Below are 40,792 nucleotides of genomic sequence, written 5' to 3' on the forward strand. Positions count from 1 at the left end.
GCGTTCCGGGCTTCGGGGCGGTTCATGGTGACGATCAGGACGTGCCCCCGCCGCTCGGTGAGCAGGTGCTGGTCCTCGGGGGTTGCGGCGCTGGTCATCTTCGGCCTCCTGGAGGATTTCTTTATGCCGGGTTCGATGTAACCCACACCACGGGAAGGTAACACGTTCTAGTTTGGGGGCATGGCGTACTCCATCGGAGATCTCGTAGAACACAGCGTGGACCGTGTCCCCGACCGGCTCGTGCTCGTCCAGGGTGATCGTGAGCTCAGCTTCCGGGAGTTCGAGGACCGTGCAAACCGACTCGCCCACCACCTGCAGTCGGTGGGGGTGGGGCCCGATGACAAGGTCGCGGTGTACAGCCGCAACACCATCGAGGCCGTCGAGGCCATGGTGGCGATCTTCAAGATCCGCGCGGTCATGGTCAACGTGAATTTCCGCTACGTCCCGGCCGAGCTCGAGTACCTGCTGGACAACTCCGATGCCGTCGCGGTGATCCACGAGCGGCGGTACTCGCAGACCCTGGCCGAGGCCCTGCCCAGGACCCCGGGGGTCCGGCACTGCCTGGTGTTCGAGGACGGGACCGACGGACCGGACCCGGTGGTCCCCGAGAGCGTCTCCGTGGCGCACTACGAGGACGCCCTGGCGGCGCAGTCCCCGGAGCGGGACTTCGGCGAGCGCTCGAACGACGACATCTACATGCTGTACACGGGTGGCACCACGGGCTCGCCCAAGGGCGTCATGTGGCGCCAAGAGGACGTGTTCATGGTCCTGGGCGGTGGCATCGACTTCCTCACGGGGGAGCGGGTCGCCGACGAGTGGGAGTTGGCGAACAAGGCCGTCGACGGCGGGGTGCTGGTCCGGGCCGCGCTACCGCCGCTCATCCACGGCGGAGCCCAGTGGGCGATCCTCATGGCCCTGTTCGCCGGTCACACGAGTGTGCTCATCCCGGAATTCGACGCGGAGACGGTCTGGCAGACGGTCACCGACCGCAAGATCAACCTGATGTTCATCACCGGTGACGCGATGGCGCGGCCAATGATCGAGGCCTGGGACGCGGAGAAGTACGACCCTTCGTCGCTCTTCTACATCGGGTCCTCGGCTGCCCTCTTCTCGCCCTCGGTCAAGGACCAGTTCATCGAGGCCTTCCCCAACGCGATGATCTCGGACTCCATCGGTTCGTCGGAGACGGGTTTCTCGGGCATCGCACTGGCGGAGAAGGGGAAGACCCACACCGGCGGTCCGCGCGTGAAGATCGACGGCGAGACCACGGTCCTCGACGACGACGGCAACGAGATCCGACCCGGATCGGATGTCATCGGCAAGGTGGCCCGGACCGGTCACATCCCGCTGGGGTACTACAAGGACGAGGCCAAGACCGCGGCGACGTTCAAGACGTACAACGGTAAGCGCTACTCCATCCCCGGCGACGACGCCCGGGTCGAGTCCGACGGCACCGTCACGATGCTCGGCCGCGGCTCGGTGTCCATCAACACCGGCGGCGAGAAGGTGCACCCGGAGGAGGTCGAGGCGGCCCTCAAGACGCACCCCGACGTGTTCGACGCGCTGGTGATCGGGGTCCCCGACGATCGGATGGGGCAGAAGGTCGCCGCCGTGCTGCACACCCGGGACGGCAAGTGCCCGCCCATCGAGGAGATCAACGAGCACGCGCGCACGGAGATCGCCCGCTACAAGTGCCCGCGCGCGGTCTGGGTCGAGACCTCGGTCAAGCGCAATCCCGCGGGCAAGCCCGACTACCGGTGGGCCGCGGACATCGCCGCGTCCCGCCCCGCAGACGACAGCCAGGAGATCAGCAAGTGAGCATTCGCACTTCCCTCACGGAGGAGTTCGGGATCGAGTACCCCGTCTTCGCGTTCACCCCGTCCAAGGCCGTCGCGGCCGCCGTGACCCGTGCCGGCGGCATGGGCGTGCTCGGGTGTGTCCGGTACAACGATGCCGCGGAACTCGACGAGGTCCTCACCTGGATGGACGAGAACACCGACGGCAAGCCCTACGGTGTGGACATCGTCATGCCCAACAAGGTCCCCACCGAGGGGAGCCCGGAGGACATCGCCGCGATGATCCCCGAGGAGCACAAGTCGTTCGTCTCCCGTGTCCTCGATGACCTCGGCGTCCCACCGCTCGGTGATGACGCCGAGCACAACGCAGGGGTGATCGGGTGGCTCCACTCGGTCGCCCAGTCGCACGTGGAGATGTCTCTCAAGCACCGGCCGGTGCTCATCGCCAACGCCCTGGGCTCGCCGCCGAAGCACATCATCGACCTCGCCCACGAGAACGGGATGAAGGTCGCCGCCCTCGCCGGCGCCACCAAGCACGCCCTGGCCCACGTCGACAACGGCGTGGACATCGTGATCGCCCAGGGCGGCGAGGCGGGAGGTCACACCGGCGATGTCGCGACGATGGTGCTGGTCCCCGAGATCGTCAAGGCCCTCGACGGCCGGGCCCCGGTGCTGGCCGCCGGTGGCATCGGCGACGGAACCCAGGTCGCGTCCGTGATCGGGATGGGCGCGCAGGGCGCCTGGATGGGATCGCGCTGGCTCACGGCCGCCGAGTACGCCGAGGACGGCGGGTCGCGGGCCATGCAAAAGGCGCTCGTGGCCGCGACCAGCCGCGACACCGTCCGTACCCGTATCTACTCGGGCAAGCCCGCGCGGCTGCTCAAGAGCAAGTGGACCGAGGCGTGGGCCGCCGCCGACGCGCCGGACCCGATGCCCATGCCCCTGCAGAACATCCTCGTCGCGGAGGCCCACCAGCGGATCTCCGAGGCGCAGGATCCCGAGGTCGTGGCGATGCCCGCAGGGCAGATCATCGGCTCCCTCGAGGGCGTGGTGCCCGTGGCCGAGACGATGGCGCAGATCGTCGCCGAGTACGAGGCCGCCGTCGAGCGACTGCGCGCGACCCTGGCCTGACCGGACGGGCCCGTCTCGCCGTCATCAGCCAGATCCGCTACTCCGATTCCGGATCCGCCAGCCCAATTCGGGTAGCAGATCGGGAATCGGGATAGCGGATTCTCGGCCGTCAGGTCGTCAGCAGGTCATCAGCTGGTCAGGACGAACAGCAGCATCGCGGCCCAGTGGCAGGCGAACGCGATCACGGTGCACGTGTGGAACACCTCGTGGAAACCGAAGACGCCGGGGGCCGGGTCGGGTCGCTTGAGGCCGTAGACCACCGCGCCGCCGGTGTAGGCGACGCCACCGACCATGACCAGGATGACGGCCGCGAGGTTGGCGGTGATGAGGTCGCCGGCGAACCACACCGCGGTCCAGCCGAGGCCGATGTACAGGACGACGTACAGCCAGCGCGGCGCGGACAGCCAGAACAGGCGGAACAGGATCCCCAGCAGGGCGCCCGACCACACGAGTGTCAACAGGATCTGGGTGGTCGGGGGCTCGAGTGCCGCCACCGTCATGGGGGTGTACGTCCCGGCGATGAGCAGGAAGATGTTGGAGTGGTCCAGACGGCGCATCAGGGCTGCGGCGCGTGGCCCCCAGTTCACCCGGTGATACAGGGCCGAGATCCCGAACAGCAGGGTCGAGGTCGCCAGGAACACGGCGCAGGCCCAGGTCAGCGCGGTCCCCTCGGCGAGCACGGTGAGCACGACGCCCAGCGCGATCGCGACGGGTAGGGTGCCGGCGTGAATCCACCCCCGCAGCAGCGGTTTGGGCGGAACGGGCGCGGAGATACCGAAGTCGTCGTCGGCGGCGACGGCATCGGCGTTGATGCCGTCGCCGGCGGGATGCTGCAGGTCGGGGTTCACGGCGTGGTCCACACGCCAAACCTACCGACGACCTCACCCGGGGGTGAAGGCCCCCGCACCGTCGGCGCGGACCCAGACCCTGTCCCCGGCCGATTCGGCGCCCAGCGAGCTGAGGTCGCGGGCCCGGAACTTGAAGCTGGCCGTCCGTGGTAGCGCGGCGGTCATCCGGAGCAGCGACGGCCACTGCTTGGGCCCGAGGTCGGGTTGGGCGGCGAGGAAATCACCGAACCCGCCCGCCAGGGCCGAGGCTTCTGCACCCTCGCGAGGCACCACCGCCGCGGCGACGGCGTCGCCGATGACGGCCGGGCCCCGCACCGTCTCCGCCGGCACGGCGTACACGCCGACCTCGGCCACATCGGGGTGTCGCCGCAGTACGCGTTCGATCGGAGCCGCCGCCAGGTTCTCCCCGTCCACGCGCATCCAGCCACCGGACCGGCCCGCGAAGTAGACCCATCCGTCGTCGTCGACGTACGCGAGGTCGCCGGAGTGGAACCGGCCGCCGCGCATCCTCTCGGCGTCGGCGGCGGGGTCGCCGTAATACCCGGAGAACAGGCCCGGCCCGTCGGCGACCATCTCACCCACGGACTCGTCGGCGTTGAGCAGGACACCGGCGTCGTCGAAGCGGGCGCGGGGGCACTCGTCCCCGGACTCCGGGTCGACGATCCGCACCCCGTCCGGCAGTGGACCGAGCGCGGCGTCGGGGGTCCCGGGCGTACGGGTGACGGAGATGCCGCCCTCGCTGGAACCGAACCCGTCCACCACGGTGACGCCGAAGCGTCGGGCGAACTCGCGGCGCACGTCGGCCGGGGCCTCGTTGCCGTAGACCACACGCATGGGGTTGTCGGCGTCATCGGGCCGCTCGGGGGTGGCCAGGATGTAGGAGAGCGGCGCGCCGACGTAGTTGGCGAAGGTGCATCCGTGTCGCCGGACGTCGTCGAGCCAGTTGGAGGCGGAGAAGCGACGCCGCAGGGCGATCGAGCATCCGGAGTACAGGGCGATCGGCCACGCCACCATCACGGCGTTGGAGTGGAACAGCGGCATCGCGCTGTACACGCAGTCGTCCGCGCCGATCCCGAACCTCTCGGCGAGCATGCGGCCGGGCACGGAGATCTTGCTCTGCGTGATCCGGACGGCCTTGGGGTCGCCGCTCGTGCCCGAGGTGAACACCAGCGCGACCAGGTCGTCGGGGCCGGCTGGCACGTCCGCCACCTCGGGGAGCGCCGCGTCGGCGTGGCGCTCCAATAGCGCGGTCCACTCGGGGGAGTCGACGGAGACCACGGGCACGCCGGGGTCGAGCCCGTCGAGCAGTGCGGCGTTGTCGGTGTCCGTGAGGATGAGCGCGCAGTCGGCGAGCGCGGCGTCCCGGATCAGGGCCTCGCCGCGCCGCGTGGGGTTGAGCCCGGCCACGACGAGCTCCGAGCATGCCGCCGCGCCGAGCAGGTGGAGGTACTCGGGCGTGCCGGCCAGGAGGAGGCCGACGTGGGGACGTGCCGGTGGTGACGACGACGACGAGGTCATCAGTTCCCGTAGCGCCGCGATCCGCACGGCCACCGCACCGACGGCCTCCGACCAGGGCGTGAGCCGGCCGTCGGACCAGATTCCGCGGTCGCCGACGGCGGACAGGGCGTGCACCGCGTCGGCGACGGAGGTGAACGGCTGGGCGGCGACGTCCGCGATCGTCTTCACCGCGCCGCTCACGCCGAGTACTCCCAGGGGTCGCCCGCGGTGGCCAGCACGTCGCCCAGGTCGAGCAGTTGCCGGGTGGCGCCGCCGAGGCGGAACTCGTCGGCCTTCGCGGCGAGGAAGTAGCGGTGGGCGGGCTCGGAGCGGTCCAGCCCGACGCCGCCGTGGACGTGCACGGCGGTGTGGGCGAGGCGGTGGCCGGCGTCGCAGGCCCAGAAGTGGGCGGAGGCCACCGCCGCGTGTGCGGTCGGGCCGGGGTCGCCGCTACAGGCGTCGAGTTCGTAGGCGGCGCGCAGGGTGCTCAACCGGACGGCGTCGACGTCGATGGACCCGTCCGCCAGGCGGGCGGCGACGGCCTGGAACGTGCCGATGGGGCGACCGAACTGGTGGCGGGTGCTCGCGTACGCTGCGGTGCGCTCGAGCGCGGCCTCGATCACGCCCCACTGGTGGGCGGCAAGGTGGACGCGGCGGCGCAGGGCATCGAACTCGAGCGCCCCGGCGGCGAGCGCGGTGGCGGCACCGGGGTCACCGGTGACGAGCCCGCTGCACGAGTAGTCGACGGGGACCGTGCGTTCCACGGTGACCGCCGCGCCGTCCGTCACGTGTAGGCCGTCGGCCGAAGACCGGACGATCACATCGGCGATCGGCGCCCAGTCCACCTCCGGTGCGGAGCCGGACCAGCCGTCGGCGACAGCGGCGATCTCGCGCCCCTCCGCCACGGCGGTGGCGCGGTCGGTCTGCCCGGCCGCCTCGAGCAGGTGGGCCGCGCGGATCGCGGGGGACAGGGGGACCGGGGCGACAACCCGACCCAACTCGCGTAGGACCAGGGCCTCGCCGATCACCCCCAGTCCGGCGCCGCCGAGCGACTCCGGGGCGAGGGCGGCCGGGACGCCGGCCCGGACCAGTTCCTCCCAGTAGCGGGCGTGGAACCGGGCGGTCCCGCGGTCGGTTCCGCCGGACTCGGTGCCGGGGCCGAACCGGGCGTCGAGTTCTCGCAGGGAGTCGTCGGTGACCAGACGCTCGCCCATGTCCCGGACGAGGGCGGTCAGCTCCGCGGTGGTGTCGTCGACGGAGAAATCCATGTCAGCGCTCCTTCCGGGCGGTGCTGGCGGACGGAGCGGGGGCGACGCGTGGCGCCGGGGGCAGCCCCAGGCCGGCGGTGGCGATGATGTCGCGCTGCACCTCGTTGGTGCCGCCGCCGAAGGTGAGGATGAGCGCCGACCGGTGGAGGCGCTCGATGCGCCCGTGCAGGGCGGCGGTCGGGGAGTGGGAGCGCTGGTAGCCGCTCGATCCGAGGACTTCCATGAGCAACCGGTAGGCCTCGCACGCCGTCTCGGTCCCGTACACCTTGGTCGCCGACGCGGCGATGCGGGTGGGCGCGGCGGTGTCCACGGAGACGATCTCCCAGTTGCGCAGGGCCAGGTACTCGGCCATCGCGTGTACGCGGGCCAGGTGGGTGCGCACCCACTCGTTCTCCATGACGGTGCCGTCGCCGGGCATACCGACGTCCGCCGAGCGGGTGGTGCGCGCCCACTGCACGACCTGCCGCAGTGAGGCCTGCAGCGGCCCCGCCGAGGTCAGGGCGACGCGCTCGTGGTTGAGCTGGTTGGTCATGAGCGGCCATCCGCCGTGCTCGGGGCCCACGAGGTTGCTCGCCGGGACCACCACGTCCTGGTAATAGGTGGCGCTGGTGTCCGGGCCGGCCATCGTGTGGACCGGGGTCCACGAGAAGCCCTCGGCGTCGGTGGGCACCATGATCATGGAGATGCCCTTGTGGCGCTTGGCGTCCGGATCGGTGCGCGCGGCCAGCCAGATCCAGTCGGCGTACGCCACCAGCGACGTCCACATCTTCTGACCGTTGATCCGGTACACCTCGCCGCCCTCGTGCTCACCGGTCCCGGGCTCGCGGACCGCCCGCGTGCGGAGCGACGCGAGGTCGGTGCCGGAGTCCGGCTCGGAGTAGCCGATGCCGAAGTGCAGCTCACCGCGGCTGATCCGGGGCAGGAAGTAGTTCTTCTGCTCGTCGGAGCCGAAGGCCATGATCGTCGGCGCGACGGAGTTGATGGTGAGGAACGGGACGGGAACCCCGGCGATGGCGGCCTCGTCGGTGAAGATCAACTGCTCGATCATCGGCCGGTTCTTCCCGCCGAATTCTTCGGGCCACCCCAGTGTCAGCCAGCCGTCTCGGCCCATCTCCGCGACGATCTCGCGGTACGCGTCGCCGTGCCCGTACTCGCCGGTGGTGGAGGTGAAGGCCTCGCGTCGTTCAGGGGTCATCAGTGCCGAGAAATACTCGCGCAACTCCCCGCGCAGACGTTCCTGGTCGGTGGTGTAGGTGATGTCCATATGCCCTAAGCTCATCGGTGAGTGGAACACGTTCTAGTGTCGTGTCTCACATAGTATCCAACCATCTCGCGGCCATGGTGGCCGTGGGTGCGACCGAGGAGGACGGCATGAGGATTGAAGTCGATCCCGACCGCTGCGAGGGGCAGGCCGTGTGCGTCGGCCTGGCGCCGAAGGTCTTCGAGCTGAACGACGACGACGAGGTCGTGCGTGTGATCGTCGACGAGGTCCCCGAGGACCTGCAGAAGCGCGCACTCAAGGCTGTGGAGAAGTGCCCGATGGCCGCGCTGAAGGCCGCGGAGTGACCGCGGGGATGGGTCGGGAGAATCTCGACGCGGACCTCTCACTCGACGGGCGCGTCGCCGTGGTCACCGGGTCCGGCTCGGGTCTCGGCGCGGCCGAGGCGGTCGAGCTCGCCAGGTCGGGCGCGGCCGCGGTGGTCATCAACGACATCCGCGCCGGTGAAGCAGCAGATGCGGTGATCGCGGACATCGAGGCGGCCGGAGCCAAGGCGGCACTCGTCGTGGGCGATGTCTCCGAGCGGGAGACCGCGGACGCCATGGTGGCCGAGGCACTCAGACTCGGCGGGCTGCACGTGGTGGTCAACAATGCCGGGATCACGCGCGACAAGATGCTGTTCAACCTCTCCGACGAGGATTTCGACGCGGTCGTGAAGGTGCATCTGCGCGGTCACTTCCTGCTCACCCGCAATGCGGCCGCCCACTGGCGCGCGGAGAGCAAGAAGTCCGGGGGGCCGGTCTACGGCCGGCTCATCAACACCTCGTCGGAGGCGGGGCTCTTCGGCCCGCCCGGCCAGGCCAACTACGGCGCGGCCAAGGCCGCGATCACCGCGCTGACGCTGTCCGCGTCGCGGGTGCTGGAGCGCATCGGCTGCACCGCCAATGCTATCGCCCCTCGCGGTCGCACCGGGATGACGGAGGCGGTCTTCGAGCCCTGGGACTCCTCCGAGGGGCCGGATCCGCTCTCGCCGGACCGGGTCGCGGACCTCGTGTCCTACCTGGCCTCGCCCGCTGCTGCGCACGTCACCGGTCAGCTGTTCGTGGTATACGGCGGGATGGTGGCGCTCGTGGAGGCGCCCGTCGTGGAGAAGAGGTTCGACGCGGAGGGTGGCGTATGGGACCGTCGCGAGTTCGCGGATGCGATCTCCGGGCACTGGTCAGGACGCCCGGAGGGCAAGTCCTTCTCCGCTGCGGAGATCATGAAGCTCTGAGTGGCGGGCCCGTCCCCGGCGTGATCGACGTCGATCGCGCCGGGGACGACTTATTGGTGTGTCGGGCGTGTTAGATTCCCCCGACGCGAGCTGGCAGGGGCACCGGTCGGGGGGATGGGGAAGCCCTTGTCAGATAGAACGTGTTCTAGCTACTATGTAATCTGGGTCACGATGAACCGGTCACTTGTTCAGTTTGGTGTGACCGGGGGATGAAAGAAGACAGGAGGGGGGCGATATGGCGAGAGTTCTCGATGCGCCGCTTAAGGGAGTCGGCGATTTCGTCGCCATGAGTCTCGACACGTTCGTGTCCTTCCCGTCGATCGTGCGGCAGGGCCGGGAGTTCGTCGAACAGTCCTGGTTCATCGCCAGGGTCTCCATGATGGCCACCATCCTGGTGGCGATCCCGTTCACCGTCCTGGTGAGCTTCACGCTCAACATCCTGCTCCGCGAGATCGGTGCGGCCGATCTGTCGGGGGCGGGGGCCGCGCTCGGCGCCGTCACCCAGGTCGGTCCCATGGTCACGGTCCTCATCGTGGCGGGGGCCGGGGCCACCGCCATCTGCGCGGACCTCGGGGCCCGCACCATCCGCGAAGAGATCGACGCGATGGAGGTCCTCGGGATCGACCCGGTCAAGCGCCTGGTCGTCCCCCGGGTCGCCGCGTCCACCTTCGTGGCGCTGCTGCTCAACGGCCTGGTGTGCACGATCGGCATCCTCGGCGGTTTCCTCTTCTCGGTTCTTCTGCAGGGCGTCAACCCGGGCGCCTTCGTAGACGGGATCACCCTGCTCACGGGCCTGGGTGAGCTCATCCTGGCGCAGATCAAGGCCGGCATGTTCGGCATGCTGGCCGGGCTCGTGGCCTGCTACAAGGGCCTCTACGTCCGGGGCGGGCCGAAAGAGGTGGGCAGCGCTGTGAACGAGACCGTCGTCTTCGCCTTTATGGCCCTGTTCGTCGTCAACACCGTGCTCACGGCGGTCGGCGTCAAGGTCCTGGGGGCGTGAGGTGGCCGTCATCGAGACCACCCGGTTCCCGCATCTCGCGCGGGCCCGGCACCACACCGTCGGCAGGGCCGACGACTTCGGCGGCATCGCCCTGTTCTTTTGGCGAGCACTGCTGGCCACGCCGCGGGCGCTCACCCAGTACCCGAAGGAGACACTGCGGCTCATCGCCGAGATCGCCATGGGAACGGGTGCGCTGGCGATGATCGGCGGCACAGTGGTGATCGTCGGGTTCCTCACCCTCGCCACCGGCGGCGTGATCGCGGTCCAGGGCTTCTCCTCGCTCACCGACGTCGGGGTCGAAGCGCTCACCGGCTTCTTCGCGGCGTTCATCAACGTCCGCATCGCCGCACCCGTGATCGCTGGCATCGGGTTGGCCGCCACCATCGGTGCCGGCGCGACGGCCCAGCTCGGGGCGATGCGGGTGTCCGAGGAGATCGACGCGCTGGAGGTCATGGCGATCGACTCGATCACCTACCTGGTCTCCACCCGGATCGTCGCCGGGATGATCGCCGTGGTGCCGTTGTACTCGCTCGCCGTCATCGCCTCGTTCCTGGCGAGCCGGTTCGCGACCGTGCAGATCTATGGTCAGTCCGGCGGCGTCTATGACCACTACTTCTCGACGTTCCTCATCCCCACGGACATCCTGTGGTCCTTCGTTCAGGCCATCGCGATGGCCATCGCGATCATGCTCATCCACACCTACTACGGCTACAACGCCGCCGGCGGTCCCGCCGGCGTCGGCTCGGCCGTGGGCAACGCCGTCCGCACCTCGCTCATCGCGGTGGTGACCGTAACCCTTCTCTTCTCCCTCGCGATCTACGGCGGAGACGGCAACTTCAACCTGTCAGGATAGGAGGCGGACGTGGCGAGAACTGTGAGTCAGAGCGATACGGTGCCCAAGCGCATCGCGGCGACGGTGCTGGCGCTCTTCATCGTCGTGGTGATCGCGCTCTCCCTCCTGATGTTCGCGAGGGTCTTCGACAGCCGGGTGCCGTTGACCGTCCGCAGTGATCGCGCCGGTCTGGTCATGGAGGCCGACGCCAAGGTGCGCGCCCGCGGTGTGGAGATCGGCAACGTCAAGGACATCCGCCAAGAGTTCGGCGGGGCGACGATCGAGATCGAGGTCGATCCCGCGGCGCTGGAGGCCATCCCCGCCAACTCCCCGGTGACGATCGGATCCAACACAGTGTTCGGTGCGAAGTCCGTCGACTTCGAGTCCCCGATGCGGCCGGACCCGACGCCGCTGGCCGCGGGCACCGTCGTCGAGGCGTCCAATGTCACCGCCGAGGTCAACACACTGTTCCAGGACCTGACCGACCTGCTCATCGCGATCGAGCCGGAGAAGCTCAACGCCACCCTCGGCGCGGTCTCCGGGGCGGTCGACGGGCGCGGTGAACAGGTGGGGCGCACGATCACCGACTTGGGCGACTACCTGCAAGAGATCAACCCGCAGATCGACACCCTCCAGAGGGACCTGGCCAAGGGGTCGCGGGTGGCCAACCTCTACGCCGACGTCACCCCCGACATCATGCGCCTGCTCGACTCCGGCACCGATGTCGGCGCCAACGTCGTCAACAACCAGGCGCGGTTCGAACAATTGCTGGTCTCTGCGATCGGCACGGGCGAGACCGGCAAGCGCCTGCTGTCCGAGAACGGCAACGAATTCGTCAAGACGCTCTCGGACCTGCGTGCCTCGACCAGCCTGCTGGCGGAGTACCACCCCATGCTCACCTGTCTGATCGTGGGCCTGAACCAGGGCGTCGAGGGCGCCAACTCAGCCTTCGGCGGCGAGGACCAGCCCGGCCTGGTATTCAAGTCGGGGTGGCAGCAGGGGGCGCGAGCGTACGAGTACCCCAAGGACCTGCCGAAGGTCAACGCCAGCACCGGACCCAACTGTTACGGCCTCCCGTTCCCGGACCCGGAGGTCCACGCCCCGTTCGTCGTCACCGACACCGGCTCGAACCCCGTGGAGGGCATGCCCGACGTGTTCACCACTCGCCCCGCCCCGCTGTTCGGCCCGTTGCGGCCCACCGAGCCTGGTCGTCCCGCGCCCCCGACGCTGCTGCAGGTCATGCTCGGCATGGACGGGGAGGCCCCGTGACCGCCGGGCGCTCGGCAGCGCGAAACGCCCGTCTCACCCTGATCAAGCTGGCGATCTTCACCACGGTGATGGTGCTGGTCCTGGCCGGTCTGGTCATGGTCTTCAGCGAGTACCGCTCCGGCGCGTCCGAGAAGTACAATGCCGAGTTCACCGACGTCTCGGGGCTGGAGTCTGGGGATAAGGTGCGCATCGCGGGAGTGGAGGTGGGCCGCGTCGACCGGATCGCACTGGCGGACGGGAACACAGCCGCGGTCCGGTTCTCCGTGGCCGGGAACCAGGTCGTGCACGCTAGCACCGAGGCGATGGTGCGGTACGAGAACCTGACCGGGGACCGCTATCTGGAACTCAACCGGGGGGAGGGGGATCAGTCTCCGCTCGAGGCGGGCGAGACGCTGCCGATCTCGCAGACCTCCCCGGCTCTGGACCTCGACGCGTTGCTCGGCGGGTTCCGTCCGTTGTTCAGGGCACTCGACCCCGGCCAGGTGAACCAGCTGTCGGAATCGATCGTCAAGGTATTCCAGGGCGAGGCCGGAACCGTGCAGGACCTGCTCGCCTCGACGTCGTCCCTCACTCAGACACTGGCTGATCGGGACCAGCTCATCGGAGACATCATCACCAATCTCAACGGGGTGCTCACCACGGTGGCGGACAACCAGTCCAACGTCGATTCGATCGTCGACGACCTCCAGCAGCTCGTCTCTGGTCTGTCGGCGAACTCCGAGCCGATAGGCGAGTCCGTCGAACGCCTCAACGACGCCAGCGCCAACATGACCACACTCCTGTCCGACGTCCGCCCGGCCCTGCGCGAGGACGTCGCCCAGATCGACCGGGTGGCGACACTCATCAACGAGGACGAGCCGTTCGTCGAGAACGTGATCAACCGGCTCCCGTCCGACTTCGAGAAGATGGGGCGCTTGGGCGTGTACGGCAGCTTCTTCCAGTTCTATCTCTGTGGTGTGATCGTGCAGGTCACCAACCCCGTGACCGGCAGGGGCGTGTACCTGCCCCAGTACGAGCAGACGACGGGACGGTGTGCGTTCCCCGATGAGTGACACAATAGACGGGACCCCGCCGAAGGCGCCCCGAGGACAGCTCCGGTTCCGCGACCGCGACCCCAAGACGATCGGTGTCTGGGGAGCCGTGGGGGCCGTGGCGTTGATGGCGATCTCGCTGAACTACGACCGGATCCCCTTCGTCAACGGGCTGCGGAACGCCACGGCGTACGTGGCCGACGCAGCCGGGCTCAACACCGGTGACGAGGTGCAGGTGGCCGGGATGAGGGTCGGTTCGGTGCGGAAGATCGAGCTCGACGGGGACAGGGTCAGGGTCCGCTTCGACATCGACACCGACGTCGCGCTCGGCGCGGACACCTCCGCCCAGATCAAGACCGACTCGATCCTCGGCCGGCGTGCGCTCGGGGTCTTCTCTGACGGCCAGGGCGAGCTCCCCGCCAACATCATCCCGCTCGAGCGGACCTCGGTCCCGTACTCGCTCACCGCCGCGCTTGGCGACCTCAGCAACACCGTCGAGGCAATGAACACGGACAAGGTCGACGAGGCGCTGACCGTGCTCGCCGAGACCATGGAGGGGTCCTCGCCTGAGATCAGGGGAGCGCTGGACGGGATCACCAGGCTCTCGCGCTCTCTCAACGAGCGTGACGAGGGCGTACGGCAGCTCCTCGACAAGGCCGCGGGGACCACCGACATTCTCGGGCAGCGAAGTGACCAGATCAACCAGCTCATGGTGGACGGCAACGTGCTGTTCACCCAGCTCGACCTCCGGCGAAGGGCCCTCAGCGAGTTGATTGTCAACATCGACGAACTCGCCCGGCAGCTCTCGGGGGTGGTCCAGGACAACGAGGCACAGCTCGGACCCGCCCTGGACAAGTTGGAGCAGGTGTCGGATCTGTTGATCCGCAACAAAGAGGACATCGATCTGGGGCTGCGCCGGATCGTGCCGTTCTCCACGGCGCTGAGCGAGGCCGTGGCGTCCGGACCGTGGTTCAACGCCTACATATCCAACTTGTCGATCGGTCATTACCAGCAGACCATCCTGCGCGACCTCATGCCTCTCATCGACGACCGCGTCCAGCCCGAGCCCGGACTGGTGCGCGAGCCGACGCTGCCGGCCGTACCGGGTCTGACCCTGATGGACGAGCACCCCGGCTGGGGCGAGAAGAGGTTGCCCCGATGAGTCGACTGTTCTCGTCCACACTGTCCAAGGTCGTGGCCCTCGTCGTCGTCGTCCTCCTCGTGATTGCCACGGTGTGGTTCTTCTCCACCCGGACCAAGACGATCATCGCCTTTTTCGAATCCACCCGTGGCGTCTACGAGGACGACACCGTCCGGGTGCTCGGGGTGCGTGTCGGACGGATCTCCGAGATCACCTCCGAGGACGGCAGGTCCAAGGTCACGATGAAGGTCGACCGGGACGTCCCGGTCCCCGCCGACGCCACCGCGTTGCTCGTGGCACAGTCCCTCGTGGCCGAGCGGTTCATCCAGATCACCCCCGCCTTCACGGGCGGCGAGGAGATGCCGGACGGCGGCACGATCCCCGTCGAGCGCACCGCGATCCCGGTGGAATGGGACGGGGTCAAGGAGCAGCTCATGAAGCTGTCCACCGCCCTCAGTCCCGTTGGTGACGAGGAGACGGGCCCGCTCGGCGAGTTCGTCGACTCGGCCGACGCGATGCTCGACGGCAACGGTGCGGAGGTCCGCGACGCCCTCAACGAGGTCTCGCAGACCATGGCGCTGCTCTCGGACGGGCGAGAGAACCTCTTCACCACCCTCAAGAACCTGCAACTGTTCGTCACCGCGCTCTCACAGAGCGAGGAGCAGATCGTGTCCTTCGGGGGGAGGCTGGCCAGCGTGTCGCAGGTGCTCGGAGACCAGACGGGCAACATCGATGCGGCGCTGAGCGATCTCGACCTGGCGGTGACCGACATCAACCGGTTCCTTGACAACAACGGGGAACGCGTGACCACTGCTGTCGACAAGCTCGGCCAGGCGACCGAGGTGGTGCGCGACCGGCGGGCCGAGCTGGAGGGAGTGCTCCACGTGGGCCCCACCGCCATGGCCAACTTCTACAACATCTACCGGCCGTACCAGGGCGTCCTCACCGGGGTGTTGACCATGAACCAGATGGCCAACCCGACCAACTTCATCTGCGGTGCGATCGCGGGCCTGGCCAACAACACCGCCGAATCCGACGCACAGCTGTGCGCCCAGTACATGGGCCCGCTGTTCAACTCGCTCGCCTCCAACTACCCATACGGCGCGGTCACCCCGCCGATCACGCCCACCGCGGAGCCCCAACAGATCTGGGACTCGCAGAAGCCAGGGACGCAGACCCCACCGGGTGTGCAGCCGGTCTCCGACCGGCCCGACCCGCTGATCAACGTGGTCAACAAGGGCGACAACCTCACCGACACCTTGCTCGTGACGGGAGATGCGTAGATGTTCCGCAACCGACCCAGTGGCCGAATTCTGACGGCAGGTGCACTCGGCGCCGTCGTGCTGCTCTCCGGTGCCGGATGCACCTGGGAGGGTCTCAACTCCCTGCCGCTACCCGGTGCGCAGGGCAGGGGCGAGGGTGCGTACGAGATCACCCTTGAGATGCCCAACGTCACCACCATCACCCGCAACTCCCCGGTCCGAGTGAACGACGTCAACGTCGGATCGATCACGGACATGCAGGTGGAGGACTACACGGCGATCGTCACGGTCTCGCTCAACGAGGATGTCCGGCTCCCGGCCAACGCGCATGCGAAGATCGGGCAGACCAGCCTCCTGGGGTCGCAACATCTCGAGATCTTCCCGCCCCCGGACGGCGAACCCGAGGGCTCGCTCTCCGACGGGGACGTCATCCCGTTGGCCCGCGCCGGTGTGTACCCGACCACCGAGCAGACGCTGTCGGCGCTGTCGGTGGTCCTCACCAACGGCGGACTGGCCCAGTTCGAGACCATCTCCCGCGAGCTCAACACCGCGTTGGACGGTCGCCAGTTCGAGGCCAAGGAGGTCATCTCCCAGCTGGAGACCACCGTCAGTGGTCTCGACCAGCAGCGGGCCGACATCATCGCGGCCATGGACGGTCTGGACCGGCTCTCGCGGCAGATCAACGAGCAGAACGACACCCTGGCCAAGGCGCTGGGTCAGATGCCCGAGGCCGTCGCGCTGATCAACGACCAGAAGCAGGAGCTGACCACAGCAATGGTCTCGCTCGGGGATTTCGGCAACAAGGCCAACCAGGTGATCGACGCCGGTGGTGGACAGAACCTGGTGGACAACCTCCGCGACATCACGCCGGTCCTCGACTCGCTAGCCAACGCCGGGCGCGACCTGACCCGGGCGCTGAGCGTGCTCATCACGTTCCCGTTCCCGCAGGCGGGCATCGACAACTTCCTCCGCGGCGACTACGCCAACCTGTACATCCACGCCGACACGACGATGCCGCGTCTGTCGGAGACCTTCCTCCTGGGCACCGAGTTCGGCAACCGTATGGCCGGCCTCGAGGGCTATGTGGGCCTCGCGCCCAATCCGCTGGCCGGCGCGAACCCGTTCTCCCTTGAGATCCCGCGGCTGGAGCACTCGGGCGAGGAGCCGTTCGCCGAACTGCCGCCTGAGCCGGAATCCGGTGCCCCGACCGAGGAGGCCCCCCGATGACCCGGTTCGTGCGAATCCAGCTGACCATCTTCGCCGTGGTGACGGTTCTCTCCCTCTCGGTGATGTCGGTCTCGTACCTCAAGCTGCCGACTGCGTTCGGCTGGCAGCGCACCGATGTCGCACTGCAGATGCCGGACACCGGTGGGCTCTACAAGAACGCCAACGTCTCCTACCTGGGCAATGTGATCGGGAGGGTCGACGCGGTCACCCTCAAGCCCGGTCACGTCGTGGCCGAACTGCACTTCGACACGCGGGCGGAGGTCCCCGAGAACGTGCGTGCGCAGATCCGGAGTGTCTCCGCGGTCGGAGAGCAGTTCGTCGAGTTAGTGCCTGAGGGCGAGCCCGTCGGCGAGATGGCCGACGGCACCGTGCTCGGCGAGGACCGGGTCGACATGCCCCAGGGGATCGGCCCCGTCCTGGACCAGGCCACGGTGCTCATGGCGTCGATCGACGACGGCAAGATGCGCCGCGTCATCTCTGAGTCGTTCGACGCGTTCAACGGTTCCGAGCGGGAGCTCCAGCAGTTCCTGGACTCCGCGCAGCTCCTCCTTGAGGAGGCCCAGCGCAACACCGGGGCCACCCGCCAGCTGATCGCCGACGCCGAGCCGGTCCTGGACTCGCAGCTGCGCTCATCGGACTCGATCCGTGCCTGGACCCGGAACCTCGCAGACCTGACCGATCAGCTCCGGGTCAACGAGCCCCAGCTGACCTCGATCATCCAGCGCGGCCCGGACTCGCTGGCCCGGGCGACCAGGGTCCTCAACGATCTGCAGCCGACCATGCCGGTGCTGGTCGCCAACCTGGTGAGCGTCGGCGAGGTTGGCGTGGTCTACAACCGCTCCATCGAGCAGTTGCTCGTGATCTACCCGGCCCTGGTGTCCTCGCTCATCACCGCGATCAACGGCGCCAAGGACACCGGTGAGATCAAGGTGGATTTCAACCTCCAGATCAACGAGACCCCGCCGTGCACCACCGGCTTCTTGCCGGCGGACCAGCGGCGGTCGCCCGCCGACCTGTCCGTGCCCCCGCTGATGAACGGCATCTACTGCAAGGTCCCCAAGGACTCCCAGACGACCGTCCGTGGAGCCCGCAACCTGCCGTGCATGGAGTATCCCGGTCGGCGGGCGGCGTCGCCCGCCGAGTGCGCGGCGAACGACTACCAGCCCGAGGGGATCAACCCCCCGGACACGAGCGAGGTCGGTCCGCCCGGGAACAACCCGAACGGGTGGAACGTTGTGCCGTCGTCCGACACCGGTGAACAGGAGATCCGCACGTCGGCCGCGATGTACGACCCGTCGACGGGCGAATACCTGGGCGCCGACGGCAAGACGTACCGTCAGCTCAATCTCGGTGATGCCGGACGACTCTCGGCGGACGCCGACCTGGCCGACATCCTCACGAACGGAGTGACCTAGTGCCACAGCCGGACGACAACCCCGCCGACCGTGGGCGCCCCTGGCTCACCGTGACCGCGGTGGTCGCGGCGGTCTGCCTCGTGGCCGCCGTCGTCGCGACGTCGCTGTGGCTGGGTGAGCGGAACTCGGCGGCCTCCGTGCGCGCCGACCGGGCCTCCGCGACCGAACTGGACGCCTCGTACCGTGACTTCGCGACGACTGTGATGACCAAGCTCATGACCATCAGGCAGGAGACGCTGTCGGAGGACGTCGACGAGATCGTCGGCCTGATCGACGGCGATTTCTCGGAGCAGTTCGCGCCTCGCCGCGATTCGTACGAGGACGTCGTCAAGACCACCAATGTCGTCGCCGACGGTGTGGTGTCCGCCGCCGCCGTCGAGCACTCCTACCCCGACCGGGCCGAGGTGATCATGGCGATCGACCAGACCATCGGCAACCCGAAGTCCGATGAGGACCAGGACCGCCAGTACCGTGTGCGCGTGACCGTGAACCGACACGACGACGGCGAGATGAAGGTCACGGGGGTGAACTTCATCCCATGACCACTCCCGACTCCGACATCCGCGCCACCCGTCGCGCCCAGCGCGAGGCCGAACGCGCGGCCCGCGCCCAGCGCAAGGCCGACGCCGCCCGCGAGCGTGCCCTCGAGGCCGCACGGGCCGGTGGGCTGTTCGAGGGCATGGAGGCCATGCCCCGCACCGAGACCGCCGACCCACGATCGGACGAGGACACCGCCGGCGGCGCGACCGCCCGGCCGGCCACCTCGACCCCCTCGCCGTCGCCGGCGTCCCGGGAACCGATCGACCCGGCCCGTCGGCGCACCCTGATCACCGCCCTGGCGCTGGTGTCGGCGGTCCTCGTCGTCGTCACCGGCCTGGCCACGTGGCAGTACGTCGAGGCCCGCGAGGCGACGGCGATCGAGGAACAGATCGCGGCCGCGCCCCGGGCGGCCACCGACGCGGCTCGCGAGATCACCACCCAGATGTTCACCTACGACCACCGGACGGTGGACGCGGACCTCGGAGCGGTACGGGAGCGGCTCGCCGACCCGGCACTGTCGGAGTTCGTCGAACAGTCCATGCCGACCGTCTCCTCCGCCGCCAAGCAGCAGGAGGCCACCGTCTACGCGACCGTCGCCGCCGCCGCGCCGCAGGAGGTGACGGACGCCGAGCGCGTCACCGTGCTGGTCATGCTCAACCGGATGGTCTCCACCAAGGACGCGCCCGAGGCGGCCAGTTCGGCCTCACGGCTGAGCGTGGACATGGTCCGCCAGGATGGGACGTGGAAGCTCGCCGAGCTCAACGCGCTCTGACCCGGACGCGCTCTGACCCGGAAGCGCTCTGACCGCCGGCCGACGCCCGGGTATGGGGCGCCGCCCGGGGCGGACGGGGTCCTAGTCGTCCGAGGTGGCGTCGAGGGTGTTGAAGAACCGGCGGGCCCACGCGTGGACGTCATTGCTCAACACCTGCCGACGCAGTGACCGCATACGGCGACGTCGGTCATCGGGGGAGTCGTCGACCGCGGCCATGATGGCGTCCTTGACCCCGTCGAGATCGTGCGGGTTGCACAGGTACGCCTGGCGTAGCTCCGCGGCGGCGCCGGCGAACTCGCTGAGCACCAGGGCGCCCTCGCCATCGGTGCACGAGGCCACGTACTCCTTGGCCACCAGGTTCATGCCGTCCCGCACGGGCGTCACCAGCATGACGTCGGCGGCCGCGTAGAACGCCGCCAGTTCCGTCTTGGGGACGGGCCGGTGGATGTAGGTCACCACGGGGTGCCCGATCTCGCCGAACGTGCCGTTGATGCGGCCCACCGACTCCTCGATCCGCGACCGCATGATCTGGTACTGCTCGACCCGCTCGCGGCTCGGCGTGGCCAGCTGGAGGAGGGTCACGTCGGCGGGCTCCAGGCGCCCCTCCTCGAACAGTTCCTCCAGCGCGCGCAGGCGGACGTCGATGCCCTTGGTGTAGTCCAGACGGTCCACGCCCAACATCAGGACCCGCGGCGACCCCAACTCCTCGCGCAGGCGGGCGGCGCGGGCCTGGGTCTCGCGCGTGCGGGCGGTGGCGTCCACGGCCGCGGAGTCGATGGAGATGGGGAACGCGCCGACCCGCACCATGCGGTCGTCCACCCGGATCTCGGAGGCGCGGCCCCGCGTCGACCGCAATCGGACGGACGGGTAGCCGCGCAGGCGGTTGGCGAGGATCCGGAAGTTGTCCGCCCCGCCGGGCAGGTGGAAACCCACCAGGTCGGCGCCGAGCATGCCCTCGACCAGCTCGGTGCGCCACGGCAGCTGCATGAACAGTTCGACGGGCGGGAACGGGATGTGGAGGAAGAACCCGATGGTCAGGTCGGGGCGCAACTCGCGCAGCAGACAGGGCACCAGCAACAACTGGTAGTCCTGCACCCAGACGGTGGCGCCCTCGGCGGCGGCCTCCGCGGTGGCCTCGGCGAAACGGGTGTTGATCTCGCGGTAGGCGTTCCACCACTCGCGGTGGTACTCGGCCGGCACCACCACGTCGTGGAACAACGGCCAGAGGGTGGCGTTGGAGAAACCCTCGTAGTAGAGCTCGACGTCCTGGGCGGACAGGGTGACCGAGTGGAGGCGGATGCCGTCCGCGTCGAACGGTTCGGGGGCGGCGTCGGGGACGCCGGGCCACCCCACCCACGCGCCGTCGTTGGCCTTGAGGATGGACTCCAGCGCAGTGACGAGGCCACCTGGGCTGGCTTTCCAGTGTTCGGTACCGTCCCGGTCGATGACGAGGTCCACGGGGAGACGATTGGCGACGACGACGAAGTCGGCACCTGCTCCGGTGGACGTCTGCCCGGTACCGCTCGTCATCGGTTGTCCCCTCGCGTGGATCGCTGTGGTCTGGTTACTCGGCGTCCGCCGTCACCTGCGGCTCCGGACCGATCCCCAGCATGTCGAGGAGCATCCGGCACTCGTCGGCGTCGGCCGAGTACGAGGCCACGACCTTGCGGGCCATGTCGGCGGTCTCGTCCGCGACCGGCTCCAGGTCGTCGAGCTCGGGTTCTTTGCTGGCGGCGGCGGATGCCATCGGTGTCCTCCTGTGATCGGTGGGGGGCGCGCGCCCTGTTCGGGCGACATCGTCCGCTGCCGATCCTACGTCACCCGTCCGCGGCCGCCGACCGGCGCAGATTGCGGGTCACCCACTCACCGAACACGATCCCGGCGGCCAGTGCCACCGCGATCGCCAACGCCTGGAACATCAGGCCCAGACCGATACCCGTCTGGTCGCTCGTCAGCGCCGACAGGCCGCGGTACACCGACAGGCCCGGCAGGAACGGCGTGATGCCGGCGATGGTCACCACCAACGGCGGGACGGTGGCGATACGGGCGAGGATGCCGCCGATCAGGCCCATCGTGCAGGCGGCGAGGGCGGACCCCACCACCACTCCCAGTCCGGTGGCCATGACTGCCTGGAAGATGAGCATCCCTATCGCGCCGACGGCGGCGGCGAGCCAGGTCGCGCGCACCGTCGCATAGCTCGCCACGGCGAACCCGGCGGCGCCCACGCCCGCGGCGAACACCGCGATGTGGACCGCGGCGTTGCCGGCGATGGCCGGGTCGATCGGGGGTGGGGACATGCCGAGGCGTTCGAACGCGGCGAGCGCGATCGTGATCCCGCCCAGGACCCCGCCTGTCATGACCAACGTCTCGACCGCTCGCCCGGCGGAGGTCACCGGGAATCCGGTGATGGCGTCCTCGATGGCGCCGACGAGGGTGAGCCCGGCGAGCAGCACGATGATGCCGGCCGCGACCAGCTGGGACGGTTGGACCTCGATGAAGTTGTTGCTCACGGCGACGTAGGCGGCGAGGGCCCACGCGGCCGCGATGAACCCGCCCACGACCTGCTGGAAGAAGCTCGGGAGTCGGTGGCGGTCCAGGTAGCGGTTGGCGTACATCAGGGCGAACGTCGAGACCATGGAGATGAGGCCGGCCAGCGGGCTGCCCCCGAGCTGGATGACGACCGCGCACCCCAGCATCGCCCACCCCAGGACCGCGACGCGGAAGGAGTGCGGGTGTGGGGAGGCCACGATCGTCTCGACCTCGGCGGCGGCCTGGTCGACGGTGAGCTGGCGGCGCACGATGAGGTCGATGAGGCGGGAGACGCGGGTCACCCGTGTCATGTCGACGGTGCGGTAGTTGACCACCCGGATGACCGAGATCGGCGGTCGGCCGCGACGTCGGTTGACCCCGATGGTCAGCGACGTGAAGGTGACCTCCACGGTCGCGCCCGGCAGGCCGAACGCCGCCGCCACGGACTCGGCCTGGGCGACGGTGTCCGCGGCGCCCTCGCCGGAGGACAGCAGGATCCCGCCGATCTCGAGGGCGAGGTTGAGGACGTCGGTGACGGCGCCGTCGTCGTCGAGGTCGACCGGCGCCATGGGGGACAGCGGGGGCTCGACCGCAAGGTCCATGGCGGACTTGCGCAGTCCCATCCACGCCAGTGGTCGGGTGAGCGGTGCCGGTGCGTCGCGGGTCTCCACGGTGCACACCGTAGTCAAGAGCCCCGACGGTGGCCGGGTTAGGATGACTGGCGGGCCGCGGCGGTGTCGCCGCCCGTGCTGGAGTGGCGCAATTGGTAGCGCACCCGACTTGTAATCGGGCGGTTGCGAGTTCAAGTCTCGTCTCCAGCTCTCGAGTGGCGTCGGCGTTCGAGCCGGAAGCTGAGGGCACGCCAAGTGTCGGGCCGTCGGTGGTGGCCGCGGGATGCGGCCCCGAGCGGGACCCCCAGTTCAGTGATCATTGTTAGCTTCCGTCTACTGATGAGTAGAATGTTCTCAACATTCCCGTCGCCAGAAGGGCGCCGCCGAGATGACGCAGTCCGCAACAGAGATCGCCACTGCGTGGATGGCCGCCCTCGCCTCGGGCGACGCCGAGCGGACCATCGCACTGTCTTCTCCGTCGATCGTCTATACGACAGGCCAGGTCAGGCGCTACGAGGGGCACGATGGTGTCCGCGACATCGTGTCCGACCTCTCCCGACTGGCCGGTTTCCTCACCATCGGGGTGGAGGGGGAGATCCTGGAATCCGAGGGGGTCGTCGCGCTGCGCCGCCTCGAGCGGTACACCCTGCCCAGCGGCGGGATCGAGATCCGCGGTTGTTCCTTCGTGGAAGTGGCGGACGGGGTGGTCACGCGGTGGGCAGACTACAAGAGCATGCACGCGATCGACGAGATCGTCGGCTAACGGGGAGGCGGATGCCGTGAGCGAACGCGGAGCCGGGGAGGTGGATCCCCGGGAAGTGGTCAGGGCGCTGGTCGAGGCGGCGTTCGCGGGGGACGTCGAGACCGCGCAGTCATGGTGCACGCCGGACGTCGTTCTCACGATCGAGGGCACGCAGACCGTCCGGGGACACGAGGGCCTGCGCCATGTGATCGAGTTCAACCAGGATGTCTCGACCGACGTCAGCGTGGACATCCACCACGTACTGGGCTCGGGCGATGTGGCGGCGCTCAACCGGACCACACACCTCACCATCGGTGGGGTCGCCCTGAAGGTGGAGGTCGGCTCGTTCTTCGCGCTCCGCGACGGTCTCGTCGCGGCGTGGACCGACTATCAGGACATGCAGGACGTCACCCGGGCGCTCGGACACTGACGATCGGGCAGGGCCCGGCGCCGGCGGCCGACCGCCGACCCGGGGCGGACGGCCCCGGGTTCAGGCCTCCGGGACGAACTCCCCGTAGCCCAGTTCGCGCAGCGACCGCCGGATGGTCTCGGCCGCCGCGTCGGACTCCTCGGCGGGCGCGTCGGGGTCCGCCAGCGACAGGTCGAATCCGGACATGTCGTCGGCGGGGAAGATGTGGATGTGGGTGTGCGGCACCTCGAAGCCGGCGATGAGATACCCGGCGCGCGCCGCACCGAGGCCTCCCACGACCGCCTTGCCGACGGCCTGTGCGACCTCGTTGAGCCGGGTCAGCAGCGCGGGCTCGAGATCGGTCCACCGATCGACCTCCGCGCGCGGGACGACCAGCGTGTGGCCGGGCGCGACCGGTGCGATGGTGAGGAAGGCGACCACCTCGGGGTCCTTCCAGACGAACCGGCCCGGCAGTTCACCGGCGATGATCTTGCTGAAAACGGTCGACATGGACCCCAGCCTACGTATCGGGGGCGATGGCCTCAGGTGGCAGACTGGCGAAAAGTGGTCTAATGGATGTATCCGCTACCCGCCGGGTGGCCCCCGTCCTCTCTACACACGCGAAGGAGCATCGACATGGTCGAGGCAGGTATTGCGACGGCAGAGGGCGCGGTGAAGAAGAAGGCCTACCACCACGGCGATCTGCGCAACGCCATCATCCAGGAGGCGACCGCGCGCGCGAGGGTCTCGGGGGAGAAGGCGATCATCCTCCGCGAGATCGCCCCGCACATCGGGGTGTCCGCCACCGCGGCGTACCGCCATTTCGCGAATCGGCAGCAGCTCGTCGAGGAGGTCGCGGCCCGCGGGTTCGTCGAGCTGGTCGGTCGCGTGGCGGCCGCGGCCGTCGGCGGTGCGGTGTCCGATCCGGTCCTCGCCGCCTACCGCGAGCTGCGCGAAGCGGCTCTCGCCGTGGTGGAGTTCTCGATCGACGAGCCTGCGTGGGCCCGCACGATGATGGAGAACCTGGGCCCGTCGGAGACCGTCGCCGCGCACGCCGATGCCATCAATGTGGAATTGCAGGCGATCGTCGAGCGCGGGATCGAGGCGGGGGCGTTCCGGCCCGGGGTCGTCATGAACGACGAGCTGCCGCTGTGGGCGGCGATCGACGGCCTCAGCGCCCAGGCGATGTTCGGGATCCGCCCGATGCGGACCCCGGACGCCGCACGGTCGACCGCACGGACCATTGATCTGTGTATGACGGACCTGCTCACCGACGAGGCGCTGCGGGCCCGCGACGCGGCGTTCCCCGCCGCCGACATCACCGCCGACGCAGGGGTCTAGGGCCCGTTCGTTCCGGGCCGGGCCAACCCGGCGCGGCGGCCGGGCTACTGTGGTCGTCGTGCGCATTCTCGTGATCGGTTCCGGTGCCCGTGAGCACGCCCTCCTCGTCGCCCTCGCCGCGGATCCCGCGGTGACGGAGTTGCACGCGGCGCCGGGCAACCCCGGCATGGTGCAGGCGCAGTGCCACGAACTCGCGGTGACCGATCCGGCGGCCGTGACGGCCCTGGCCCGTAGGCTCGACGCCGGACTGGTCGTCATCGGTCCCGAGGTGCCCCTGGTCGCGGGCGTCGCCGACGCCCTGCGCGAGGCCGGGATCCCGGTGTTCGGCCCGTCCGCCGAGGCCGCCCGCATCGAGGGGTCCAAGGCGTTCGCCAAGGACGTCATGGCGGCTGCGGGTGTGAAGACCGCGCGCGCCGAGATCGTGGACTCGCCCGCCGACCTCGACGACGCACTCGACCGGTTCGGACCGACCTGGGTGGTCAAGGACGACGGGTTGGCCGCCGGCAAGGGGGTCGTCGTGACACCCGATCGCAACGCGGCCCGGGCGCACGCTCTCGCCTGTCTCGACGACGGGCACCCGGTGCTGTTGGAGTCGTTCCTCGATGGCCCGGAGGTCTCCCTGTTCTGCCTGGTCGACGGCGAGACCGTCGTGCCGTTGCTGCCCGCCCAGGACCACAAGCGGGTCGGCGAGGGCGATCGCGGTCCCAACACCGGCGGGATGGGCGCCTACACGCCGCTGCCGTGGTTGCCGCAGGGAATGGTCGACCGGATCGTCACGGAGGTGTGCGAGCCGGTGGCCCGCGAGATGGTCGCCCGTGGCTGCGGCTTCTCAGGCCTGCTGTACGCGGGGCTGGCGATCACCTCGTCCGGGCCCGAGGTCGTGGAGTTCAACTGCCGCTTCGGCGACCCGGAGACACAGGCCGTGCTGGCGCTGCTCGAGTCGCCGCTGGGCGAGACCCTGCACTCCGTGGCCACCGGCCGACTGGCCGACCTACCGCCGCTGGTGTGGCGTGACGGCGCCGCCGTGACCGTGGTCCTGGCAGCCGAGCACTACCCGGCGACGCCGCGGCGCGGTGACCTCATCGAAGGCGCCGAACAGCCGGGCGTGCTCCACGCCGGCACGGCCCGCGACGCGGAGGGCCGGCTCGTCTCCGCCGGGGGCCGGGTCCTGTCGGTCGTGGGCACGGGGGCGGACCTGACAGCGGCCCGGGCCGAGGCCTACCGGATCCTCGACGGCATCGAGCTCGGCGGCGGGCATTTCCGCCGGGACATCGGCCAGGCCGCCGAGGAGGGGCGCATCAGCCTCCCCGGCTGACGCGCCCCGCGCGATCAGCGCGAGTAGAGCTCCATCCGGGGCACCTGCGCGACCAACCACGGGCTGAAGGCGAACGGGGTGGCGTCGACCGAGGTGCGGACATCCGCCGGACGGGCCCAGTGGTGCGCGCACACCTCGTCGGCCCGCGGGTTCACCTCGGCGCGGATGCGGGCGGTGAACACCGGACAGATCTCGTTCTCGACGATTCCCGAGTCGTCGACGGCCCGATAGCGGAAGTCCGGTACCGCGGGTTCGATCGAGTCCACTCGGGTTCCGAGCTCCTGCTCGGCCCGCCGGACTATCGCCTCGACCGGATCCTCGCCCGGACCGGGGTGGCCGCAGAACGAGTTCGTCCAGATACCGGGCCAGGTCCGCTTGTCCAGAGCTCTCCGGGTGAGGAGCACGTGCCCCTCGTCGTCGACGACATGGCACGAGAACGCCAGGTGCAGCAGCGTATCCGTGGTGTGGACCGTGGCCTTGTCGGCGGTACCGATCGGGTTGGCGTCGTCGTCGAGGAGGACGACGAGCTCGGTCGGCACGGACGGCGACCCGGCGGCGCGGGACCCGGCGGTGGCGGGGGGCTCGGAAGGGGAGGACATGCCGCCCAGCCTAGGCATTTCCGGCGGGCCCGGCCGCCGCGCGCAGCCGGAGGGCCGCCGCGCGGGGCGCCGCCGGCAGTCGATCAGCCCGCGAGGCTGCGGGCGATCACCAGCCGCTGGATCTGGTTGGTGCCCTCGAAGATCTGGGTGATCTTGGCCTCGCGCATGTACCGCTCGACCGGGAACTCGCGGGTGTAACCCACACCGCCCAGGACCTGCACCGCGTCGGTCGTCACCTTCATGGCGGCGTCGGTGGCGGTGAGCTTGGCGATCGAGGCCTCCCGCGAGTACGGGCGGCCGGCGTCCTTGCGGCGGGCGGCGTCGAGGTAGGAGGCGCGGGCCGAGGCCACCGCGGCGGCCATGTCGGCGAGGAGGAAGCCCAGCCCCTGGTGGCCGATGATCGTCTTGCCGAACGCCTCGCGCTCGCGGGCATAGGCGACCGCGTCGTCGAGGGCGCGCTGGGCGATGCCGGTGGCCACCGCGGCGATCCCGAGGCGGCCGGAGTCCAGGGCCGAGAACGCGATGCGCAGGCCGTCGCCCTCCGCGCCGAGCAGGCGGTCCGCGTCGACCCGGGCGCCCTCGTACGAGGCGGTGGTGGTGGGGACGCCGTTGAGGCCCATCTTGTCCTCGGGCTTGCCGAAGTGCAGGCCCTCGGTCTCGCGCGGAATGAGCAGGCACGAGATCCCACGGGAGCCCTCGCTGGTGCGGACGAAGGTGTTGTAGACGTCCGCGATCCCGCCGTGGGTGATCCACGACTTGGTGCCGTTGACGACGAACACGGAGCCCGGGCCGTCGCCCTCCCGCTCCGCGCGGCACCGCAGGGCGGCGGCGTCCGACCCGGCCTGCGGCTCGGACAGCGAGTACGCGCCGATCTGCTCGCCGGCGAGCATTCCCGGCAACCACTCGGCCTTCTGCTCGTCGGTCCCGGCGGTGGCGAGCGGGAAGCAGGACAGGCCGTGCACGCTGGTCGCCACGGCGACGGCCGCCCAGCGGGCGCCGAGCTCCTCCAACACCTGGAGGTACACCTCGTAGGGCTGGTCGCCGCCGCCGAACTCCTCCGGGTAGGGCAGGCCCAGCAGCCCGACCTCGCCGAGCTGGGCGAACAGGCCCTGGGGGTAGGTGTGGTTCCGCTCGTGCTCGGCGGCGATCGGCTCGAGGAGTTTATCCGCGACGGAACGCGTCATCTCGAGCAGTTCGTACGCCTCGTCGCTGGGGAGCAGGCGGTCCACGGCCATGGGGGTCCTCCGGGTGCGGGTGGGGGACCGTGCGGTCCCCGGGGTCGGTCGGCTCCCATTAGAGTGCACCGCCGGGACGCGGCACGCCCAGCCCCGATAGTGGGGGTGCCCGTTGGTGGGTGCTGCTGGTGCGTCGTGGTTCACGTGCGCCACAATCTGGCGGTATGACCGAGAACACCGCGTCCACGCCCCTGTCGCCGGAGCAGTTGCTGGAAATCTACGACGTCCCCGGTGCGAGCGCCGCGGAGTTCCTGTGCGACCGCCACGCCCCCGAGGCGGTCGCCTTCACCGTCATCGACGCCGACCTGTCCGGGCGGGACATCACCTACGGCGAGCTGCGGACCGAGAGCGAGAAGGTCGCCGCGGCGCTGGCCGAGCTCGGCGTGGGCGAGCGCGACCGGGTGGCCACGCTGATGTCCAAGTCCGCGGACCTGGTGTTCACCCTCATGGGGATCTGGCGACTCGGTGCCGTCCACATGCCGCTGTTCACCGCGTTCGCGTGGCCGGCCATCGAGATGCGTCTCACCGGTGGCGACGCCAAGGTGGTCGTCTCCGACGCGGACCAGCGCGGAAAGCTCGAGAGCGTCGCCGTCCCGGTGGTCGTCGCCGGCCTGGCGGACTGCCCCGAGGCCCGAGACGGCGACCTCGACCTGGCCACGATCACCGCCGCCCAGCAGCCCGGCCTCGCCGCGGCGGTCACCGGTCCGGACGCCGGCCTGGTCATGCTGTTCACCTCCGGCACCACCGGCACCCCGAAGGGCGTCGTCGTGCCGGTGCGCGCCCTGGCCGCGTTCCACCAGTACATCGAGACGGGCCTGGACGTGCGGGCCGACGACGTGTTCTGGAACGGTGCCGACCCGGGCTGGGCGTACGGCCTCTACTACGGCATCCTCGGCCCGCTGGCGGTCGGCCGTCGGAGCCTGCTGCTGCACGCCCGCTACAGCCCGGAGCTGGCGTTCGCGGTCCTGCAGTACTTCCACGTCACCAACTTCGCGGCCGCGCCGACCGTGTACCGCACCATGCGGGCCAAGCGGGACATCGCGCCGGCCGACGTCACGCTCCGCCGAGCCTCGGCCGCCGGTGAGCCGCTCACCCCCGAGGTGATCGAGTGGTCGACCGAGCAGTTCGGCGTCGAGGTGCGCGACCAGTACGGCCAGACCGAGCACGGGATGTTCATCATCAACCCGTGGCACGACTCGCTGCGTGAGGACGTGCGCCCGGGCTCCATGGGCGTGCCGCTGCCGGGCTGGTCGTGCACCGTGCTCGCCGCGGACTACGACGAGCCCGCCCCCGTGGGCGAGCTGGGCCGCGTGGCGATCGACGTCCCCGCCAGCCCCCTGATGTGGTTCACCGGCTACCACCAGGCCCCGGAGAAGACCGCCGAGCGCTTCAGCGCGGACGGGCGCTGGTACTACACCGGCGACGCCGCCAAGCTCGACGCGGACGGCCACTTCTACTTCTCGAGCCGCGACGACGACGTGATCATCATGTCCGGGTACCGCATCGGCCCGTTCGACGTGGAGTCCGTCCTGGCCAAGCACCCGGACGTGCTCGAGTCGGCGGTCATCGGCGTCCCCGACGACCTGGCCGGGGAGGTCCTCGAGGCGTACGTGGTCCTGCGCGACGGCGTGGAGGGTGGCCCGGAGGCCGAGTCCGGCCTACAGAAGTGGGTCAAGACGGAGTTCGCCGCCCACGCCTTCCCGCGCCGGATCCACTTCGTCCGCGAGCTGCCCAAGACCCCGTCGGGCAAGATCCAGCGGTTCCTGCTGCGCAAGGAGCGCGCCGGACGGGCCTGAGCGCGCCGGACAGGCCTGAGGCGGCCCGCGCCGCACGCTGCCACCGCCGGATCCGCCCCGGCCGAACGCGGTGAACGGGGTTCACACACCCCGTGGCGGGTCTACCCTCAGCACATGAAACCGGCCGCGGCTGCCCGTGCTCTCGTGTCCGCGGCGCTCGTCGTCGTCGTCCCTCTCGCCTCGGCGACCACCGCGGCGACGGCGGCGGCCAACCCGGTGATCTCCTCGGTCGCCCCCGACCCCTCCGTGCAGCGCGGCGCCGACGGGGCGTTCCACGTCCACGCGACCTCGGACGACTGGGGCGACGGCGCCGGGTCCCGCCTCATCCCGCACTTCCGGTCCTTCGACCTGGTGGAGTGGGAGTACGTGGGCGACGCGTTCGCCGCCCGGCCCGCGTGGGCCCCGCCCGGTTCGTTCCTGTGGGCGCCCGACGTCCACATCACCGCGACGGGCGCCGTCATGTACTACACGACCGGGGGCGCAGCACCCTGTATCGGCCGGGCCACCGCGCCGGGCGTCGACGGCCCGTGGACGCACGATCCGGCGCCGATCGTCTGCCACGGCGCCCCGGAGCCGTATCAGGACCTGGATCCCATGGACCCCGAGGTAGTGGTCACCGACGCGGGCCCGGTCATGCTCATGGGGAACTTCGAGGGCATCCACGCGGTGCCGATGAACGCCACCGGCACGGTGCTGGACGGCGACCCCGTGCTCGTCGCCGGCACCGGCGTGGAGGCCCCGGCCGTGGTCACCCGTCAGGGGCGCACGCACCTGTTCACCAGCGCCGGGCTGTGCTGCGACGGGGAGGCCTCGCAGTACCGCGTGCTGGGCGGCCGCGCCGACGGGCTGTTCGGGCCGTACGAGGACAGGACCGGGCGCCCGTTGGTGCAGGCGCCGGGCGAGCCCCTTCCCGGTGACGTCATCCTGCGCGGCGACACCGACTGGGTGGGCCCGGGGCACGTGGACGTGGCCACCGACGACGCCGGCGGGGACTGGATGCTCTACCACGCCGCGCCCCGCGGCAACGCGGTGCTGCCCAGCGGCGTGCAGCGGCGCTACCTCATGCTCGACCGTCTGGACTGGGTGGGCGGCTGGCCGGTCGTCGGGGACGGCACGCCGTCGGAGGCGCGGCCCGCCGATCCGGTGGTCGCGCTCCCCGTCCGACTCACCGCGGTGGGGCAGGCCGCACTGCGACCGGGCGACGACGACACCGCCGACGGCGACGAGGTGATCGACCTGTCGGTACGGGTCGCCTCCACCGGCACCGCCTATTCCGGCGAGGTCCGGGCCACCATCACCGGCCCGGACAAGCGACGGCTCGCACTGCCGATCGTGACCGGCACCGGGGACCTGCCGGCCGTCCCGGTGAGCGTGGGCGCCGGGGCGTCGATGGACCGCCCGTTGACGCTGCGGCCGCCCGCACCGCTCGCCCCGGGACGCCACGAACTGGTGATCTCGATCGGTGCCGCGGAGGGCGGCGCGGCGCAGGAACTGGCGGTGTTCGGCCTCGAGGTCGCCCCGGACGGAACCTTGTCACTCGGATCGGGCGCACTCGGATCCGCACCGATCGGATCGTCCGGCTCCTGATCGGATGTGAGGCCGCCGTCCCGGGGTTACCGTGATCGCCAGAGCACCCCGCTGGGAGGCGTCGGGGTGACCGGCGGAGGGAGCGGGCCATGACCGGCGGGGGCACGGACGCGGGCGGCACCGACGACCGCAGGATCGTGATGGCACCACACCTGAGGGGTCTGGAGCCGGACCCCGACCGCGGGATGGAGGTCGACCAGAAGTCACCCGGCGAGCTCGACCCCGCGGTGCCGCGGGGCGAGTTCGTCCGCAGCGTGATCGGGACCGTCGCCGGGCTGGCGGCGGCCGTGCTCGTGTACCTGGTCATGCCGGGCGATCTCGAACACAACGCGCGCCTCACCGCGGCGGTCGCCGTGCTCCTGGGCATCTGGTGGATGACCGAGTGCATCCCCATCCCCGCCACCGCGCTGGTGCCGCTCATCGTCTTCCCCGTCCTGGGTGAGGACGTCTCGGTCAACGACGTGGGCGCCGAGTACGGCAACAACATCATCTTCCTGTTCATGGGCGGCTTCCTCATCGCGATCGCCATGCAGCGCTGGAACCTGCACCGGCGGATCGCCCTGCTCACCGTGCGCGCGATGGGTACCCGGTCGACCCGGGTGGTCGCCGGGTTCATGATCGCCACCGCGTTCCTGAGCATGTGGGTGTCCAACACGGCCACGGCGGTGATGATGCTCCCGATCGGGGTGTCGGTGCTGATGCTCGCCTCCGAGCTCGGTGGGAAGGACCGTGCCGGTGGGAACGGCAGCGCCGGTGGGAACGACGACGAGGACGCGATCCCCCGGATGGACTCCTCGTCCGATCCGCGTTCCGAACAGGTGAAGCAGGCCGTGATCCGGTCGAACTTCGGCACCGCGCTGATGCTGGGCATCGCCTACGCGGCGTCGGTCGGCTCGCTGGCGACCATCATCGGCACCCCGCCCAACACCCTCCTCGCCGGCTACCTGGAGGGCGAGCACGACATCGTCCTGGGCTTCGGACGCTGGATGCTGGTCGGACTCCCGCTGGCGGTGGTCATGCTCGTGATCACGTGGTTCCTCCTCACCAAGGTGCTGTTCCGTCCCGAGATCGAGCGGATCCCCGGCGGTCGGGCACTGTTCGACGACGAACTGCGCAGGCTCGGCCCGACCTCGTCGGGCGAACGGCGCGTCCTGGCGGTGTTCGTCGCGGCGGCCGTGGCCTGGGTGGCCGTGCCGCTGGTGTGGGAGGACCCGCCGATCTCGGACGCCGGGATCGCGCTCACTGCCGGACTGCTGCTGTTCCTGCTGCCGGCCGGCACCGAGCGCGGGGTGCGGCTGCTCACCTGGGACGCCGCGCTGGGCCTGCCGTGGGGCGTGCTGCTGCTGTTCGGCGGCGGACTGGCACTGTCCGCACAGTTCTCCGGTTCCGGGCTCACCGGGTGGATCGGCGAGCAGGCGTCGGCGCTCGACGCGCTGCCGACCGTCGCGCTGGTGCTCGTCGCGGCCGCCGGGGTCCTGTTCCTCACCGAGCTGACGAGCAACACCGCCACCGCCGCCACGTTCCTGCCGGTGGCCGGCGGCGTCGCCCTCGGCCTGGACCTGGACCCGATGTTCCTGGCCGTCCCGGTCGCGCTCGCCGCCACCTGCGCCTTCATGCTCCCGGTGGCGACCCCGCCCAACGCGATCGCCTACGGCTCGGGATACGTGACCATCGGGCAGATGATCCGCGGCGGGATCTGGCTCAACCTGATCGGGCTGATCGCCATCACCGCGGTCACCATGACGCTGTTGGTGTGGGTGTTCGGGCTGACCGGCTGATCGTCTGACCGGCGCGCTAGCGTCGGGGGCATGCCCGTCGCACGCGAACCCTCCCGCCGCTCGGCCGTCGAGCCCTTCCACGTCATGAGCGTCCTCGCCGCCGCCGCCCGCCGGCAGGAGACCCACGGCGACGTCATCTCGCTGTGCGCGGGCCAGCCCTCGACCCCGGCCCCCGGCCCGGTACTCGCCGCCGCCCGCCACGCCCTGGACACCGAGATCCTCGGCTACACCGAGGCGCTGGGCATCCGGCCGCTCCGCGAGGCGATCGCGGGGTACCACCGGCGGCGGGACGGGGTGGACGTGACGGCCGACGACGTCGTCGTCACCACCGGGTCCTCCGGCGGCTTCACCGTGCTGTTCCTCGCCGCGTTCGACCCCGGCGACACCGTCGTGATGGCACGCCCCGGCTACCCCGCCTACCGCAACACCCTCCAGGCCCTGGGCTGCCGGGTCCACGAGATCGCCTGCGGCCACGAGACCCGGTACCAACCCACGGTCGCGCAGCTCGAGGCGGTCACGGCGGAACTGGGCCACGCGCCCGCCGGCCTCATCGTGGCGAGCCCGGCGAACCCCACCGGCACGATCATCGACGCGGGCGAACTCGAGGCCCTCGCGCGCTGGTGCGAGGCCCACGGCACGCTGCTCGTCAGCGACGAGATCTACCACGGCGTCACCTACGGCCGGGAGTGCGCGAGCGCGTGGCAGACCAGCCGCGAAGCCGTGGTGATGGGCTCGGTGTCCAAGTACTTTTCCATGACCGGCTGGCGGATCGGCTGGATGCTGTTGCCGGAGTACCTGCGTGACCCCGTGGACCGTCTGATCGGCAACCTCACCATCTGTCCGCCCGCCGATGCCCAGTTCGCCGCCGTCGCCGCGTTCACCGAAGCCGCTGCCGCCGAGCTGGACGGGCACGTCCAGCGGTACGCCCGAAACCGCGACCTGGTCCTGCGCAGACTGGGCGAGCTGGGCGTGGGGGAGATCGCCCCTCCGGACGGCGCCTTCTACGCGTACTTCGACGTCTCACGCTGGACCGACGACTCGGTGGCGTGGTGCGCGGAGGTCCTCGAGCGAACAGGGGTCGCGTTGACGCCGGGCGTCGACTTCGACACCGTCGACGGTGGCCACACCGTCCGGCTGAGCTTCGCCGGCGGCACCGAGGAGATCGCCGAGGCGATGGACCGGCTGGAGGCCGTGCTCGCCCCGTAGGTACCGGCCCCGCGGGCGGCTGTGATGTACGGCCCCCGCCGGCGCCCGCGGAGCGCTACGGTCGGCGCATGGGTTCCGCCGAGATCATCACCGCCATCGTCTACGTCACCCGGCCGTGGCTGCTGGCGCAGGCTCCGCTCACGGTGGAGCAGGTCTACCTCAACGCCCGGGAGATCCTGGCCGGGTCCACCGGCGGCTCGATGATCTCCTGACCGGGCTGCGATACTGGGGGGCGTGACCGCCCAGAGCAGCAAGCCCCGCATCTCCAACGTCCTCGCCTCGCGCTACGCGAGCGCCGACCTGGCCACGCTGTGGTCCGCCGAGCACAAGATCGTGCTCGAGCGGCAGCTGTGGATCGCGGTGCTGCGCGCACAACGCGACCTGGGCATCGACGTCCCCGACGGGGTGATCGAGGCCTACGAGGCGGTGATCGACCGCGTCGACCTCGGCTCGATCGCCGAGCGCGAGCGCGTCACCCGGCACGACGTCAAGGCCCGCATCGAGGAGTTCAACGACCTCGCCGGCCACGAGCACATCCACAAGGGCATGACGAGCCGAGACCTCACCGAGAACGTCGAGCAGCTCCAGGTGGTGCGGTCACTCGAGCTCGTCCGCGACCGCGGCGTCGCCGCGGTCCGGCGTCTGGCCGAGCACGCCGTCGCCCACCGCGACACCGTGATGGCCGGGCGCAGCCACAACGTCGCCGCGCAGGCCACCACGCTGGGCAAGCGTTTCGCCTCCGCGGCCGACGAACTGCTGGTGGCGTTGGAGCGCGTGGAGTCGTTGCTCGAGCGGTACCCCCTGCGCGGCATCAAGGGCCCGATGGGCACGGCGCAGGACATGCTCGACCTCCTCGGTGGCGACGCCGCCAAGCTGGCCGAGCTCGAGGGGCGGATCGCCGAGCATCTCGGCTTCGCCCGCACCTTCGACTCGGTGGGCCAGGTCTACCCGCGGTCGTTGGACCACGAGGTCGTCTCGGCGCTCGTCCAGCTCGGCGCCGGCCCGTCGTCGTTGGCGCAGACCATCCGGCTCATGGCCGGGCACGAGCTGGTCACCGAGGGCTTCCAGCCCGGCCAGGTCGGCTCGTCCGCGATGCCGCACAAGATGAACACCCGCTCCTGCGAGCGCGTGAACGGTCTGCAGGTCGTGCTCCGCGGTTACGGCTCCATGGCCGCCGAACTCGCGGGCGCGCAGTGGAACGAGGGCGACGTCTTCTGCTCCGTGGTGCGTCGTGTCGCGCTGCCGGATGCGTTCTTCGCCCTGGACGGCATGTTCGAGACGTTCCTCACCGTGCTCGACGAGTTCGGCGCCTACCCGGCCGTGATCGACAAGGAGCTCCAGCGCTACCTGCCGTTCCTCGCCACCACGAAGGTCCTCATGGCCGCGGTGCGCGCCGGGGTCGGCCGCGAGGTCGCCCACGAGGCGATCAAGTCCAACGCGGTGGCGGTGGCGCTGGCCATGCGCGAGGAGGGCCGCGAACCCGATCTGCTGGACCGGCTCGCCGCCGACGACCGGCTGCCGCTGGATCGCGCCGCGCTCGAGGAGGCGCTCGCGGATCGTGCCGCGTTCGTCGGCGCTGCCGGCGACCAGGTCGACGCGGTCGCCGCCCGCGTCGAGGCGCTCGTGGCCCGCCACCCGGAGGCGGCCGGCTACGCGCCGGGTTCGATCCTCTGACAGCCTGTCCGTAACTCGCCGGGCCCCCCGCCCGATAAGTCCTGTACACCGACGGAGGCGGGGCCCTCCCGTCGCCGAGTGACAGGGAAGGACCACAGCATGGTCACGAGGCCCAGCGGCTCCCTCGGGGGCGCACTGTACGACGTGTTCGGGATGATCCAGGCCGGGTTCGCCACCGCCAGTTCGGCCGTCGGGATCGACCCGGGGGCGTTCATGCAGCAGTTCTACGTTCCGATCGCGTTCTTTCTGATGCCGCTCGGCGCCGGCAGCCTCATCTTGGACCAGCTCGGGATCTGAGGCGGCCGGTCAATCGACGTCGCCGGTGGGGCTACCGGCGCTACTCTCGTGCTCATGCGCGAGACCCCCGTTCCCGTCCCCGGCACCTCCGGCCTGCAGGTGACCCTGCACCACGCTGACCAGCCCCGGGCGTTGCTGCTGCTCGTGCACGGCTTCGCCGAGCACTCCGGCCGGTACGGGCGGACGATCCGCTTCCTCACCGACCGGGGGATCAGTGTTGCCTCCTACGATCTGCGCGGCCACGGCACGGCTCCCGGGCCCCGCGCCAAGGTGTCGATGGAGACGCACATCCGCGACAACCTCGCGGTGCGCGACGCGGTGGTGGAGTGGAGCCGGTCGGCCGACGGGGGCGGGGCCGAGACCCTGCCCCGACTGCTGATGGGGCATTCGATGGGTGGGTTGATCGCGGGGGAGTCCGCGCTCCGGCGGCCGTGGGACCTCAAGGGCCTCATCCTCTCCTCGCCCGGGCTCGTCGTGGGGGAGGGGACCCCGGCACCGCTGCGCGTGGCGGCGCCCGTGATCGCTCGCCTCCTGCCGTTCCTGCCGGTGGAGAAGCTCGACCCGCACGACATCTCCCGAGTGCCCGAGTACGTCGAGGACTACACCTCGGATCCGCTGGTCCACCACAAGGGCGTGCCCGCGGTGACGGCGGGGACGATGCTCGCCGGCGGCCTCAAGTTCATCGAGCGGTCGCCGGCACTGCGGTTGCCGACGCTGATCCTCAACGGCTCGGCCGACACCATCACCTATCCGTCGGGCGCTCGGCGCTTCGCGCAGATCGCCGGGTCCGACCACGACCCGCGCCCGGAGATCACCTACCGGGAGTTCGAGGGCGGCCTCCACGAGCTGTTCAACGACCTGTGCGCCGAGGACGCGTATGCGGCGTTGGGGGAGTGGCTCGAGGCCCGACTGGGCTGAGCCCGACCAACCACGGGTGGGGGCCGACGGTCTCGACTCGGGACGTGGGCCTCCGGCTACGCTGGCCGTCATGCGACCCGATCTCTCCTCCTACCGCCATCTCGTCTCCGGAAAGGTCCGCGAGCTGTACGAGATCGACGGTGAGACGCTCCTCCTGGTGGCCACCGACCGCATCTCCGCCTACGACCACGTTCTCGGCACGCCCATCCCGGACAAGGGCCGCGTGCTCACCGCGATGAGCGCCTACTTCTTCGACGCCCTCGACGTGCCCAACCACCTGGCCGGGACGCTGGACGACAAGCGCATCCCGCTCGAGGTGCTCGGCCGCGCGATGGTGGTCCGTCGACTCGACATGGTCCCGGCCGAGTGTGTGGCCCGCGGTTACCTGACCGGGTCGGGGATGACCGAGTACCGGGAGTCGGGGACCGTGTGTGGCATCGAGCTGCCCGGGGGCCTGGTCGAGGCCAGCCGACTGCCCGAGCCGATCTTCACCCCGGCCACCAAGGCGGCGGTGGGGGATCACGACGAGAACATCTCGTTCGATCAGCTCACCGGGATCGTCGGGGCCGAGCTGGCCGAGCAGCTGCGTACGGCGACGCTGGACGTCTACGCGCGGGCCGCGGAGATGGCGGCCGAGCGCGGAGTGCTGCTGGCGGACACCAAGTTCGAGTTCGGCCTGGCCGACGGGGAGCTGATCCTGGCCGACGAGGTGCTCACCCCGGACTCATCGCGCTACTGGCCCGCTGACGAGTATTCGCCGGGCCGTGTGCAACCGAGCTTCGACAAGCAGTACGTGCGGAACTGGTTGACGGGCCCGGAGGCGGGCTGGAACTCCGATGCCGACACCCCGCCACCGGCTCTGCCGCAGGAGGTCGCGGACGCGACGCGGGCGCGCTACATCGAGGCCTACGAGCGCATCTCGGGCCGCTCGTTCGCCGACTGGATCGGGGGCGACGCAGCGTGAGCTCCACCGAGACGACCGACACCGACACCGACACCGCAGCCACCGCGACCGCCACCACAGCCACCACCACGGGGCAGACGCCCACGCCGCCGCAGGCCGAGCGCCGTCCCTTCCGTCGCGAGCACCACGGCCGCGTCTTCGTCGACGACTACGAGTGGTTGCGCGACAAGGACGCCCCGGCGACCCGCGCCTACCTCGAGGCGGAGAACGCCTACACCGATGCGATGACCGCCGACCTCAAACCCCTGGAGGACGAGGTCTACGAGGAGGTCCGCTCCCGCGTCAAGGAGACCGACATGTCGGTTCCGGTGCGCGCCAGCGGCTGGTGGTACTTCTCGCGCACCGAGGAGGGCCGCTCGTACGCCAGGCACTGTCGGGTCCCGGTCCCGCAGCAGTTCGTCGACGACCCGTCGGACCCTGCGGGCTGGGTTCCGCCCGAGGTCTCCCCGGACGTGGAGTTGCCGGGTGAACAGTTGCTCCTCGACGGCAACGCCGAGGCGGAGGGTCACGACTACTTCGCGCTGGGCGCGTTCTCGGTCAGCCACGACGGCCGCGCACTGGCGTGGGCCACCGATACCGAGGGCGACGAGCGGTACACGCTGCGTTTTCGCTCGCTCGACCCGGACTACACGGCCCCGGACGAGGAGATCTCCGGGATCGCCGCCGGCGTGACCTGGTCCCGCGATGGCCGGTACGTCTTCTATGTCACGGTCGACGACGCCTGGCGGCCGGACACGGTGTGGCGTCACCGGCTGGGCACGACGAGGGACGACGACGACAAGGTCTTCCACGAGTCCGACGAGTCCTACTGGATCGGGGTCGGCGAGACACGCAGCGAGAAGTTCCTGCAGATAGCGGCGGGGTCCAAGATCACCACCGAGGTGTGGTGCCTGGACTCGAACGATCCCGCCGGCGAGTTCTGGTGCGTCCGGCCGCGGCAGGAGGGCGTCGAGTACGACGTCGAGCACGCGGTCGTCGGTGGCGAGGACCGGTTCATCATCACCCACAACGACGGCGCCCCGAACTACGAGGTGGTCGAGGCGCCTGTCGGTCCGATCGAGGGCGAGCTGCGGGATCTGCGCACGCTGGTGGCCCACCGCGACGACGTCCGGGTGGAGGGCGTGGACGCCTTCGCGCGCGTGCTGGTGCTGGGGTACCGCGAAGCGGCGCTGCCGCGGTTCGCGCTGATGCCGCTCGAGCAGGGGTCCACGGCGGGAGTCGAGGCGTACGGGCGGTTCGAGCCCGTCGAGTTCGACGAGGAGCTGTACACCTCCGGTCCGGGGTCCAACCCGGAGTGGGACTCGCCGGTCCTGCGGTTCGGCTTCGGTTCGTTCGTCACGCCGGGCCGGGTCTACTCGCTCGACCTCGCCTCGGGGGAGCGGACGCTGCTGCGTGAGCAGGAGGTGCTCGGCGGGTACGACCCGAGCGGCTACGTCCAGCGACGCGACTGGGCGACGGCCGCGGACGGCACCCGGGTGCCGATCTCGCTGGTGATGTCCACCGGCACCGCCGCCCGCGTCGATGCCGGCGAGCAGGTGCCGACGCTGCTGTACGGCTACGGCTCGTACGAGACCAGCATCGATCCCGCGTTCTCGGTGGCGAGGCTCTCGCTGCTCGACCGGGGGATGGCCTTCGCCGTGGCGCACGTGCGGGGCGGCGGTGAGATGGGCCGGCTCTGGTACGAGAACGGCAAGACGCACACGAAGCGCAACACCTTCACCGACTTCGTCGACTGTGCGCGACACCTGGTCGACTCCGGGCTCACCGCCCCGGACCGGTTGGTCGCCGAGGGCGGAAGCGCGGGCGGTCTGCTGATGGGGGCGGTCGCGAATCTGGCCCCCGAGTTGTTCGCGGGCATCCAGGCCGTGGTGCCGTTCGTCGACCCGCTCACCTCGATCCTCATGCCGGAGCTGCCGCTGACGGTGATCGAGTGGGACGAGTGGGGCGATCCGCTGCACTCCGAGGAGGTATACGACTACATGGCCTCGTACGCCCCGTACGAGAACATCGAGGCCAAGGACTATCCGGCCATCCTCGCGGTGACCTCGCTCAACGACACCCGGGTGCTGTATGTGGAGCCCGCCAAGTGGGTGGCCAGGCTGCGGGCGGTGTCCCCGTCGGCCAACTCGGCGGATCGGCCGGTGCTGCTGCGCTGTGAGATGAGCGCGGGTCACGGGGGAGTGTCCGGGCGCTACGAGCGGTGGCGTCAGACCGCGTTCGAGTACGCGTGGACCCTCCGCACGGCGGGCGCAGGCTAGACCCGCCCGGCC

Annotated in this window: 39 protein-coding genes and 1 tRNA gene (1 of these 40 cut by a window edge); 29 read left to right on the forward strand and 11 right to left on the reverse strand. The window is 70.2% G+C overall.

Annotation, left to right across the window (positions count from 1 at the left end; genetic code table 11):
* Positions 1 to 98, reverse strand: the 5' end (the start) of a protein-coding gene (locus J1M64_RS07885; protein WP_067711883.1) for a crotonase/enoyl-CoA hydratase family protein. Its footprint begins 709 nt before the window's first position; 98 of the gene's 807 nt are visible here — the first part of the coding sequence; it begins with the start codon at positions 96 to 98; its stop codon lies off the left edge, out of view.
* Positions 99 to 180: 82 nt separating this feature from the next.
* On the opposite strand from J1M64_RS07885, the gene J1M64_RS07890 reads away from it, so the two are divergent.
* Positions 181 to 1,818 (forward strand): acyl-CoA synthetase, encoded by a 1,638-nt coding sequence (locus J1M64_RS07890; protein ID WP_159148372.1) that lies wholly within the window; start codon positions 181 to 183, stop codon positions 1,816 to 1,818.
* A 2-nt stretch (positions 1,819 to 1,820) separates the two neighbouring features.
* Positions 1,821 to 2,927: a nitronate monooxygenase family protein gene (locus J1M64_RS07895; RefSeq protein WP_067712132.1), complete on the forward strand. Its 1,107-nt coding sequence runs from the start codon at positions 1,821 to 1,823 to the stop codon at positions 2,925 to 2,927.
* Positions 2,928 to 3,055: 128 nt separating this feature from the next.
* Here the strand turns inward: J1M64_RS07895 and J1M64_RS07900 are convergent, their stop codons facing one another.
* From J1M64_RS07900 to J1M64_RS07915, 4 genes are read right to left on the reverse strand one after another with little or no spacing between them, the layout of a single operon-like run.
* On the reverse strand, positions 3,056 to 3,787 hold the full coding sequence (locus J1M64_RS07900; protein ID WP_181694273.1) for a hemolysin III family protein: 732 nt from the start codon (positions 3,785 to 3,787) through the stop codon (positions 3,056 to 3,058).
* A gap of 21 nt (positions 3,788 to 3,808) precedes the next feature.
* A complete protein-coding gene (locus tag J1M64_RS07905; protein ID WP_206473829.1) occupies positions 3,809 to 5,473 on the reverse strand; it encodes an AMP-binding protein in 1,665 nt (554 codons plus the stop codon).
* Positions 5,470 to 6,540 (reverse strand): acyl-CoA dehydrogenase family protein, encoded by a 1,071-nt coding sequence (locus J1M64_RS07910; RefSeq protein ID WP_163375506.1) that lies wholly within the window; start codon positions 6,538 to 6,540, stop codon positions 5,470 to 5,472. Before J1M64_RS07910 ends, J1M64_RS07905 begins: the two co-directional genes overlap by 4 nt.
* A 1-nt stretch (position 6,541) precedes the next feature.
* Entirely contained in the window at positions 6,542 to 7,804 is a 1,263-nt protein-coding gene (locus tag J1M64_RS07915; RefSeq protein ID WP_206473830.1) for an acyl-CoA dehydrogenase family protein, read from the reverse strand.
* Between the two features lie 107 nt (positions 7,805 to 7,911).
* Here J1M64_RS07915 and J1M64_RS07920 point away from each other — a divergent pair, with 107 nt between their 5' ends.
* From J1M64_RS07920 to J1M64_RS07975, 12 genes are all read left to right on the forward strand, one after another.
* The gene (locus J1M64_RS07920) at positions 7,912 to 8,106 is read left to right on the forward strand and encodes a ferredoxin (RefSeq protein ID WP_067712138.1); all 195 of its coding nucleotides are present in this window, start codon (positions 7,912 to 7,914) and stop codon (positions 8,104 to 8,106) included.
* Positions 8,107 to 8,114: 8 nt separating this feature from the next.
* Positions 8,115 to 9,032 carry a 3-oxoacyl-ACP reductase gene (locus J1M64_RS07925; protein WP_163375507.1) on the forward strand — a complete coding sequence of 306 codons (918 nt, stop codon included), beginning with the start codon at positions 8,115 to 8,117 and terminating at the stop codon, positions 9,030 to 9,032.
* Between the two features lie 235 nt (positions 9,033 to 9,267).
* Positions 9,268 to 10,032 carry an ABC transporter permease gene (locus J1M64_RS07930; protein ID WP_067711895.1) on the forward strand — a complete coding sequence of 255 codons (765 nt, stop codon included), beginning with the start codon at positions 9,268 to 9,270 and terminating at the stop codon, positions 10,030 to 10,032.
* Between the two features lies 1 nt (position 10,033).
* Complete coding sequence (locus J1M64_RS07935; protein WP_067711897.1) at positions 10,034 to 10,885, forward strand: ABC transporter permease; 852 nt, start codon at positions 10,034 to 10,036, stop codon at positions 10,883 to 10,885.
* Positions 10,886 to 10,894: 9 nt separating this feature from the next.
* Positions 10,895 to 12,133 carry an MCE family protein gene (locus tag J1M64_RS07940; protein ID WP_067711900.1) on the forward strand — a complete coding sequence of 413 codons (1,239 nt, stop codon included), beginning with the start codon at positions 10,895 to 10,897 and terminating at the stop codon, positions 12,131 to 12,133.
* Positions 12,130 to 13,185, forward strand: a complete 1,056-nt coding sequence (locus J1M64_RS07945; RefSeq protein ID WP_159148560.1) for an MCE family protein — start codon at positions 12,130 to 12,132, stop codon at positions 13,183 to 13,185. Before J1M64_RS07940 ends, J1M64_RS07945 begins: the two co-directional genes overlap by 4 nt.
* Positions 13,178 to 14,326: an MCE family protein gene (locus tag J1M64_RS07950; RefSeq protein WP_067711903.1), complete on the forward strand. Its 1,149-nt coding sequence runs from the start codon at positions 13,178 to 13,180 to the stop codon at positions 14,324 to 14,326. Before J1M64_RS07945 ends, J1M64_RS07950 begins: the two co-directional genes overlap by 8 nt.
* On the forward strand, positions 14,323 to 15,588 hold the full coding sequence (locus J1M64_RS07955) for an MCE family protein (RefSeq protein WP_067711906.1): 1,266 nt from the start codon (positions 14,323 to 14,325) through the stop codon (positions 15,586 to 15,588). The genes J1M64_RS07950 and J1M64_RS07955 overlap by 4 nt, the downstream gene beginning before the upstream one ends.
* Entirely contained in the window at positions 15,589 to 16,794 is a 1,206-nt protein-coding gene (locus J1M64_RS07960) for an MCE family protein (RefSeq protein ID WP_067711909.1), read from the forward strand.
* Complete coding sequence (locus tag J1M64_RS07965; RefSeq protein ID WP_067711912.1) at positions 16,791 to 18,209, forward strand: MCE family protein; 1,419 nt, start codon at positions 16,791 to 16,793, stop codon at positions 18,207 to 18,209. The genes J1M64_RS07960 and J1M64_RS07965 overlap by 4 nt, the downstream gene beginning before the upstream one ends.
* On the forward strand, positions 18,209 to 18,751 hold the full coding sequence (locus tag J1M64_RS07970) for a hypothetical protein (protein WP_067711915.1): 543 nt from the start codon (positions 18,209 to 18,211) through the stop codon (positions 18,749 to 18,751). The genes J1M64_RS07965 and J1M64_RS07970 overlap by 1 nt, the downstream gene beginning before the upstream one ends.
* Positions 18,748 to 19,521: a hypothetical protein gene (locus J1M64_RS07975; protein WP_067711917.1), complete on the forward strand. Its 774-nt coding sequence runs from the start codon at positions 18,748 to 18,750 to the stop codon at positions 19,519 to 19,521. The genes J1M64_RS07970 and J1M64_RS07975 overlap by 4 nt, the downstream gene beginning before the upstream one ends.
* Before the next feature lie 81 nt (positions 19,522 to 19,602).
* Here J1M64_RS07975 and J1M64_RS07980 read toward each other — a convergent pair whose 3' ends face one another.
* From J1M64_RS07980 to J1M64_RS07990, 3 genes are all read right to left on the reverse strand, one after another.
* Positions 19,603 to 21,051 carry a trehalose-6-phosphate synthase gene (locus J1M64_RS07980; RefSeq protein ID WP_159147686.1) on the reverse strand — a complete coding sequence of 483 codons (1,449 nt, stop codon included), beginning with the start codon at positions 21,049 to 21,051 and terminating at the stop codon, positions 19,603 to 19,605.
* 34 nt (positions 21,052 to 21,085) lie between these two features.
* Complete coding sequence (locus J1M64_RS07985; protein ID WP_067711921.1) at positions 21,086 to 21,268, reverse strand: hypothetical protein; 183 nt, start codon at positions 21,266 to 21,268, stop codon at positions 21,086 to 21,088.
* 70 nt (positions 21,269 to 21,338) lie between these two features.
* Complete coding sequence (locus J1M64_RS07990) at positions 21,339 to 22,721, reverse strand: threonine/serine exporter ThrE family protein (RefSeq protein ID WP_235027713.1); 1,383 nt, start codon at positions 22,719 to 22,721, stop codon at positions 21,339 to 21,341.
* Positions 22,722 to 22,798: 77 nt separating this feature from the next.
* Between J1M64_RS07990 and J1M64_RS07995 the strand changes: the two genes are divergently transcribed.
* The 3 genes from J1M64_RS07995 (at position 22,799) to J1M64_RS08005 (ending at position 23,833) form a co-directional block, all read left to right on the forward strand.
* Positions 22,799 to 22,871: transfer RNA gene (locus tag J1M64_RS07995), tRNA-Thr, on the forward strand.
* A 178-nt stretch (positions 22,872 to 23,049) separates the two neighbouring features.
* A complete protein-coding gene (locus J1M64_RS08000; RefSeq protein ID WP_132064016.1) occupies positions 23,050 to 23,424 on the forward strand; it encodes a nuclear transport factor 2 family protein in 375 nt (124 codons plus the stop codon).
* 16 nt (positions 23,425 to 23,440) lie between these two features.
* Positions 23,441 to 23,833, forward strand: coding sequence for a nuclear transport factor 2 family protein (locus J1M64_RS08005; RefSeq protein ID WP_227022412.1), 393 nt, complete (start codon positions 23,441 to 23,443; stop codon positions 23,831 to 23,833).
* Positions 23,834 to 23,893: 60 nt separating this feature from the next.
* On the opposite strand, the gene J1M64_RS08010 is transcribed toward J1M64_RS08005, so the two are convergent.
* Positions 23,894 to 24,322, reverse strand: a complete 429-nt coding sequence (locus J1M64_RS08010) for an HIT family protein (RefSeq protein WP_067711927.1) — start codon at positions 24,320 to 24,322, stop codon at positions 23,894 to 23,896.
* A 126-nt stretch (positions 24,323 to 24,448) separates the two neighbouring features.
* Here J1M64_RS08010 and J1M64_RS08015 point away from each other — a divergent pair, with 126 nt between their 5' ends.
* Together J1M64_RS08015 and purD are read left to right on the forward strand one after the other, a co-directional pair.
* Positions 24,449 to 25,153, forward strand: coding sequence for a TetR/AcrR family transcriptional regulator (locus J1M64_RS08015; RefSeq protein ID WP_194307179.1), 705 nt, complete (start codon positions 24,449 to 24,451; stop codon positions 25,151 to 25,153).
* A 58-nt stretch (positions 25,154 to 25,211) separates the two neighbouring features.
* Positions 25,212 to 26,468, forward strand: a complete 1,257-nt coding sequence (gene purD / locus J1M64_RS08020) for a phosphoribosylamine--glycine ligase (RefSeq protein WP_119191921.1) — start codon at positions 25,212 to 25,214, stop codon at positions 26,466 to 26,468.
* Between the two features lie 14 nt (positions 26,469 to 26,482).
* On the opposite strand, the gene idi is transcribed toward purD, so the two are convergent.
* Positions 26,483 to 27,067, reverse strand: a complete 585-nt coding sequence (gene idi, locus J1M64_RS08025; protein ID WP_163375508.1) for an isopentenyl-diphosphate Delta-isomerase — start codon at positions 27,065 to 27,067, stop codon at positions 26,483 to 26,485.
* Between the two features lie 83 nt (positions 27,068 to 27,150).
* Entirely contained in the window at positions 27,151 to 28,302 is a 1,152-nt protein-coding gene (locus tag J1M64_RS08030) for an acyl-CoA dehydrogenase family protein (protein WP_163375509.1), read from the reverse strand.
* A 164-nt stretch (positions 28,303 to 28,466) separates the two neighbouring features.
* On the opposite strand from J1M64_RS08030, the gene J1M64_RS08035 reads away from it, so the two are divergent.
* From J1M64_RS08035 to J1M64_RS08080, 10 genes are all read left to right on the forward strand, one after another.
* Positions 28,467 to 30,098 carry an AMP-binding protein gene (locus J1M64_RS08035; protein WP_206473831.1) on the forward strand — a complete coding sequence of 544 codons (1,632 nt, stop codon included), beginning with the start codon at positions 28,467 to 28,469 and terminating at the stop codon, positions 30,096 to 30,098.
* A 114-nt stretch (positions 30,099 to 30,212) separates the two neighbouring features.
* A complete protein-coding gene (locus J1M64_RS08040) occupies positions 30,213 to 31,685 on the forward strand; it encodes a family 43 glycosylhydrolase (RefSeq protein ID WP_206473832.1) in 1,473 nt (490 codons plus the stop codon).
* A gap of 89 nt (positions 31,686 to 31,774) precedes the next feature.
* Positions 31,775 to 33,463 carry a DASS family sodium-coupled anion symporter gene (locus tag J1M64_RS08045; RefSeq protein WP_241261260.1) on the forward strand — a complete coding sequence of 563 codons (1,689 nt, stop codon included), beginning with the start codon at positions 31,775 to 31,777 and terminating at the stop codon, positions 33,461 to 33,463.
* Positions 33,464 to 33,493: 30 nt separating this feature from the next.
* Positions 33,494 to 34,669, forward strand: coding sequence for an aminotransferase class I/II-fold pyridoxal phosphate-dependent enzyme (locus J1M64_RS08050; RefSeq protein ID WP_132064012.1), 1,176 nt, complete (start codon positions 33,494 to 33,496; stop codon positions 34,667 to 34,669).
* 68 nt (positions 34,670 to 34,737) lie between these two features.
* The gene (locus J1M64_RS08055) at positions 34,738 to 34,881 is read left to right on the forward strand and encodes a hypothetical protein (RefSeq protein WP_156776009.1); all 144 of its coding nucleotides are present in this window, start codon (positions 34,738 to 34,740) and stop codon (positions 34,879 to 34,881) included.
* Between the two features lie 22 nt (positions 34,882 to 34,903).
* Complete coding sequence (gene purB / locus J1M64_RS08060) at positions 34,904 to 36,343, forward strand: adenylosuccinate lyase (protein ID WP_132064011.1); 1,440 nt, start codon at positions 34,904 to 34,906, stop codon at positions 36,341 to 36,343.
* 99 nt (positions 36,344 to 36,442) lie between these two features.
* A complete protein-coding gene (locus J1M64_RS08065; protein WP_182635512.1) occupies positions 36,443 to 36,640 on the forward strand; it encodes a hypothetical protein in 198 nt (65 codons plus the stop codon).
* A 54-nt stretch (positions 36,641 to 36,694) separates the two neighbouring features.
* A complete protein-coding gene (locus tag J1M64_RS08070) occupies positions 36,695 to 37,558 on the forward strand; it encodes an alpha/beta hydrolase (protein WP_119191929.1) in 864 nt (287 codons plus the stop codon).
* Positions 37,559 to 37,628: 70 nt separating this feature from the next.
* A complete protein-coding gene (locus tag J1M64_RS08075) occupies positions 37,629 to 38,522 on the forward strand; it encodes a phosphoribosylaminoimidazolesuccinocarboxamide synthase (RefSeq protein WP_206473833.1) in 894 nt (297 codons plus the stop codon).
* Positions 38,519 to 40,780: a S9 family peptidase gene (locus J1M64_RS08080; RefSeq protein WP_206473834.1), complete on the forward strand. Its 2,262-nt coding sequence runs from the start codon at positions 38,519 to 38,521 to the stop codon at positions 40,778 to 40,780. The genes J1M64_RS08075 and J1M64_RS08080 overlap by 4 nt, the downstream gene beginning before the upstream one ends.
* Positions 40,781 to 40,792 lie beyond the last annotated feature (12 nt).

Source organism: Dietzia sp. KRD202 (assembly GCF_017168155.1).
Lineage (GTDB): Bacteria > Actinomycetota > Actinomycetes > Mycobacteriales > Mycobacteriaceae > Dietzia > Dietzia kunjamensis.

What these genes read in the sequence shown, in the direction of transcription:
- J1M64_RS07890 (WP_159148372.1), top strand. Translation starts at nt 181, where the DNA reads ATGGCGTACTCCATCGGAGATCTCGTAGAACACAGCGTGGACCGTGTC.
- J1M64_RS07910 (WP_163375506.1), bottom strand. Translation starts at nt 6,540, where the DNA reads ATGGATTTCTCCGTCGACGACACCACCGCGGAGCTGACCGCCCTCGTC.
- J1M64_RS07915 (WP_206473830.1), bottom strand. Translation starts at nt 7,804, where the DNA reads ATGGACATCACCTACACCACCGACCAGGAACGTCTGCGCGGGGAGTTG.
- J1M64_RS07920 (WP_067712138.1), top strand. Translation starts at nt 7,912, where the DNA reads ATGAGGATTGAAGTCGATCCCGACCGCTGCGAGGGGCAGGCCGTGTGC.
- J1M64_RS07925 (WP_163375507.1), top strand. Translation starts at nt 8,115, where the DNA reads ATGGGTCGGGAGAATCTCGACGCGGACCTCTCACTCGACGGGCGCGTC.
- J1M64_RS07930 (WP_067711895.1), top strand. Translation starts at nt 9,268, where the DNA reads ATGGCGAGAGTTCTCGATGCGCCGCTTAAGGGAGTCGGCGATTTCGTC.
- J1M64_RS07950 (WP_067711903.1), top strand. Translation starts at nt 13,178, where the DNA reads ATGAGTGACACAATAGACGGGACCCCGCCGAAGGCGCCCCGAGGACAG.
- J1M64_RS07955 (WP_067711906.1), top strand. Translation starts at nt 14,323, where the DNA reads ATGAGTCGACTGTTCTCGTCCACACTGTCCAAGGTCGTGGCCCTCGTC.
- J1M64_RS07960 (WP_067711909.1), top strand. Translation starts at nt 15,589, where the DNA reads ATGTTCCGCAACCGACCCAGTGGCCGAATTCTGACGGCAGGTGCACTC.
- J1M64_RS07965 (WP_067711912.1), top strand. Translation starts at nt 16,791, where the DNA reads ATGACCCGGTTCGTGCGAATCCAGCTGACCATCTTCGCCGTGGTGACG.
- J1M64_RS07975 (WP_067711917.1), top strand. Translation starts at nt 18,748, where the DNA reads ATGACCACTCCCGACTCCGACATCCGCGCCACCCGTCGCGCCCAGCGC.
- J1M64_RS07980 (WP_159147686.1), bottom strand. Translation starts at nt 21,051, where the DNA reads ATGACGAGCGGTACCGGGCAGACGTCCACCGGAGCAGGTGCCGACTTC.
- J1M64_RS07985 (WP_067711921.1), bottom strand. Translation starts at nt 21,268, where the DNA reads ATGGCATCCGCCGCCGCCAGCAAAGAACCCGAGCTCGACGACCTGGAG.
- J1M64_RS08000 (WP_132064016.1), top strand. Translation starts at nt 23,050, where the DNA reads ATGACGCAGTCCGCAACAGAGATCGCCACTGCGTGGATGGCCGCCCTC.
- J1M64_RS08010 (WP_067711927.1), bottom strand. Translation starts at nt 24,322, where the DNA reads ATGTCGACCGTTTTCAGCAAGATCATCGCCGGTGAACTGCCGGGCCGG.
- J1M64_RS08015 (WP_194307179.1), top strand. Translation starts at nt 24,449, where the DNA reads ATGGTCGAGGCAGGTATTGCGACGGCAGAGGGCGCGGTGAAGAAGAAG.
- idi (WP_163375508.1), bottom strand. Translation starts at nt 27,067, where the DNA reads ATGTCCTCCCCTTCCGAGCCCCCCGCCACCGCCGGGTCCCGCGCCGCC.
- J1M64_RS08030 (WP_163375509.1), bottom strand. Translation starts at nt 28,302, where the DNA reads ATGGCCGTGGACCGCCTGCTCCCCAGCGACGAGGCGTACGAACTGCTC.
- J1M64_RS08035 (WP_206473831.1), top strand. Translation starts at nt 28,467, where the DNA reads ATGACCGAGAACACCGCGTCCACGCCCCTGTCGCCGGAGCAGTTGCTG.
- J1M64_RS08040 (WP_206473832.1), top strand. Translation starts at nt 30,213, where the DNA reads ATGAAACCGGCCGCGGCTGCCCGTGCTCTCGTGTCCGCGGCGCTCGTC.
- J1M64_RS08045 (WP_241261260.1), top strand. Translation starts at nt 31,775, where the DNA reads ATGACCGGCGGGGGCACGGACGCGGGCGGCACCGACGACCGCAGGATC.
- J1M64_RS08050 (WP_132064012.1), top strand. Translation starts at nt 33,494, where the DNA reads ATGCCCGTCGCACGCGAACCCTCCCGCCGCTCGGCCGTCGAGCCCTTC.
- J1M64_RS08055 (WP_156776009.1), top strand. Translation starts at nt 34,738, where the DNA reads ATGGGTTCCGCCGAGATCATCACCGCCATCGTCTACGTCACCCGGCCG.
- J1M64_RS08065 (WP_182635512.1), top strand. Translation starts at nt 36,443, where the DNA reads ATGGTCACGAGGCCCAGCGGCTCCCTCGGGGGCGCACTGTACGACGTG.
- J1M64_RS08070 (WP_119191929.1), top strand. Translation starts at nt 36,695, where the DNA reads ATGCGCGAGACCCCCGTTCCCGTCCCCGGCACCTCCGGCCTGCAGGTG.
- J1M64_RS08075 (WP_206473833.1), top strand. Translation starts at nt 37,629, where the DNA reads ATGCGACCCGATCTCTCCTCCTACCGCCATCTCGTCTCCGGAAAGGTC.